This is a genomic window from Pseudomonas sp. C9-3 (assembly GCF_032392015.1).
In the GTDB taxonomy this organism is placed as follows: domain Bacteria; phylum Pseudomonadota; class Gammaproteobacteria; order Pseudomonadales; family Pseudomonadaceae; genus Pseudomonas; species Pseudomonas nitroreducens.
Genome location: NZ_CP135919.1, coordinates 6,490,732 through 6,546,906, shown reverse-complemented (window position 1 = coordinate 6,546,906; position 56,175 = coordinate 6,490,732). Strand labels below are relative to the sequence as shown.

At 64.1% G+C, this 56,175-nt stretch carries 59 protein-coding genes (2 of these 59 cut by a window edge); 18 read left to right on the top strand and 41 right to left on the bottom strand.

Annotated elements, in window-relative coordinates:
* Positions 1-1,118, bottom strand: partial view of an AAA family ATPase gene (locus RS899_RS30065; RefSeq protein WP_315808735.1) — the 5' portion only. Its footprint begins 364 nt before the window's first position; 1,118 of the gene's 1,482 nt are visible here — the first part of the coding sequence; it begins with the start codon at positions 1,116-1,118; its stop codon lies beyond the left edge, outside the window.
* A 93-nt stretch (positions 1,119-1,211) separates the two neighbouring features.
* Here RS899_RS30065 and RS899_RS30060 point away from each other — a divergent pair, with 93 nt between their 5' ends.
* A complete protein-coding gene (locus tag RS899_RS30060; RefSeq protein WP_315808734.1) occupies positions 1,212-1,550 on the top strand; it encodes a histidine triad nucleotide-binding protein in 339 nt (112 codons plus the stop codon).
* A gap of 102 nt (positions 1,551-1,652) precedes the next feature.
* Complete coding sequence (gene coq7, locus RS899_RS30055; protein ID WP_315808733.1) at positions 1,653-2,300, top strand: 2-polyprenyl-3-methyl-6-methoxy-1,4-benzoquinone monooxygenase; 648 nt, start codon at positions 1,653-1,655, stop codon at positions 2,298-2,300.
* A 176-nt stretch (positions 2,301-2,476) separates the two neighbouring features.
* Here coq7 and speD read toward each other — a convergent pair whose 3' ends face one another.
* Together speD and RS899_RS30045 are read right to left on the bottom strand one after the other, a co-directional pair.
* Entirely contained in the window at positions 2,477-3,271 is a 795-nt protein-coding gene (gene speD, locus RS899_RS30050) for an adenosylmethionine decarboxylase (RefSeq protein WP_024763565.1), read from the bottom strand.
* A gap of 232 nt (positions 3,272-3,503) precedes the next feature.
* On the bottom strand, positions 3,504-3,926 hold the full coding sequence (locus RS899_RS30045; RefSeq protein WP_015475289.1) for an OsmC family protein: 423 nt from the start codon (positions 3,924-3,926) through the stop codon (positions 3,504-3,506).
* Positions 3,927-4,300: 374 nt separating this feature from the next.
* Here RS899_RS30045 and crp point away from each other — a divergent pair, with 374 nt between their 5' ends.
* Positions 4,301-4,948, top strand: coding sequence for a cAMP-activated global transcriptional regulator CRP (gene crp, locus RS899_RS30040; protein WP_024763566.1), 648 nt, complete (start codon positions 4,301-4,303; stop codon positions 4,946-4,948).
* A 68-nt stretch (positions 4,949-5,016) separates the two neighbouring features.
* Here crp and trpC read toward each other — a convergent pair whose 3' ends face one another.
* The 24 genes from trpC to RS899_RS29920 all read right to left on the bottom strand — a co-directional run bounded on the left by trpC (position 5,017) and on the right by RS899_RS29920 (position 22,968).
* Complete coding sequence (gene trpC / locus RS899_RS30035; RefSeq protein WP_045212629.1) at positions 5,017-5,853, bottom strand: indole-3-glycerol phosphate synthase TrpC; 837 nt, start codon at positions 5,851-5,853, stop codon at positions 5,017-5,019.
* Complete coding sequence (gene trpD, locus RS899_RS30030; RefSeq protein ID WP_054908057.1) at positions 5,850-6,899, bottom strand: anthranilate phosphoribosyltransferase; 1,050 nt, start codon at positions 6,897-6,899, stop codon at positions 5,850-5,852. The genes trpC and trpD overlap by 4 nt, the downstream gene beginning before the upstream one ends.
* Complete coding sequence (locus RS899_RS30025; RefSeq protein ID WP_054908056.1) at positions 6,896-7,492, bottom strand: aminodeoxychorismate/anthranilate synthase component II; 597 nt, start codon at positions 7,490-7,492, stop codon at positions 6,896-6,898. The genes trpD and RS899_RS30025 overlap by 4 nt, the downstream gene beginning before the upstream one ends.
* A 317-nt stretch (positions 7,493-7,809) precedes the next feature.
* The gene (locus tag RS899_RS30020) at positions 7,810-8,061 is read right to left on the bottom strand and encodes a hypothetical protein (RefSeq protein WP_233297145.1); all 252 of its coding nucleotides are present in this window, start codon (positions 8,059-8,061) and stop codon (positions 7,810-7,812) included.
* A complete protein-coding gene (locus RS899_RS30015) occupies positions 8,058-8,414 on the bottom strand; it encodes a hypothetical protein (RefSeq protein ID WP_315808732.1) in 357 nt (118 codons plus the stop codon). Before RS899_RS30015 ends, RS899_RS30020 begins: the two co-directional genes overlap by 4 nt.
* Positions 8,411-9,040 (bottom strand): glycoside hydrolase family 19 protein, encoded by a 630-nt coding sequence (locus tag RS899_RS30010; protein WP_315808731.1) that lies wholly within the window; start codon positions 9,038-9,040, stop codon positions 8,411-8,413. The genes RS899_RS30015 and RS899_RS30010 overlap by 4 nt, the downstream gene beginning before the upstream one ends.
* Position 9,041: 1 nt before the next feature.
* Positions 9,042-10,046, bottom strand: a complete 1,005-nt coding sequence (locus RS899_RS30005) for a phage late control D family protein (RefSeq protein ID WP_315808730.1) — start codon at positions 10,044-10,046, stop codon at positions 9,042-9,044.
* A gap of 55 nt (positions 10,047-10,101) precedes the next feature.
* The gene (locus RS899_RS30000; RefSeq protein WP_315808729.1) at positions 10,102-10,314 is read right to left on the bottom strand and encodes a tail protein X; all 213 of its coding nucleotides are present in this window, start codon (positions 10,312-10,314) and stop codon (positions 10,102-10,104) included.
* Positions 10,283-11,152 (bottom strand): phage tail protein, encoded by an 870-nt coding sequence (locus RS899_RS29995; protein ID WP_315808728.1) that lies wholly within the window; start codon positions 11,150-11,152, stop codon positions 10,283-10,285. The genes RS899_RS30000 and RS899_RS29995 overlap by 32 nt, the downstream gene beginning before the upstream one ends.
* Before the next feature lie 9 nt (positions 11,153-11,161).
* On the bottom strand, positions 11,162-12,997 hold the full coding sequence (locus RS899_RS29990; protein WP_315808727.1) for a hypothetical protein: 1,836 nt from the start codon (positions 12,995-12,997) through the stop codon (positions 11,162-11,164).
* 140 nt (positions 12,998-13,137) lie between these two features.
* The gene (locus RS899_RS29985; RefSeq protein WP_024763577.1) at positions 13,138-13,479 is read right to left on the bottom strand and encodes a phage tail assembly protein; all 342 of its coding nucleotides are present in this window, start codon (positions 13,477-13,479) and stop codon (positions 13,138-13,140) included.
* Between the two features lie 11 nt (positions 13,480-13,490).
* On the bottom strand, positions 13,491-13,994 hold the full coding sequence (locus tag RS899_RS29980; RefSeq protein WP_024763578.1) for a phage major tail tube protein: 504 nt from the start codon (positions 13,992-13,994) through the stop codon (positions 13,491-13,493).
* Positions 13,995-14,006: 12 nt separating this feature from the next.
* Positions 14,007-15,167, bottom strand: coding sequence for a phage tail sheath subtilisin-like domain-containing protein (locus RS899_RS29975; protein WP_054908050.1), 1,161 nt, complete (start codon positions 15,165-15,167; stop codon positions 14,007-14,009).
* Positions 15,168-15,260: 93 nt separating this feature from the next.
* The gene (locus RS899_RS29970; protein WP_233297137.1) at positions 15,261-15,782 is read right to left on the bottom strand and encodes a DUF4376 domain-containing protein; all 522 of its coding nucleotides are present in this window, start codon (positions 15,780-15,782) and stop codon (positions 15,261-15,263) included.
* An 8-nt stretch (positions 15,783-15,790) separates the two neighbouring features.
* Positions 15,791-18,133, bottom strand: a complete 2,343-nt coding sequence (locus RS899_RS29965; protein WP_315808726.1) for a phage tail protein — start codon at positions 18,131-18,133, stop codon at positions 15,791-15,793.
* A complete protein-coding gene (locus RS899_RS29960; RefSeq protein ID WP_315808725.1) occupies positions 18,124-18,738 on the bottom strand; it encodes a phage tail protein I in 615 nt (204 codons plus the stop codon). Before RS899_RS29960 ends, RS899_RS29965 begins: the two co-directional genes overlap by 10 nt.
* Complete coding sequence (locus tag RS899_RS29955; RefSeq protein ID WP_315808724.1) at positions 18,731-19,621, bottom strand: baseplate assembly protein; 891 nt, start codon at positions 19,619-19,621, stop codon at positions 18,731-18,733. Before RS899_RS29955 ends, RS899_RS29960 begins: the two co-directional genes overlap by 8 nt.
* Positions 19,618-19,944 (bottom strand): GPW/gp25 family protein, encoded by a 327-nt coding sequence (locus RS899_RS29950; RefSeq protein ID WP_024763583.1) that lies wholly within the window; start codon positions 19,942-19,944, stop codon positions 19,618-19,620. Before RS899_RS29950 ends, RS899_RS29955 begins: the two co-directional genes overlap by 4 nt.
* Positions 19,945-20,053: 109 nt before the next feature.
* Positions 20,054-20,617, bottom strand: a complete 564-nt coding sequence (locus tag RS899_RS29945; protein ID WP_315808723.1) for a phage baseplate assembly protein V — start codon at positions 20,615-20,617, stop codon at positions 20,054-20,056.
* Positions 20,614-21,144, bottom strand: coding sequence for a hypothetical protein (locus tag RS899_RS29940; protein ID WP_315808722.1), 531 nt, complete (start codon positions 21,142-21,144; stop codon positions 20,614-20,616). The genes RS899_RS29945 and RS899_RS29940 overlap by 4 nt, the downstream gene beginning before the upstream one ends.
* A 17-nt stretch (positions 21,145-21,161) precedes the next feature.
* The gene (locus RS899_RS29935; protein WP_024763586.1) at positions 21,162-21,506 is read right to left on the bottom strand and encodes a phage holin family protein; all 345 of its coding nucleotides are present in this window, start codon (positions 21,504-21,506) and stop codon (positions 21,162-21,164) included.
* 316 nt (positions 21,507-21,822) lie between these two features.
* On the bottom strand, positions 21,823-22,326 hold the full coding sequence (locus tag RS899_RS29930) for a GNAT family N-acetyltransferase (protein ID WP_315808721.1): 504 nt from the start codon (positions 22,324-22,326) through the stop codon (positions 21,823-21,825).
* A gap of 53 nt (positions 22,327-22,379) precedes the next feature.
* Positions 22,380-22,739 (bottom strand): hypothetical protein, encoded by a 360-nt coding sequence (locus RS899_RS29925; protein ID WP_024763588.1) that lies wholly within the window; start codon positions 22,737-22,739, stop codon positions 22,380-22,382.
* A 19-nt stretch (positions 22,740-22,758) separates the two neighbouring features.
* Positions 22,759-22,968, bottom strand: coding sequence for a TraR/DksA C4-type zinc finger protein (locus RS899_RS29920; RefSeq protein ID WP_024763589.1), 210 nt, complete (start codon positions 22,966-22,968; stop codon positions 22,759-22,761).
* Positions 22,969-23,382: 414 nt separating this feature from the next.
* Between RS899_RS29920 and RS899_RS29915 the strand changes: the two genes are divergently transcribed.
* Complete coding sequence (locus tag RS899_RS29915) at positions 23,383-24,153, top strand: XRE family transcriptional regulator (protein ID WP_054908045.1); 771 nt, start codon at positions 23,383-23,385, stop codon at positions 24,151-24,153.
* A gap of 121 nt (positions 24,154-24,274) precedes the next feature.
* Complete coding sequence (locus tag RS899_RS29910) at positions 24,275-24,601, top strand: pyocin activator PrtN family protein (protein ID WP_054908044.1); 327 nt, start codon at positions 24,275-24,277, stop codon at positions 24,599-24,601.
* 188 nt (positions 24,602-24,789) lie between these two features.
* Here the strand turns inward: RS899_RS29910 and trpE are convergent, their stop codons facing one another.
* The 10 genes from trpE to RS899_RS29860 form a co-directional block, all read right to left on the bottom strand.
* Positions 24,790-26,283 (bottom strand): anthranilate synthase component I, encoded by a 1,494-nt coding sequence (gene trpE / locus RS899_RS29905; protein WP_315808720.1) that lies wholly within the window; start codon positions 26,281-26,283, stop codon positions 24,790-24,792.
* A gap of 213 nt (positions 26,284-26,496) precedes the next feature.
* Positions 26,497-27,315 carry a phosphoglycolate phosphatase gene (locus tag RS899_RS29900; protein ID WP_315808719.1) on the bottom strand — a complete coding sequence of 273 codons (819 nt, stop codon included), beginning with the start codon at positions 27,313-27,315 and terminating at the stop codon, positions 26,497-26,499.
* Positions 27,315-27,989, bottom strand: a complete 675-nt coding sequence (rpe, locus tag RS899_RS29895; protein ID WP_045212681.1) for a ribulose-phosphate 3-epimerase — start codon at positions 27,987-27,989, stop codon at positions 27,315-27,317. Before rpe ends, RS899_RS29900 begins: the two co-directional genes overlap by 1 nt.
* A 191-nt stretch (positions 27,990-28,180) precedes the next feature.
* Entirely contained in the window at positions 28,181-29,008 is an 828-nt protein-coding gene (locus RS899_RS29890; protein ID WP_054908041.1) for an ABC transporter permease, read from the bottom strand.
* A gap of 159 nt (positions 29,009-29,167) precedes the next feature.
* Positions 29,168-30,415: an ABC transporter permease gene (locus RS899_RS29885; protein ID WP_054908040.1), complete on the bottom strand. Its 1,248-nt coding sequence runs from the start codon at positions 30,413-30,415 to the stop codon at positions 29,168-29,170.
* Between the two features lie 128 nt (positions 30,416-30,543).
* Positions 30,544-31,593, bottom strand: a complete 1,050-nt coding sequence (locus RS899_RS29880; RefSeq protein ID WP_024763594.1) for an ABC transporter substrate-binding protein — start codon at positions 31,591-31,593, stop codon at positions 30,544-30,546.
* 68 nt (positions 31,594-31,661) lie between these two features.
* Positions 31,662-32,771: an ABC transporter ATP-binding protein gene (locus RS899_RS29875; protein WP_024763595.1), complete on the bottom strand. Its 1,110-nt coding sequence runs from the start codon at positions 32,769-32,771 to the stop codon at positions 31,662-31,664.
* A 180-nt stretch (positions 32,772-32,951) separates the two neighbouring features.
* On the bottom strand, positions 32,952-33,989 hold the full coding sequence (locus tag RS899_RS29870) for an ABC transporter substrate-binding protein (protein WP_315808718.1): 1,038 nt from the start codon (positions 33,987-33,989) through the stop codon (positions 32,952-32,954).
* 164 nt (positions 33,990-34,153) lie between these two features.
* Positions 34,154-34,783: a response regulator gene (locus tag RS899_RS29865; protein WP_024763597.1), complete on the bottom strand. Its 630-nt coding sequence runs from the start codon at positions 34,781-34,783 to the stop codon at positions 34,154-34,156.
* Between the two features lie 69 nt (positions 34,784-34,852).
* Positions 34,853-37,264, bottom strand: coding sequence for a PAS domain-containing sensor histidine kinase (locus RS899_RS29860; RefSeq protein WP_409978034.1), 2,412 nt, complete (start codon positions 37,262-37,264; stop codon positions 34,853-34,855).
* Between the two features lie 167 nt (positions 37,265-37,431).
* On the opposite strand from RS899_RS29860, the gene RS899_RS29855 reads away from it, so the two are divergent.
* A complete protein-coding gene (locus RS899_RS29855) occupies positions 37,432-38,484 on the top strand; it encodes an alpha/beta hydrolase family protein (protein WP_315808717.1) in 1,053 nt (350 codons plus the stop codon).
* A 1-nt stretch (position 38,485) separates the two neighbouring features.
* Here RS899_RS29855 and RS899_RS29850 read toward each other — a convergent pair whose 3' ends face one another.
* The 3 genes from RS899_RS29850 to RS899_RS29840 are packed head-to-tail and all read right to left on the bottom strand — an operon-like array spanning position 38,486 to position 40,945.
* The gene (locus tag RS899_RS29850; protein ID WP_315808716.1) at positions 38,486-39,250 is read right to left on the bottom strand and encodes a DnaJ domain-containing protein; all 765 of its coding nucleotides are present in this window, start codon (positions 39,248-39,250) and stop codon (positions 38,486-38,488) included.
* A 1-nt stretch (position 39,251) separates the two neighbouring features.
* Positions 39,252-39,926, bottom strand: coding sequence for an N-acetylmuramate alpha-1-phosphate uridylyltransferase MurU (gene murU, locus RS899_RS29845; protein ID WP_233297130.1), 675 nt, complete (start codon positions 39,924-39,926; stop codon positions 39,252-39,254).
* Positions 39,923-40,945 carry an aminoglycoside phosphotransferase family protein gene (locus RS899_RS29840; protein WP_233297129.1) on the bottom strand — a complete coding sequence of 341 codons (1,023 nt, stop codon included), beginning with the start codon at positions 40,943-40,945 and terminating at the stop codon, positions 39,923-39,925. The genes murU and RS899_RS29840 overlap by 4 nt, the downstream gene beginning before the upstream one ends.
* Before the next feature lie 129 nt (positions 40,946-41,074).
* Here RS899_RS29840 and RS899_RS29835 point away from each other — a divergent pair, with 129 nt between their 5' ends.
* The 12 genes from RS899_RS29835 (at position 41,075) to RS899_RS29780 (ending at position 55,848) form a co-directional block, all read left to right on the top strand.
* On the top strand, positions 41,075-43,843 hold the full coding sequence (locus RS899_RS29835) for an LPS-assembly protein LptD (RefSeq protein WP_233297128.1): 2,769 nt from the start codon (positions 41,075-41,077) through the stop codon (positions 43,841-43,843).
* Positions 43,824-45,116 carry a peptidylprolyl isomerase gene (locus RS899_RS29830; RefSeq protein ID WP_233297127.1) on the top strand — a complete coding sequence of 431 codons (1,293 nt, stop codon included), beginning with the start codon at positions 43,824-43,826 and terminating at the stop codon, positions 45,114-45,116. Before RS899_RS29835 ends, RS899_RS29830 begins: the two co-directional genes overlap by 20 nt.
* A 113-nt stretch (positions 45,117-45,229) precedes the next feature.
* A complete protein-coding gene (pdxA, locus tag RS899_RS29825) occupies positions 45,230-46,231 on the top strand; it encodes a 4-hydroxythreonine-4-phosphate dehydrogenase PdxA (protein WP_315808715.1) in 1,002 nt (333 codons plus the stop codon).
* A gap of 115 nt (positions 46,232-46,346) precedes the next feature.
* Positions 46,347-47,174 (top strand): 16S rRNA (adenine(1518)-N(6)/adenine(1519)-N(6))-dimethyltransferase RsmA, encoded by an 828-nt coding sequence (gene rsmA / locus RS899_RS29820; RefSeq protein WP_054908028.1) that lies wholly within the window; start codon positions 46,347-46,349, stop codon positions 47,172-47,174.
* A complete protein-coding gene (gene apaG / locus RS899_RS29815) occupies positions 47,171-47,551 on the top strand; it encodes a Co2+/Mg2+ efflux protein ApaG (protein ID WP_054908027.1) in 381 nt (126 codons plus the stop codon). Before rsmA ends, apaG begins: the two co-directional genes overlap by 4 nt.
* A complete protein-coding gene (locus RS899_RS29810; protein ID WP_054908026.1) occupies positions 47,551-48,375 on the top strand; it encodes a symmetrical bis(5'-nucleosyl)-tetraphosphatase in 825 nt (274 codons plus the stop codon). Before apaG ends, RS899_RS29810 begins: the two co-directional genes overlap by 1 nt.
* A 43-nt stretch (positions 48,376-48,418) precedes the next feature.
* Positions 48,419-48,748 (top strand): thiosulfate sulfurtransferase GlpE, encoded by a 330-nt coding sequence (gene glpE, locus RS899_RS29805; RefSeq protein WP_205338803.1) that lies wholly within the window; start codon positions 48,419-48,421, stop codon positions 48,746-48,748.
* Positions 48,749-49,035: 287 nt separating this feature from the next.
* Positions 49,036-50,958 (top strand): PrkA family serine protein kinase, encoded by a 1,923-nt coding sequence (locus RS899_RS29800; RefSeq protein WP_038803509.1) that lies wholly within the window; start codon positions 49,036-49,038, stop codon positions 50,956-50,958.
* A 103-nt stretch (positions 50,959-51,061) separates the two neighbouring features.
* A complete protein-coding gene (locus tag RS899_RS29795) occupies positions 51,062-52,333 on the top strand; it encodes a YeaH/YhbH family protein (RefSeq protein WP_054908024.1) in 1,272 nt (423 codons plus the stop codon).
* Positions 52,330-53,883: a SpoVR family protein gene (locus tag RS899_RS29790; RefSeq protein WP_024763609.1), complete on the top strand. Its 1,554-nt coding sequence runs from the start codon at positions 52,330-52,332 to the stop codon at positions 53,881-53,883. Before RS899_RS29795 ends, RS899_RS29790 begins: the two co-directional genes overlap by 4 nt.
* A gap of 58 nt (positions 53,884-53,941) precedes the next feature.
* Positions 53,942-54,451 (top strand): DUF4136 domain-containing protein, encoded by a 510-nt coding sequence (locus RS899_RS29785; protein ID WP_024763610.1) that lies wholly within the window; start codon positions 53,942-53,944, stop codon positions 54,449-54,451.
* Between the two features lie 167 nt (positions 54,452-54,618).
* A complete protein-coding gene (locus RS899_RS29780; protein ID WP_315808714.1) occupies positions 54,619-55,848 on the top strand; it encodes a multifunctional CCA addition/repair protein in 1,230 nt (409 codons plus the stop codon).
* Positions 55,849-55,957: 109 nt separating this feature from the next.
* Here the strand turns inward: RS899_RS29780 and folK are convergent, their stop codons facing one another.
* Positions 55,958-56,175, bottom strand: partial view of a 2-amino-4-hydroxy-6-hydroxymethyldihydropteridine diphosphokinase gene (gene folK / locus RS899_RS29775; protein ID WP_315808713.1) — the 3' portion only. Its footprint extends 319 nt past the window's final position; only the last 218 of its 537 coding nucleotides appear in the window; its start codon lies off the right edge, out of view — the gene reads right to left on this strand; it ends in the stop codon at positions 55,958-55,960.

The window sequence follows — 56,175 nt, the reverse complement described above, 5'->3', positions numbered from 1 at the left end:
TTGGCGGTGGCCACCATGAACACCGGCGCCTTGCGCTCGGCCATCCAGGTCAGCAGCGTGGCGAGAACGCGCTGGCTGACGCCATTGTCCTGGTCACCGGTGGCCACGCCTTTTTCGATTTCGTCCGCCCAGAGCACGCAGGGCGCCATGCTGTCGGCCAGGCGCAGCGCTTCGCGCAGGTTGCGCTCGGTCTCGCCGAAGTACTTGTTGTAGAGGCTGCCGAAGTCCAGGCGTAGCAGCGGCAGGCCCCACAGGCCGGCGATCGCTTTGGCTGCCAGGCTCTTGCCACCGCCCTGCACACCGACCAGCAGCACGCCCTTGGGCAGATCCTTGTCCTTGCCTTCGGTGAACGCGCTCTGCCGCTCGCCCAGCCAGCGCTTGAGGCTGGCCAGCCCACCCACTTCGGCGAAACGCGCGGTATCGTGCTCGAAGCTGAGCACGCCATCGAGGTTGAGGAGCTCGAACTTGGTGCGGTTCAGCTCCGGCAGGTCTTCCTGGGTGATCGCCCCATCGTTGCAGATCACGCTGCGCGCCAGCAGCCGCGCCTCACCATGAGTGAGTCCGCGCAGGTTCTTCACTACCTGGCGCAGCGTGCGGTTGTCCGTACGTACCCGCGCGCCCCGGTTACGCTCACTCCAGCGTGTCGCTTCCTCGCGGACCAGCCCCACCAGTTCATCCTCGGACGGCAACGACAAGGCAAAGCGCGCCGCGAAGCGCTGGACCTCGGCGGGCAGCTTCAGTGCATGGGAAACCAGCACCACCGTGGGGCGGAAATTCCCCTCGGCCATGGCGATCTCCTTGAGCAGGCGCACGGCACGCGGGTTGTCCGCCAGATAGGGATGCAGATCGCAGAGCACATAGAGGTTCGGCTGCGGATCGGCCTTGATCAGCCGCAGGGCATTCTCCGCCTCACGGCTGTCGCCCTCGCCCTGGGGCTCGCCACCGAAACCCAGGCGCTGCAATCCTTCGGTCGCCGACCAGAATTGCAGGTTTAGCCCGCGCCGTACCGCCAGGCCGGTCAGGGTTTCCAGGACCCTGGGCTCGTCCCAGGATTCGATCACGATCAGTTTGACCCTGGAATCGAGCACCAGGCCCAGGTCATGGATATCGTTCTGCACGCTCGCTCCTTGCGCTGGCCGGCCCGGAACTGGGCGCGGCGGTCGACGGCCGCTAAACTGCTGCTCCTGCCCATATGACTGGAGGTGCATTTCGTGGACTGTCTGTTCTGCAAGATCGTCGCCGGGGAAATTCCCGCGCGCAAGCTCTATGAGGATGACCAGGTCATCGCCTTCCACGACATCGGCCCGCAGGCGCCCGTGCATTTCCTGGTGATCCCGAAGATGCACGTCTCCACCCTCAATGACCTGACCGAGGCAGACAAGCCGCTGGCCGGGCACATCCTCTTCACCGCCCAGCGGCTGGCGAAGGAGCAGGGTTGCGACGAGGGCTTCCGCGTGGTGATGAACTGCAACGACCTGGGCGGCCAGACCGTGCACCACATCCACATGCATGTGCTAGGTCAACGCCAGATGCACTGGCCACCGGGTTGATCGGCGCCCCTTCGATAAAAGGAAGCTGCGCGCACCTCGGCAAGACCTGTCATCCGCCATCCGGTAAACTACCGGGCGAATGTTCCTACTCGGAGGTGCGCCATGTCCGCCGACCGTCACTACTCCCCCGCCGACCGCTTCCTGCTGCAGGCCGATGCTGCACTGCGCACCCTGCTGCCGTTCAGCGGTCATCCGGGGCGCCCGTCCCCTGCCATCGTCCAGCCCGACGCCGAGCTCAGCAAGACTGACGCCCGCCACGTGGCAGGCCTGATGCGCATCAACCACACCGGCGAGGTCTGCGCCCAGGCGCTCTACCAGGGCCAGGCGCTGACCGCCAAGCTGCCGAAGGTACGCAAGGCCATGGAGGAAGCGGCCGACGAAGAGGTCGACCATCTTGCCTGGTGTGAGCAGCGCATCCGTGAACTGGGCAGTCGCCCGAGCGTGCTCAACCCGTTCTTCTACGGGCTGTCCTTCGGCGTCGGCGCAGCCGCCGGGCTGATCAGCGACCGCGTCAGCCTGGGCTTCGTCGCCGCCACCGAAGACCAGGTCTGCAAGCACCTGGACGAACACCTGGCGGAAATCCCCGCCGAGGACCAGAAGTCCCGCGCCATCCTCGAGCAGATGCGCGAGGACGAGGAGCACCACGCCACCAGCGCCATCGAAGCCGGCGGCCTGCGCTTCCCGGCGCCGGTGAAGTTCGGCATGACGCTGCTGTCCAAGGTGATGACCAAGTCCACCTACCGGATCTGATCCGGCCGGCAACGAAAAAGGGGCGCCCAGTGGGCGCCCCTTTTTCGTTTCTACTATCGAGCGTTACGAGCGCAGGGAGACAAGGCGAAAAGTCGGGATGAAAGCGGAGTTTGCTGCAGCAAATGAGCATTTCAGCCCGGCCTTTCAATGCCGTATCTCCCAGCGCAGTAGCTCGATCAGCGCGGCATATTGCGCGCGTAGAAGATCTCCAGCATCTCGTGCCGAACGCGCTCTTCCACCTGCTTGCGCTGCTCGGGCGAGAGGTTGCTCGTGGCATCGCCGAACAGGTAGTTGTCCAGGTCGAACTCCTTGAGCAGCATCTTGGTGTGGAACAGGTTCTCCTGGTACACGTTCACGTCGGTCATCTGATAAGCCTCGTACGTGTCGTCGGACAGGTAGTTCTGGATCGAGTTGATCTCGTGGTCGATGAAGTGCTTCCTGCCTTCCACGTCACGGGTGAAACCGCGCACGCGGTAATCCACGGTGACGATGTCCGAGTCGAACTGGTGGATGAGGTAGTTGAGCGCCTTGAGCGGCGAGATGACGCCGCAGGTCGACACATCGATATCCACACGGAAGGTCGCGATGCCTTCCACCGGATGGATCTCCGGATAGGTGTGCACGGTGATATGGCTCTTGTCGAGGTGCGCCAGGATGGTTTCCGGTAGCGGCCCCGGGGATTCCTCGATCTGGCTGTCGGTCGGGGTGACCGGCTGCTCGGAGATCAGGATGGTTACGCTGGCGCCTTGCGGATCGTAATCCTGACGGGCGATGTTCAGGATGTTTGCGCCAATGATGTCGACAACATCGGTGAGGATCTGCGTGAGACGCTCGGCATCGTACTCTTCGTCGATGTACTGCACGTAGGCCTGCTGGTCTTCAGGCGTCTCGGCGTAGCAGATGTCATAGATGTTGAAGCTCAAGGTCTTCGTCAGGTTGTTGAACCCGTGGAGCTTGAGTTTGCTTTTCACCGTGGGAGAACTCTCATCAAATGCGGCTCTGCCGCGTGGTTGAGCATGCCCGTCAGATGCGTATGGCGCACCTGCGTAGGACGGTTTACACCTCTTCGCGATGGCGATTGTGGTTTCTGGTTTCGGGCGGAAGGCCCTGAAAAAAAGGTGGCGCATTATGCAGAGGTCAGGCGACCTCTGCCAGATTTTGCGCACCCTTGATGATGAAAGGATGAAAGGATGAAAGGAGCTGTCAGCCCAGTTCCACGATCTCGTAATCGTGGGTGATCTCCACGCCGGCGCGGCCGAGCATGATCGAGGCGGAGCAGTATTTCTCGGCCGACAGCTCGACCGCACGCTTGACCTGCGCTTCCTTCAGACCACGTCCCTTGACCACGAAATGCACATGGATCTTGGTGAACACTTTCGGGTCTTCGTCGGCGCGCTCGGCCTCAAGGAAGGCCTCACAGCTCTCCACCGGCTGGCGACCTTTCTTCAGGATGCTGACCACATCGAAATTGGTGCAGCCACCGAGGCCGAGCAGCAGCATTTCCATCGGACGCACACCCAGGTTGCGGCCACCGGCGTCCGGCGGGCCGTCCATTACCACCACGTGACCGCTGCCGGATTCACCGAGGAACATGGCCTCGCCCGCCCACTGGATTCGCGCTTTCATTGCAAAGGACTCCGCCGGAAAAAAGGGGCGATAGCTTAACACAGCCCTCTAGCACGCCCACCGGGGCCTGCGGCTGTTACCCAGGTCTCATTTCCACACGGCGAGTATGCATTTATCACTTAAGCTGGCGCCGGTTTACTGGCACACTCTAGGAAATTGCCCGCACGAATGTTCCAGCTTTCCGATTGTTGGTAACACGTCGTCTGTTAAGCTCTTGCGGATTTACGTACGCGCAAGAATGCTCAGCAAGGCAATCTGCCGCCCTGCGGATCGAGGGGGATCGAGCCAGGGACGCACGGCACTACAGCTGGTCATAAAAAATCATTAGCGCCTGTTGTGCAAAGGCCACTCTTTATTCTTTCCGGGACTCGGGCATGGTAGCTATTACCCTCACACCCAAAATCAAGAACCTCGACAAGTTGCTCGCGCACTGTCATCGCCGCCGCTTCACCGCCAAGAGCACCATCATCTACGCTGGCGACCGCTGCGAAAGCCTGTTCTTCATCATCAAGGGGTCGGTCACCGTCCTGATCGAGGACGACGATGGCCGCGAGATGATCATCGGGTACCTCAACACCGGCGATTTCTTCGGGGAGATGGGGCTCTTCGAGAAGGAAGGCAGCACCGGCCAGGAGCGCAGCGCCTGGATCCGCGCCAAGACCGAATGCGAAGTCGCCGAGATCAGCTACGCGAAATTCCGCGAACTGAGCCAGCAGGATCCGGAGATTCTCTTCACCCTGGGCAGCCAGATGGCCGATCGCCTGCGCAAGACCACGCGCAAGGTCGGCGACCTGGCCTTCCTCGATGTCACCGGGCGCGTCGCCCGCACTCTGCTGGACCTGTGCCAACAGCCGGACGCCATGACCCACCCGGACGGCATGCAGATCAAGATCACCCGCCAGGAAATCGGCCGCATCGTCGGCTGCTCCCGCGAGATGGTCGGCCGCGTGCTCAAGAGCCTGGAGGAACAGGGCCTGGTGCATGTGAAAGGCAAGACCATGGTGGTCTTCGGCACCCGCTGAAGCATCCCCAGAACGCAAAAAAGCCGGCAATCGCCGGCTTTTTTGTTGTCCTGACTCTGTAGGAGCTGTCAGTCCGGATCGGCGCCCAGCTTGACCTTGCTGCGCTCGGGGAAGAACAGGCGCTTGAGCTCGGTACCCGGCTCGTCGGCACGCATGAAGGCTTCGCCGACCAGGAAGCCGAACACGTCGCTGACTTCCATCAGCTCCACGTCGGCGCGGTTGAGGATACCGCTTTCGGTGATCACCATGCGCTCACGCGGGATTTCCGGCAGCAAGTCCAGAGTGGTCTCAAGGCTGACTTCGAAAGTGTGCAGGTTGCGGTTGTTGATCCCGACCAGCGGAGTGTCCAGGGTCTTCAGCGCGCGCTCCAGTTCCGGGGCGTCGTGCACTTCCACCAGCACGTCGAGGCCGACGTCCTTGGCCACCGAAGCCAGCTCGGCCATGCGCACGTCATCCAGCGCCGAGACGATCAGCAGGATGCAGTCGGCGCCGATGGCGCGGGCTTCCACCACCTGATATGGGTCGATCAGGAAGTCCTTGCGGATCACCGGCAGCGTGCAGGCTGCGCGGGCTTCCTTGAGGTAGGCGTCGCTGCCGAGGAAGAAATCGATGTCGGTCAGCACGGAGAGGCAGGCGGCGCCGCCCTCCTCGTAACTGCGGGCAATGTCGGCGGGATCGAAGTTCTCGCGCAGGATGCCCTTGCTCGGGGACGCCTTCTTCACCTCGGCGATCACCGCCGGCTCGCGGCGCTTGGCACGCTCCAGCAGGGCATTGGCGAAACCACGGGGTGCGTCCGCGGCACGCGCCAGCTGCTCCAGCTCGGCAATGCTCACGCGGGTGCGGCGATCAGCGACTTCTTCGGCCTTGCGGGCCAGGATCTTCTGCAGAACCGTCGGCACACTCACTGTGCGTTCTCCTCTCGGTAAACGGCGGTGAAGGCCGCCAGCTCTTCCATCTTCTCCCGCGCCAGCCCGGTGTGCAGGGCGTCGTGGGCCAATTGCATGCCTTCGTGCAGGCTGGTGGCCAGGTCCGCCGCGTAGAGCGCGGCGCCGGCGTTGAGCACGATCAGCTCGGCGGCCTTCTGCCCAGCCTCGGTCTTGCGCCGGCCAAGGGCATCACGGATCAGTTCCAGCGACTGCTGCGGGCTGTCCACGGTCAGGCCGATCAGGCTCTGGCTCTTGATGCCGAAGTCTTCCGGCTGCACTTCGTACTCGGTGACCACGCCGTCCTTCAGTTCGGCGACATGGGTCGGTGCGGCGAGACTGAACTCGTCCAGGCCATCGCGCGAATGCACCACCAGGATGTGCTCGCTGCCCAGGCGCTTGAGTACCTCGGCCAGCGGACGACACAGCGCCTGGCTGAACACGCCGACCACCTGGTGTTTCACACCGGCCGGGTTGGTCAGCGGGCCGAGCATGTTGAACAGGGTACGCAGGCCCAGCTCGCGGCGCGGGCCTGCAGCATGCTTCATGGCCTTGTGGTGGACCTGGGCGAACATGAAGCCGACACCGACGGTCTCGATGCAGCGCTTCACCTGGACTGGCTTGAGGTCCAGGTAGATGCCGGCCGCTTCCAGCAGGTCGGCGCTGCCGCTCTTGCCGGAGACCGCACGGTTGCCGTGCTTGGCGACTTTGCCGCCCGCCGCGGCGACGACGAAGGCCGCCGCCGAGGACACGTTGAAGATGTTCGCGCCGTCACCGCCAGTGCCGACCACGTCGACCACGTGCTTGAGGCTGTCCAGTTCGACCTGGTCGGCCAGCTCGCGCATCACCGCGACGGCGCCGACGATCTCGTCGATGGTCTCGCTCTTCATGCGCATGCCCATGAGGAAGGCGCCGATCTGCGCGTCGGTGCACTGCCCGGTCATGATCTCGCGCATGACGTCCTGCATTTCCTCGGTGGACAGGTCCAGCTGGTTGACCACGCGGTTGAGGGCTTCCTTGATATTCATGCGCGCACCCCGCCGGTCTGCTTGAGGAAGTTGGCCAACATCTCGTGGCCTTGTTCGGAGAGGATCGACTCGGGGTGGAACTGCACGCCCTCGACGTTCAGCGTCTTGTGGCGCAGGCCCATGATCTCGTCGACCGAGCCGTCTTCCAGCGCCGTCCAGGCGGTGATCTCCAGGCAGTCGGGCAGCGTCTCACGCTTGACCACCAGGGAGTGATAGCGGGTCTGGGTCAGCGGGTTGTTCAGGCCGGCGAATACACCCTGGTCCTTGTGGAACACCGGGCTGACCTTGCCATGCATGACCTGGCGCGCCCGCACCACGTCGCCACCGAAGGCCTGGCCGATGGACTGGTGGCCCAGGCACACGCCCAGCAGCGGTAGCTTACCGGCGAAGCGTTCGATCACCTCCAGGGAAACACCCGCTTCGTTCGGGGTGCACGGACCGGGGGACAGGACGATGCGTTCGGGATTGAGCGCGGCGATCTGGTCGACGCTCAGTTCGTCATTGCGAACGACGTGGATGTCGGCCTTCAACTCGGCGAAGTACTGCACCAGGTTGTAGGTGAAGGAATCGTAGTTATCGATCATCAGCAGCATGTCTGCTCGAACCTCATGATTGCACTGCTTTCGGATCGCGCCATCGTCGACACCCGTTGCGGCCTCGTAGGCTGCGCGAATCTGGCAATTATGCCAGCGGATGGGAGAAATGGACGCGTAAGAAGAGACCGGCGCTATGCCGGGAAAGAAGGAATCAGGCGCGCCAGCGCCAACGGGCGAATGCCTTGAGGAGGGAGGTGATGATGCGGGTGCGGTGGATCACGGTTGCGGTCTCGCCTAGCGATGGCCGAACAGTAGCCCAAGGCCGGGCGCCAGCGCAATACGCGCGGCGCCCCTGCCGACGAAGGTAGGACGTTTCACTGGCACGCCTGGAGGGCAGCACGCAGGCGGGTTTCGTAGGCGAGGTGTTGCTGCCGTTCGGCCAGCAGCGCACGAACCTTGGTTTGCAGGTCGTCCGCCGCGCGCAGGGCGGTGGTGGCGAATCGGGGAGCTTCGATGGCCGGTGTCTGGCACGGCACCGGGATGGGAATACGGATTTCCACAGGCTTGGGTGAAGTCGCGGCGCAACCGGCGATCAACAGCGGGAAGATCAGCATGAGCACTTTCATGGCAGCAGCTCACGGTCGATCAGTTGACGAACCACCGCGCACTCTTCGCCCTCGCTGCGCTCCAGCAACAGTCGGTTGGCGGCATCTTCATGGCTTTGCGCCAGGTCGCGGGCCTGGGCCAGGGCTCGCTCGGCGGCCTCCGCACGCTGGCGGGAGCTTTCAGCCAACGCGTCGAGCTGCTCGTTCTGCAGCACCAGCCGGGATTCCAGCGCCTTGCCGGCTTCGCTGCAGCGAGCCTGCTCGAGCTGCAGGCCCTGCAACTGCCCGCCATAGAAGCGCGACGCCAACCAACCGCCGAACAGGCCACTCAGCAGGAAGCCGGTCATCCCCAGCGCCAGCCAGAAACGGCTCATCCCAGCACCTCCTGCGCGCGCCGCCAGAGCAGCAAGCGCTCCTCCAGGCCATTGAGCCCACCATTGATGCGCCGGGTAATGTCCTCGAAGCGCCCGGCGTCCGCCAGCTCGCCAAGCCCGTTGCGCTGCCACCACCAGGCGGCGGACCGACACGCCCAGCGAGGTTCCGCCAGTAGTTGTGGGCGGGCGACAAAGGGCTGTGCGAGCCCTTCGCCAACCGAGCGATAGTTGCTCCGTCCCGTCACCTGCAGCAGGCCGCGTCCACGAAAACGCCAGCCGTCGCCAGAGGCTTCATCACCGTTTCCGTTGCGCCCGGCGTAGACGAGGTTGGCAATGCGATCCGGCTGGTACGCCACCTCTCGCGCCAGCGCCGTGGGCGAGCCGTCGGCGCTGCGGAAGCGCCGGGGCCAGACGGCGGCCAGACGCTGGGCGCTGTATGTCAGGCTTTCCACGCAGCGGGTCAGATGGGCACTTTCATGGCCGACCTGGGCGATGAAGGCAGCAACACGCGGCGGCGTGTCGATTCCGAAATCCCCCATGGCGGCGTCGAGTGCCGGAAGAAAAACGCCCGCGACAGGGCGGGCGTTGGGCAGGATCAGCAGCAGCTGGCGTTCGTCGATTTGCATATCAGCCGCCCTCCCCAGCCTTGCCTTTGCCATCGCTCCCGCCGTTGCAAAGCACGCTGGTTGTCCAACCGTTTGCCTGGAAGTGCTGGGTAACGGTGTCGACCAGATAAGTGCCATCGACCCCAATCTTGAATCCACTCAAGTCGACCAAGCACTCCGCGAACAAGTCCGCGCGGCCCGGCAACTGCAGCCGTACCCCGGCGGTTTTTCGGTTGAAATCCGCAAGACGCGACCTGGCCAACTGACGCGCCGCCGCTTCGTTGGCCTGAACATGGCGTTCGACGTACTCGGCCTGCACCTGCTTCGGGGCGTTAGGGTTGGTCACCGTCACTGTTCGCACGGCCCCATCCAATCCTTGGTACGGAACAGAGACTGTCGCGACAACCTTGCGATCATCCAGAGTGAAGGTGAAAGAGCTAACCTCCGCACGTTTGATCGGAAGATTGTCCAGTACCTGACCGGAAGCAGTGCGACCGCCCTGACGAGGCATGACCAGTAACTTCAGATCGGCGATCTTCGCAGTGCAGTCGTACTGCCGCGCCAGGCGGGTGACGAAGTGATAGTCGGACTCCTTGATCTGATCTGCGCGCTCAATTCGCGCACCCACTTCGCACTCGGCTTGCCAGCCGTTGCGCTCTGCAATGCGTTTGACGATCTCTGCCAGTGTCACGTTCTCCCAACTGTCGCTACGGACGGACTTTCCGGCATTGCGCGAATCACCGGACTTGGCCTTGACCACCAGCGTGTCCGGCGCACCACTGAAGGTAATGGTGTCGACCGTATAGCGTCCCATAGGAGCGACACCTGTCTCCTCATAACCAAGGTAAAGCACCAGCTCTGCTCCGCGCCGCGGCAGCAGTACGGCACCATCACGGTCGTCGAGGGTCAGCGAAAGGGTGTCAGACTCCAGACCGTACTTGTCGGTTACGACCAACTCGAGCACCCGGTCATTGACGTGCGGAGTGATGTCGCGGCCGTCAGCGACAATGCGAAAGACAGGTTTCATGGTTCACCAGAATGAAAAAGCCCCGCTTATGCGGGGCCAGGGTGGATAAGCCGGATCAATCCCACAGGCGTACCTGGGGGTTGTCCGGCACCGCAAGGTCCGGCATGTGGATCAGCACACCGGCTCGCAAGGGTTGCGGCTCGTCGGCGAGCCCGGGGTTGGCATTCAGCACGGCTTCCACACAGCCCTTCAGATGGCCATAGCGCTGATAGCAGAGTTGGTCCAACACATCGCCGCTACTGCTGCGATAGCTTGTTGTCGTCGCCATAGCGATTGAACTCCAGGTCCAGGTTTTGTACGCGCGGTACGCCGTCAGTGAAGAGCGCGGACTGAGTTTCGGTGACCTTGATCAGGCACCAGGTGCCCAGGGAGTCTCCGTAACCGCTGATAAGACTCACCGGTTTGCCGCTCAGCGCGATTTCGCGCAATTTGTCCGGATTCTCCCGCCCTACTCGCCTGCCCGCTACGCGGGATAGCCCCGGCATGATCACCGCCTTCAGTAGTAGCGTCTCCGCGCCAGCGCCGACGTACTGCAGAGCCGGTCGCCGCCCCAGGCGCGCCTGCTCTTTCCAGGCGAGCTGGCTGGTACGGGTCGCCGCCTCGAAAGGCACCGTGTCGATGTTGAAGTAGAACTGAGTCTGAGAATCCAGCACCGTCATGATCAGCAGGTGCTGCTGGGAGATAACGCACATCGAATCGGCCTGCGGAGACTTCGGCGACAGTACGGACGTGGGCAGCGGCAAACCCAGGCTGTCGCCCACCCTTCCGACTACCTTGTCCACTGCCTTTCTAGCCCGGCCGACCTGTTCGCCCAGTCCCTGCATGCGCTCATCGATGCCCTTCAGGACCCGCGTGGCGCTGTTGTAGGTGTTGACTACCCTGTTGACCTTGGCCTGCGCGCGCTCCAGGCCCTGCATTGCACGCTGCACCTTGCCAACCATCTGCGGCGAAACACCGGGCAGGCCCTCCAGTTCGCCAGCCGCGCCACGGATATCGCCGATAGCGCCGTTGACCGGCGCTATCATTCCGTCGAGATCGCGACGGCCATCCTCGGCCGCCCGGGCAAGTTGCGACAGGCCACTCTGCATCTGTTCCCAATACGCCATTTCGCCTCCTTACACGACGACCGTGTCGAACAGCGCATCGCGCTGTCGTTCCTGGGAGAAGTCCGCCAGCATCCAGCGCAACCGCGGCAACAGCTCGTTGGCCAACTGATCGGGATCGCTGACATTACCGGCCACGTTGATGCTGATCTGGGGGGAGAAGGTCCAGTTTTGGGTGGTCGGTTCCCCAATGGGAGCGGCAGCAGGAGATTCCGCGCCGCTTCTCCCGTCCCGCGGCTCTGACCCGCGTCCTTCGATAGCAGGAGCATTGCGCTCCGCGGGTAGGCCACCCCAATCGGTCAGTCCGCCGACGACGGCACCGATGAACGGCCCCAGCACCGGCACCATCCAGGCTCCCAACATGCTGCCGGCCAGCGCCCCACCCAGCGCGCGGGTGGAGTCGTCATTGCCTGGGGCATCACCACCCGCGCCAACGCGTGCTCCGCGTGGTGGTCGAACCGGCTCGTTCAACTGTGCGCCCGGCGGACGCGCAGCCGGACCAAAGCCGACGTTGCCCCAGTCGCTGCGCATCCCGCGCCAGAGACTCCGGATATCCAGGCTCGGCAGTTGCCAGTCACTGTCAGACTCATCACGCCGTCGGGCGAGTTGGTCACCGAGCTTCGTGATCAGCTGCGAGCGATCACTCAATACGCCCAGGTCAATCGACTTGAGGTACTGAGAAACGTCATCGAGCCCCAGTTCAGAGGTAAAGGTTGCCAGCATCTCCTTCGACAGCCCGTACTGCCCCGTCATCAGCCCGAACTGCGCTCCCACGAAGTGGGTGGACTCCTTCAGCCGATCAGCGGCAAAGGTCAGCGCAGGCAGGCCTCCGTCGACCACCTTCAAAGTGACACTGCCGCTGGTCTGCAGCAGCCCTTCCACGGCATTCTCAGCGGTATGGCGCCAGCCTTGAGTCGTCCCTATGCGGACATCCACGTCCGCCTGCAACTGCGCTGCCGGCTTGATCCGCATCTCGCTTGGCCGCTGCAGCATCTGCGCCCACGACCGCTGCTCCTGCCCATCATTGAGTCGGCGTACCAGAAGATCGGTTGGCACCTGCTCCTGTCGCGCTCGCCAGGAAATGACTCCGAGGCTGCGCTCGACCCCCGCCGCACTGTCGTCGCCCTGGTCGACGACATTCCTCACCAGAGCAGCCACTGCATCCGGCGCAACAGCCTTGCCATATTGCAGCTTCGTTGCGGCCGGCAGGTAGTTCAGGCTCTGCCGCAGGGTGAGGCCGACGTTCATCAGCTGCCGGACCATATCCAGAGCAGCGTCGGAGTTGAGCCCACTACCCTGCGCTGCTGCCTCAACCCGGCTTTTGACGAACGCTTCGGACGTTTCGCCAGGCTCAAGGCCACCGCGCACCACCAGTTCCTGAACGCGCTGTTCGTAGCGGTGCGAACTGGTGAGGGCCATGGAGATCGCGTCCAGGGGATTGGACAGGATCTGGTAGATGGCCGGGTCCTTCTGGGTCCAGTCGACGTTGACCGGTTGCAGGGAACTCGCGGGAGCCGCCGTCGCGATCTGAACGGCATTGCCCGGAGCGCCGCTCGCTGTGGGCCGGCGAAGCAGGGTTGCGATTTCCCTCAGGGCCTCGAGCGTCTGCCGAGCTATCTCGTCGCCTCCCTCAGACTCCTGTCGCAATGCCTGATGCAAGGCGCTCCCCGAAGGCTCCGGCGAGCCGCCGGCCACCGCCAATGTGCGCTTGCCCTGCAATCGTAAAAAGCCATCCGCGATGGCTTGCCCCAGAGTGTCCTTCACTGCCAGGCCGAACGACTGCCCCAGCACCTGCGCGACCTCGGGCCCCAGGATCACCGTCACCCCGGCGGTTTCACTTACTGTCATCTTGTTCACCTCAATGACGACAAAGGAGCGCCGGCCACCCGGCGCCCCTCCAGGGGGCGAACTAACCCGCCTCGTCCCCCAGCCACCAACGCAGGTCGCTGAGGTTCATGCACTCCAGTTCGCCGGCCGTGAAGCCCGACTCAGTCGCCAGTCGCCGCGCCAGCTGGCGCATCAGCGCGAAGCTCATCGTCGTCCTCTCGCACCAGGCGAAAGTAGGCGTGTTGCAGGCGCTGGTAATCGCTGAGCTTGAGCCCCTCCAGGTCCTGACGGCTGACCTGTACCAGCGAGGCGAACAGTTGCAGCTCGCGCTCCTCGTCATCACTGGCCACCTTGCTGGCCAGGCGGATGTCACGCACGGTCGGCGCACGCAGGGTGAGGACGTCCACATCGACGCCGTTGCAGGAGGTTGGACGGGACAGCTTCACCACCGCCGCGTCCTCGGAAAGGCTCAGCCACGCGGGCTGTTTGACAGAGTCTTGCATCACGGCTCTCCTCAGACGCCCAGGTCGTTACGCATGGCGGCGAGCTGGTCGACGCCGTCGATCTTGCGCACCGAGTTGGCCGGGTCGATCTCGAACATCTCGCGACCCTCGACTTCCAGCTTGTAGTAGGTGACCGCCACGCTGTAGGTGCAGGCGGCCAGGTCGCCGGCTTTCCAGTCGCCCGGGTTGATCTCCTTGAGCAGGCCACGGACGGTGGCGACCACCGGAACGGTGCCGCCCTTCTGGGTCTTGAAGGAGCCGCGGAAGGTGCCGTTGAATGCTCCCTGGTCGCTCAGGCCGAAGAACTTCATGGCCTCGCGGCGCGCGCCGTTGGTGGTGAACTTTGCCTCCATGGCCTCCAGGCCGACGTCGAGCAGGACCGGAGCGTCCATGCCACCGGCACGGTACTCCTGGGTCTTCACCTTGAGGGTCGGCAGGGTCAGGGAGGGCACATCACCGGCAAAGCTGACGCCGTCGACGAAGAGGTTGGTATTGGTCAGGATCTGCGGAATCATCTGGGGTTCTCCTTAAGCTGCGTCCAGGACTTCGGTGAGCCACTGATCGGTCACCTCGACGCGGAAGTTGGGGTTCTCGGCAGGCGGTACGTCGGTAAAGCGGATGTTCCAGTACACCTTGCCCTGGGCCAGTTGGCTGGCGGTGTTGAGTTCCGGGTCGGCATAGACCTCGAAGTCGATCACCGCGCCCTGGTTCTTCAGGTCGCGCATGAAGGCCTGCAGGCCCTCGGTGACGTCCTTCACGTAGGTCTTGGTGATGCCGCGGTCGACCGCCCACTTGTGCCCGGCGAGGATCGCGTCCATCACCATGTCCATGGTTCGCACGCGGGTCACGAAGGCCCACTTGGCGTCGCTGGAGAGGGTGCGGTTGCCCCACAGGCGGTAGCCGTCGTCGCGGATGATGGTGGTGATGTTGGCGTTGTTGAGCAGGTTGGCGCGGCAGGTCTCGTCGCCGTCGAGGAATTCGATGGGGCGGCCGGTACCGGTGATGCCGAGCAGTTCCTTGTTCGACGGCGAGGACCAGAAGCCGTACTGGCTGTCGGTCCAGGCGAACAGCGCGGCGGCGTTGGCGGATGCCGGTGCGTCAACAGTGGCGCTGCTGACGGTGTCCCAGTACTGCACGCCCGGATCGACCAGGTAGATGCGCTTGCTGCCGAACTCTTCGGCGTAGGCGATCGCCGCCTCGTCGGTGGTGTTGGGGCCGTCGACGATGGCGATGGCGCGCAGCTTCTCGGCCAGCGCGCCCATGGCAGTGCCAACCGCCTGGGTGGCGGAATGCTTCGGCGCGATCAGCAGGCGCGGCTGGGCATTGAAGCGCGACTTGCCATCGAGCAGCGCCTGCAGGCCGGTACGCTGGCCGGCTTCGGTGACGCTGCCGATGATCGAGGAAGTCTGCTGCGCAGCATCCTCGACCTTCGCCACGCCGACCGCCACGACCACTGCGGCGGACTGGGTGAAGATGGCGGTGCAGGACTTGTAGATGGCCGATGCGGTACCGAAGGCGGCGGCCGCTTCACGCAGGTTGGTGAGCAGCACGGGCATGTCCGCCTGGGCGGTCAGCTTGCTATCGGGGGTGAAGGTATCCACCAGGCCGATGATCGAGGACGACGGCAGCGCAATGGTGCGCGCACCGACGTCGACATTGGTCACGGTGACGCCGTGAAAGAAGCTCATAGGGTTTTCTCCAGACATAAAAAAACCGCCGGGAGGCGGTTGGGTGGTTTGCCCAGACCACAGCATGTGGCGGGCGGAGTTACAGCGGTCGAGTCAGGCAGGCCAGCCCTCATCGAGCATGGACGCAGTCAAGGTGCCAGCCTTCAGGTGGTCGAGTAGAACGGCTTCGCGATCGAAGCACGCCTGAACGTGGGCTCGGACCTCGCTCAGTACCGAACGCAATTCAGCGCCGCTCATCTCCTTGAACCCATCGTCCGTTTTCCAAAGACAGGTGTAATTGGGATTATCCATCGCATGTACTACTGCGCTGCCAATGAGGCTTTGGCTGTCTCGGGTAGTTTCGAATCGCGCACCCGCAACCTCAATGCCAGAAACTTCCTCGGAATAGCGTCGATGGGCAATGCTCCGCTCCCACTCCTCGGTTGTTCTCTCAACGTCCAGTTTTTTCAGAACAGGTGTGCCATCGACAACGACGATGGAGTTGCCTTCCTGCTGGCCGGCCAACAATTCCCAGTGCTTGTCTTCGGATACTTCGATCCGGTCATCCGGAATAGACTCGCCGTGGACGCTATCAACATAAAAGCCCCGCGTTTGGGGCGAGTAAAAGATCGTCATGAAACACCTCAATAGCCAATGGCAATCCAGCGGAACCCTACGTTGGCGATGGCACCCGCCAATGTGTAGCCCTCAATGGTGTATTGCGTCCTGCTGATCCCCTCACCATTGAGGATGTAGTTGTAGCCGGGGCTCGAAACCACCAAGGCAACGCAGGCCGTCGGGAAAGCAATCGGGAAACTGCCGGTGAACTTCCCATTCTCCGAGATCAGAAACGAGCCATACTGGAGCATCGTCCCTCCAGGAAGCGCTTGGTAACCGCCATAGATGCTCTTGCCCGAAGCAAACGCCAGGGCATTCTGGACAAACGCAGTGTTGGCAATCTGCGCCGAGTTTGCCCCGGCAGCCGCAGTCGGTACCGTAGGGGCCCCAGTCAACGCGGGGCTTGCTAAGGGCGCCTTGAGTGCCAACGCACTGTTGATTGTCGCGGCTAGCGCCGGATCGTTGTTCAGAGCTGTTGCAAGCTTGGCCAGGGTATTCAGTGTCGCGGGAGCAGCCCCCGTTACCGCGGAGACTGCAGACTGGACAAATGCAGTCGTAGCCAATTGAGTGGAATCCGCACCTGCTGCAGCCGTCGGCGCAGTTGGCACCCCGGTGAATGCCGGGCTGTCGGTGTACGCCTCTTCCCGCCACGTACTCCAATTGGGGGCAACTGCAGTGCCATTACTGGGAGCAACGCGGGTAAATCGCTTTCCAGTGGTGGTGTTGATCAGTTCTTGCACAACCTGATAGACGCCAGCAGACAGAGCGTCGCGGATCCAGAACTTCACGACGGACGCCGTGTTTACGCCTGCGGGCAACCCGGCCGTCGTGGTGGAAATGGTGCGGTAAATACCGGTCAGCACGCCCGTACAGTCATCAAGGCTGGCATTAGGCCAATTGGGCTGGAACGTCGTGCTGCCGATGCCAAAGACATTGGAGTCAATGTCACGCCAGCCCTGCCAAACACCACCAGTACGACGACGGTACACCAGGCGATCGAGGCCGCCCGGCTGGAACAGTTGGAAGCCCGCGCTGCCAGTGATCTTGTGCAGGACTATTCCGTTGGTGCCCAGCGGGCGGTTAGCGTCGCTGGAGCTGGTGTAGTACATGCCACTTCCCACAGTGGCATCGTTGATATCAGCAATGACATTGACATCAACATCACCCAAACCAACAAGCCGAAGAGCCTCCTGCCCCACCTGGCGCCAATTGGTCCATGCAGTGCCGGCTCTGCTGCGGTACATGAAATTGGCGTGACCATACTGGCTGTATAGCTGGAACGCACCAGCGCCATAGACCTTGTACAGAACGAAGCCTTGTCCCGAAGTGCCCGGTGGCGGGTTCAGCGTTGCAGAGCCGGTGTAGTAGAATCCCGCCCCCTGGCTTTCGTCGTTGAAGTCGGCGAGACTCGGCGCAACCGAAGTATTGCCGATGCCGAACAAAGCCATCGCGGTACGAACAAATGCCGTGGTTGCAATGCTCGCGTCGCTCGACGCAGCGGCGGGCGTGGGCGCAGTGGGCGAGCCGGTAAAGGCTGGCGACTGCAGGCGAGCGAGGCCGTTGGTGATGTTCTGGAAGGTCAGCGCCGTAGTGCCAAGAACAATAGGAGCGTCGGTGATCAGCAGCCAGATGGTGTCCGCGTTCTGCGTGCCACTCTCGACAGGCACAGTGAGCCCAGGTGTGACTTCGGCGCTTTCGTCCGCATCGTCGGCTCGAATCCAGGCGCCAGTGGCGACGCTGTAAATACCGTTCTGGCTGCCGTTGGTCTGGTTCTTCACCAGGACTCGGTCACCGATGGCCAGGACCACCCCGTCAACGGTCTGGGTGTTGCTGAGCGTGATGCTGGCAGTGGTGGCCACCCGAACCGATTTTTTGATGTCCTGACGGTTCATCGCGCTGACGATGGCGCTATCGACGTACTCGCGAGTTGCCAGCACCACACTCGGATCGATCTTCAACTCCACCGACGCGGCGTTGCTGACGATCAGCACGATACGCACGGTCTGGGTGCGGCCGCTGCCTTCGGCCAGTTGCGGTTTATAGGAGGGCGCGCAGTTGGCGTAGGCGATCAGCGCGCCGACTTCGTCGTACAGGCCCATCTCGCGGATCCACCAGCCACCCACGTCCTCGGGGATGACCTGTTCGGCGATGATCTGCGAGCTGTTCGCCGGGTCGACACTCAGCCGGTTCAGCGGCGCACGACGGACTTCGTTGACCAGATTCGTGCGGCTGGCATCGGGCGTCGGTACGTTGCCGCCGCCGTCGCCGACGGCGAGCTGGGTGATTTTCAGGGAGGTGCCCAGCGCAGTGGCATTCGCCAGCTTGCCGGCACCGATCGTGGTGAGTAGTGCGTAGTAGGTTACTGCCATGGGTAGACACTCAAGCTATCGATGGTGTGCTCCCGGCCCGGCAAGCTGTGGCTGCCGATCGCTTCGATCACATCCGGGAGGTAGGGATAGACGGTGACGATGTCGCCGTCGTATTGCCCGGAGCCGACGGTGATCCGCCCCTGGGATTCCAGGCTGATATCCAGCCCGATGAGGTGCCGCGTGAGCGGCTTGGCGTCCTCGATCAGACGCTCCACCTCCTGGTACATCTCTTCGCTGATACCGCTGTCGAGTACGCCGATGCGCAGGCGGAAGGTGCCCGGCTCGCCCATGGGCGAGCCCTGCCACCACTCGATGATCTCGATGAGGTAACCCAGCGGCTCGATCACCCGCCGGAGCGCGGCGATGGTTCCCTTGTGCTGATGGATGCGGAACGCAGCGGCCACCGCCTTGCGCTTCACCGCCTCGTTCCAGGCCGGATCCCAGCGGTCCACCGACCAGGCCCAGGCGAGATACGGCAGCAGCGCGACAGGGCAACGTTGCGGGTCCATCAGCTCGCGCAGGGGCACTGGCAGGTCACCGACCTGCACATCGGCCAGCGCACGCTCCAGCGGCGTCGAGTTGATCGGCAGCAGGCGGCTACTCATCGGAGCCACCGACGCGGATCTGGTAGCCGCTGCAATAGGCCGCCTGGGTGGAGTCGAGCACCACGTCCGCTGCCGGCTTCGCCAGTTCGACACGCTGCACGCCTTCCACATGCAGGGCGGCAAACAGCGCGCTACGACGGATATCCCGGCCGATGCGGCGCTGGGTAGCGATGTAGCTCTGCAGCGAAGCCTCGGCAGCCTGCTGGATCAGCTCGGCCTCCGGCCCCGGGTAGATGTAGAGCACGGCATCGACCTGGTAAGGCACGATGGCGGCGGACTGCACCGTGAGGCGGTCGCCTACCGGACGCACGTCCTCATCGTTGAGAGCCGTGCGCACCGCCTGGAGCAGCTCTTCCGAAGCAGCACCGTTGCCCTCGGAAGACAGCACGCTGACCAGTGCTTCGCACGGCTGCGGGCTGACCGCCGAGACGTCGGCGATGCGCCCGTCGGCGCCGAGCGCGAAGGCCACATAGGCGTTGCGCGGGCCGGCCACCGAAAGCTGATCGAAGGCCAACTGGGTGCGGTTGCGCAGCGAGTCGTCGCCCTCCAGCACGGCCGGTGTCGGCGGCGAGGTGGTGGCGTCTGCCTGCTGGATCACCAGGCGCTTGACGTTGTAACCGGCGGCCAGTTGATCGAGGTCGCCCTGGGTTGCGTAGCCGAGCATCACGGCACGGGCAGCGTCGTTGATCCGGGCGCGCAGCAGCAGCTCCCGGTAGGCCGCCAACTCCAGCAGCTTGACCACCGGATCGGACTCCAGCGCGGCGCTCCAGGCCTCCCCCATGGCACTGCGGAAATCCGTCAGCAACTCGTCGTAGAGGCTCTCGTAGTCGAGGTTTTCCACCACTTCCGGGGCGGGCAACTGGGACAGGTCGATGAGGCTCATGCCGCCACCTCCAGACCGACTTCGTCACCCAGGTAGATGCCGCGCAAGCGCAGCGAAACGCGGCCGCCCATCACCGCCGTCACCTGCACGGAACTCAGGCGCAGGCGCGGCTCCCAACGGCCGATGGCGCGGGCTACTTCCGCCTGTACTGCGCCCTTCCAGCCCTCGGTCACCGGCAGGTCGACCATGCGCCGCAGGCGACTGCCGTACTCGGGGCGCATGCGTCGACTGCCCAGCGGCGTGCCGAGGATGTCCTCGATGGATTGTTTCAGGTGTGCCAGCCCACTGAGCGGCTGACCGTTGCGCCGATCCATGCCGATCATGGCCGCGCCCTCCGCCACTCAGGGTGCGCACAGGATTCTTTGCCCATGGCAGGTCTCCAGAAATGCAAAGGCCCGCACATGGCGGGCCCGGGTTGATAATCGACTGTCGTCAGTGGGTGTGGTGATTGCTGTTGCCGGCGGTGTCCATGATCGAACCGGTGCTGCTGATATTGCCGTTCACCGTCAGCGCGCCCTTGATGTTCACCGGCCCGGTCAGCTGGATGCTCGCGGCGGTGACGGTCACCGCCCCCGGATCGATCATCACCTCGGTGCCACCGACCTTCACCGTTGCACTGCCAGCAGGCAGTTGCAGGTCGTAGCGATGCGCCTGCCAGTCGTAGCTCAGCACCGCGCCATCGGGGAAATGCCAGCTCTCCACCTCGCCGCGATTGTTCGGCGCAGCCGCTGCCGCCCCGAACAAGCCGGGCACGAAGGTGCCCATCGCGGCCATGCCTGACGGGCTCAGCAATACGCCCTGCTCGCCCAGGCTCGGCGCGCGCCAGTGCCGAGCGGCACCAGCGGCCTGTGCGTGCCAGCGCACCCAGGCGCTGGTCCATTCGCCGGACCGCACGCGTACCCGCGCCGCCGCCAGGTCCACCGCTACCACCTCGCATGGCATGACCAGCGCGGCCAGCATGCGGTCGTGCTCGGCGCTCACGTAGTCCTGGTTCATTGCAGCGCTCCAGGATCGAAGTAGTCGTCCTCATGGCCGGGACCGGTCTCGGGATCGAACCCCAGCACCAGGCTGCCCGGCGGCTGGTCTTCCCATGGCCATTCCGTTTCACCGAGCAATACCGGTTGCTGCCACTCGACCAGCCACGCCCGGCACGTCGCCAGCGCAGGACTTTCGGTGTCCGGCTGGGCCTGGATGAAGCTGACCGGTTCCAGTTCCAGCCCCCAGTTCTGGGCGCGCAATAGCATGGCCAGCGCGGCGACGTTGCGCAGTGCAAAGGCCTCGGCTTGCGCGTCATCCATTGCTACCAGAATGCGCGCCTGGAGCCGACAGACCAGTGCGGTCTGCCCATTGCCGGGATCACGGCCGGGTAGCAGGCCGGCGTACTCCAGCGCCAGCGCAGGAAGTGTCGCCGGCGCTTGCTTGAGTGGGCCACGCAGAAAGGCGCCGATCTCGGTCAGCCGCGTGGATAGCGCCTGCTCCACCGTGTCGAGCAGCAGGGCGAGGGTCAAAGGTTGTTCGGACATGTCGTCTCCTTGAAGCATCACTCTTGTCCGCGCTCGCTCGGCGGCAGTTCGCAGACGCCCAGGCGCTTCGCCGCCCAGCGTTCATAAAGACCGACGGCGATCTCCGCACCGGCCGCCGCGGTCAGGCTGCCGATGGCCGCAGCGAGAGTCAGCGAGGCGCCGCAGGCCATGGCCAGGAACATCACCGCCATGCCGCAGACGATGGAAGCACCGGAGCGCAGCGCCAGGCGTCGCAGCAATCGCCAGCCGCCCAGGCCCGCTTTGTCGGCGCGCCACATTTCACCGCTGATGCCGCCCGCAACCGCGAGCAGGATCAGCCCCCACAAAGGCACGTCGGCCAGGGTCTGAGGTTCGTTGCCCATTGGCTCACCTTGGATAAAGACGCCCGCGAACGGGCGAAACCGGCGGCTATCAGCCGGCCGGGGATCACTGCCGACAAGCTCGCCGGCCGCCCGCCAAATCGGCGGTTCAAAAAAACGCGGGCATGAAAAAGCCCGGCGCTGAGGCCGGGCTTTTCGGTGTTTCGCGTTGTGCTCCCTGGGGACGCACCTTTACAAGAATGACTACTTTTTACCCCCCGATTCCCGCCGGAACAAGGCTTCTTAGGGAATGCGCTGCAATACGCAGATGACACACCGTAATGTACTGCCGAAACACCGAAATCCAGCGTCTGAAATTTCAGAGCACCTTGCTCATCAGCACGGTGGTAAAGCCGCTGTACCACTCCTCATCCGGGTAGAAATCGACCTCCGCATAGCCGTGCTTGCCATAGAAAGCGCGCGCCTGCTGGTTGAAGGTGTCGGTCTCCAGCCGGGCCCGGGCGAAACCTGCAGCGCGGATATTCTGTTCCGCGTGATCCAGCAACGCAGCACCAATACCGCGGCGCTGCTGGCCGGGTGAGACGTGCAGAGCATCGATGAAGTCGTCGCGCCAATCGAGCAGGCCGACGATCTCGCCATCGATGCAGGCGACCCGGAAATGCGGCAGGCGTTCGCGCACATAGGCGACGGTATGTGCGGAAGACTCGAAGCGCGCGATGGCTTGGGCACTCAGCGCGGGCTTCCAGGTGGCTTCATAGGTTTCGCCGAGGATGCGCAGGATGGCATCGGCGTCGGCCGGTTCAGCGCGGCGGAGAAGAATAGGCGTTTTCATGGGGCGCGAGCATAGCTCAAGGTCCCCCACGAAAAGCACGAAGCCCGGCGCAGGGCCGGGCTTCGGAGAAGGGCAGGAAGGATTCAGGCGGCGCGGCGCATCAGCCGCGACTGGATGCTCTGGTGCGCCACATGCAGGCGCAGGTAGAAGGTGTTGCGGCTGCAGCGGCAGTGCCGGTACTTCTGCGCGGCTTCGCTGTCGCGGTTGAGGTAGTGCTCGGTGACGACGTCTTTCTGCTCGTCCGGCAACTGGTTGATGATCAGGTCCAGTTCGGCGACGCGATCGAGGATCACCTTGCTGCCCCGGGTACCGCGGATCATTTCGCCCCTGTTGGCAATCATCATCGCCAGCAGGTTGCCCCCCGCGTAACCACCGCCAGCGCTACCCGGATTGTGCATTTCCTCGGCCCAGAGCTTGAGCATTTCATCGATCGGTTTGATCACGGCATTTCTCCCTGGCGGCTCAGTGCCGCCGCTCCAGTTCGTCCATTGCCTGGCAGTCGATGCAGCGCGTACAGCCCGGTGCGGCCAGTCGACGTGCGGGTGGAATATCGTCGCCGCAGTCTTCGCAATACTCGGCGGAGCTGACTGCCAGGCGAGAGCGGCGGCTGTGCAGCAGGTCTTCGATCCGGTCGAGCACCAGGTCGTTGGCGTAGTCAGCGATATCAGCCACGGTGCACCTCCGTATCGACGGCGTGTGCGCAATGCCTGGCGTGTTGTAGGTGTTGATTCATGAAGGTCCTCCTGGCGACCTGCCCTCCGTGGTCGCCGAGCCTTCGGTCGGCCTGTGGTGGTCAGTCGCGATCTGTTCGTCGCGGACGCCTGACCATCGTGGCGGCGTCCCTTGCCGGTGCGCGGGCAGCACCTCCCTGGCCTGCCCGCGCCCTCCAGCCTGCCCCGCGCATCGCGCTTCGCAGGCAACCCGCGGCATCCTTGCCGCGGTGAGGGGGAAGCCGTTCGCCTCCCTTCAGCCGAACCGGTATTCATCTCTTCGGTCGGCTGCTGGCTTTAATGATTACAACCATGGCTATATTTAGTCAACACCAAAGCTATTTACAGCCTACAACCCAGGAGGTAGAGTGCCCTCATGGAAAACTCACCCTCATCAACGCTGGCAGACCGCCTCAAACAGGCGATGGCCTCGCGTAACCTGAAGCAGGAAACCCTGGCCGAAGCTGCCGGGGTTTCGCAGAACACCATCCACAAGCTGACCTCGGGCAAGGCGCAGAGCACGCGCAAGCTGATCGAGATCGCCAGCGCCCTGGGCGTCTCGCCGACCTGGCTGGCGACCGGAGAAGGTTCGCCGGCGGCCACCACCAGCGCGCCGGTAGTGCGCCCAGCCGATGGCAGCCCGCTGCGGCTGGAACCGCTGCACCCATGGGATAGCGACACACCGCTGGACGAGGACGAAGTGGAACTACGCCTGTACAAGGAAGTGGAACTGGCGGCTGGCGCCGGCCGCACCGCGGTGCGCGAGATAGAGGGGCGCAAGCTGCGTTTCTCTTACGCCACCTTGCGCGCTGCGGGAGTCGACCCGGCGGCGGCGATCTGCGCCCAGCTCACCGGCAACAGCATGGAGCCGCTGATCATGGATGGCTCCACCATCGGCATCGACACGGCCACCACGCACATCACCGACGGTGAGATCTACGCCCTGGAACATGAGGGCATGCTGCGGGTGAAGTTCGTCTATCGCCTGCCTGGCGGAGGCATCCGCCTGCGCAGCTTCAACCGCGACGAATACCCTGACGAGGAGTACCCGGCGGAGCAGTTCGACAGCGGGCAGATCCGCATGATCGGCTGGGTGTTCTGGTGGTCGACGGTACGCCATCGCCGCGCACCGACCCTGGTTCGCTGAGCGTCGCCTGCGGATCATGAACCCCGCTTCGGCGGGGTTTTCTCTGCGCGGCGATTGAAAAGAAATACAACCTTTGCTATATTTTCTTCTGTCGCCACCACCATCGGAACAGGAGAGTCCCATGCAGTCGACCGCCGATATTCGCCCCGCCCCGCGCCCGGAGACGGTGAGCCTGGTCTATCAGATCTTCGGGGACGTCCTGGTGCCGCTGGAGCAAGTGCGCGAGCGCTGGTTCCGCAACCTGAACCGGGAGAATTTCAGCAAGGCACTGTCCTGCGGGCGCATCGCCCTGCCGGTGACCACGCTGGATGACAGCCACAAGGCAATGCAATACGTCGCGGTGGATCATCTCGCTGCGTATGTGGAGGAGCGCTCGCAGCAGGCGAATGCTGCCTTGGTTCAGCGCAAGTCGGGTCTTCAGGTGATGGAGGCGCGCCAGGCCGGGTGATCAGGCTCTTGTAGGAGCAGCCGGCGACTGCGCGAAAGCCGAGTCAGGGAACCTGATGTATCGCGTAGGAGCGGGCTCCGTCCGCGATAGCTCCCGGCGCGACTCGTAGCTGGATATCGCAGACGGAGTCCGCTCCTACGAAAAGAAAAAGCCCCGCCGAAGCGGGGCTTTTCAGTCGAGTCAGCGACTCAATCGTTACCGTGCAAACGCGCGGTGTGCTCGGCCAGCGCCACGGCGCGGAACATCGCGCGGCGCTTGTTGATGGTTTCTTCCCACTCCGCCGCCGGCACCGAGTCGGCGACGATACCGCCGCCGGCCTGCACGTGGAGTTCGCCGTTCTTGATCACCGCGGTGCGAATGGCAATGGCGGTATCCATGTTGCCGTTCCACGCGAGATATCCCACGGCACCGCCGTAGACGCCACGCTTGACCGGCTCCAGCTCGTCGATGATTTCCATGGCGCGGATCTTCGGTGCGCCGGACAGCGTGCCGGCCGGCAGGATGGCGCGCAGGGCGTCCATCGCCGAGAGCTCCGGCTTGAGCTGGCCGTTCACGTTGGAAACGATGTGCATGACGTTGGAGTAGCGCTCGATCACCATCTGCTCGGTGACCTTCACGCTGCCGGTCTGCGACACGCGACCGACGTCGTTGCGGCCCAGGTCGATGAGCATCAGGTGCTCGGCGATTTCCTTGGCGTCGGACAGCAGGTCCTCTTCCAGCGCGCGGTCGACTTCTTCGGTCGCGCCACGCGGGCGGGTACCAGCGATGGGGCGCACGGTGACTTCGCCATCTTCGACACGCACCAGCACTTCCGGCGAGCTGCCGACGACATGGAAGTCGCCGAAGTTGAAGAAGTACATGTACGGCGTCGGGTTGAAGCAGCGCAGCGCGCGGTACAGGTCGATGGGCGCGGCGCTGAAGTCGATGGACATGCGCTGCGACGGCACGACCTGCATGCAGTCACCGGCGAGGATGTACTCCTTCACGGTATCCACCGCCCGCTCGTAATCCTCGCGGGTGAAGCTGGCGCGGAACTGCGGCTCCGGCGCGTTGACCGCGCTGAAGTCCAGGCCGCGGCGCGGGGTAATCGGCTGACGCAGGCGCTCCAGCAGCTCATCCAGTTGCGCCAGCCCCTTGTCGTAGGCATCGGCCTGGGCCGGATCGGCGAGGACGATCGCGTGCATCTTGCCGGCAAGGTTGTCGAACACGACGACCGCGTCGGAGACCATCAGCAGGATGTCCGGATTGTTCAGCGGGTCCGGGTTCGGGCACTGCGCCAGGCGCTGCTCGACGTAGCGCACGCAGTCATAGCCGAAGTAGCCCACCAGGCCGCCGTTGAAGCGCGGCAGGCCGGCGATGGTCGGCACGCGGTAGCGATCCTTGAACGCTTCGACGAAGGCCAGCGGGTCGGCACATTCGAAGCTCTCGGTCTCGACGCCGTCGACCTTGATGCTCGCCTGGTGGCCGTAGACGCGCAGCACGGTGCGGCTGGGCAGGCCGATGATCGAGTAGCGACCCCACTTCTCGCCGCCCTGCACGGATTCGAGCAGGTAGGTGTTCGGACCGTCGGCGAGCTTGAGGTAGATCGACAGCGGGGTGTCGAAGTCGGCAAGGGTTTCGCAGGTCAGCGGAATGCGGTTGTAGCCTTCGGCGGCCAGGCGCTGGAATTCTTCGCGGGTCATGATCAGCCTCGTGGAATAAGAGCCTGTTTAGGATCTCGCGAGCTAGAGCGGAACAAGGCGAAATCGCTTGAGAGAGCGGAGTTTACACGCAGTAAATGAGCATCTCGAAAGCGATTTCAACGCAGTGCCGCCGACGCGCAGCAGATAGTAAACGGGCTCTGAGGGGGAAACGGACTTGGGTGCACACACGCCGGTCGTGCCGGCCAAAGGATGTCAGGCGCGCCAGCGCCAGCGGGCCAGGGCCTTGATGACTTTCATCCAGAGTGTGTGGGGAGCCGTTTCCACGGTGCTGTCTCGCTGAGCGGGTTTTGAAGCGGAGTCGGGCAACACTATCGCTTTGCCCGAGTCGAAGCAAGGCAGCAGATGGCGCAGGTCGTCGAGCACCAGCGTCGGGGTTTCTTCGGCAATGGGGCGGCCATGGTTATAGCCGTAGCTCAGGCCGACGCTGCGCACGCCGGCGGCCTTGGCCGCAAGGATGTCGTTGCGCGAGTCGCCGACGAACAGCGCCTGCTCTGCCGATACACCGGCCATCTTCATTACGAACAGCAGCGCGGCCGGGTCGGGCTTCTGCTGCGGCAGGGTGTCGCCACCGATGATCCAGCGAAAGAACTTGCCCAGCTTCATCTCGTCCAGCAGCGGACCAACGAAGCGCTCGGGCTTGTTGGTGATCAGCGCCAGCTCGACGCCGCGCTTCTTCAGCCACTTCAGGGTCTCGATGACGCCGGGGTAGACCACGGTCAACGCATGGCTGTCGGCGTAGGCGTCCATGAAGAGTTCCAGCGCGCGCTCGGTGTCTTCTTCGCTGACACTTTCATGCTCGATGTCGCCCGCCAGGGCGCGGCGCACCAGTACGCGCGCGCCGTTGCCGACCCAGTAACGCACGGCGTCCAGGCCGGCCGGCTGGCGCCCGAGCGCCAGCAGCATCTTGTCCACCGCCGCAGCGAGGTCGGGGACCGAGTCCACCAGGGTGCCGTCCAGGTCGAACATCACCAGACGCGGCAGCCCGGCGAACGGCAGTTGTGCAGCGCTCATCACTTGCGCGCCTGCGCCAGCTCGGCATGCATGGCGCGAATGACCTCGGCGTAGTCCGGTGCGTTGAAGATGGCGGAACCGGCGACGAAGGTGTCGGCGCCAGCAGCGGCGATCTCGCGGATGTTCTTCACATTCACCCCGCCGTCGATTTCCAGACGGATATCGCGGCCGGAAGCGTCGATCAGCGCGCGGGCTTCTCGCAGCTTGTCGAGGGTGCCGGGGATGAACTTCTGCCCGCCGAAGCCGGGGTTCACGCTCATCAGCAGGACCATGTCGATCTTGTCCATCACGTACTTCAGCGCGTCCAGCGAGGTGGCCGGGTTGAATACCAGCCCGGCCTTGCAGCCGCCGTCCTTGATCAGTTGCAGGGAGCGGTCGATGTGCTGGGTGGCTTCGGGGTGGAAGGTGATGTAGGTGGCGCCGGCTTCGATGAAGTCGCCGATGATGCGATCCACCGGGGAAACCATCAGGTGCACGTCGATGGGCGCGGTGACGCCGTACTTGCGCAGGGCCGTGCAGACCATCGGGCCGATGGTCAGGTTCGGCACGTAGTGGTTGTCCATCACATCGAAGTGGACGATGTCGGCGCCGGCGGCGAGCACCTTGTCGACGTCCTCGCCCAGGCGGGCGAAATCGGCGGACAGGATCGACGGAGCGATGGCGTAGGGTTGCATGGCGCACCTCTGTGGGCGGAAATCACGGATGGCGCGCATTGTAGCCGCTCGGACGGCTGGAAGGGGACTGGGCCGATAGTCGATGCCGAGCGGGGCAAGCCCAGGCGGAAATTCAGGCAAAAAAAATCGCGGACCGGTCCCGCCGCCGTGGGTGAGCACGGCGACGGGAACGTCCGCGAAACACTGTGAACTCAGGAAGTCGGGGCGGTACGCAGTTTCTCGCTGCGGCCGCGCAGCCACTCGAGGGTCAGCAGGAGCAGGACGGAGAAACCGATCAGCAGGGTCGCCGCGGCGGCGATGGTCGGGCTGAGGTTCTCGCGGATGCCGCTGAACATCTGGCGCGGCAGGGTGGCCTGCTCGGGGCCGGCAAGGAACAGGGTCACCACGACTTCATCGAAGGACGTGGCGAAGGCGAACAGCGCACCGGAAATCACGCCGGGAGCGATCAGCGGCAGGGTGACCTTGAAGAAGGTCAGCACCGGCGGCGCGCCCAGGCTCGCGGCGGCACGCACCAGGTTGTAGTTGAAGCCCTGCAGGGTCGCCGACACGGTGATGATGACGAAGGGCACACCGAGCACCGCGTGGACGATGATCAGCGAGATATAGCTGTTGCCCAGGCCCAGCGGCGCGAAGAACAGGTAGCTCGCCACGCCGATGATCACCACCGGCACGACCATCGGCGAAATCACCAGGCTCATGATCAGCGCCTTGCCGCGGAAGTCGCCACGGGTCAGGCCGATCGACGCCAGGGTGCCGAAGACCATGGCCAGCACGGTGGCCGCCGGGGCGACGATGATGCTGTTGGTCAGCGCGCGCATCCACTCGGCGGAGTTGAAGAAGTCGGCATACCAGCGCAGGGAGAAACCCTGCAGCGGGTAGACCAGGAAGGTGCCGGAGTTGAACGACAGCGGCACGATAACCAGTACCGGCAGCACCAGGAACAGCAGGATCAGGCCGCAGAGGATGCGCAGGGTGTAGAACCACACGCGCTCGACCGGGGACATGTAAGGACTCAGCATCTTCTTGTTCTCCTCGGAGCCTGCTCAATACCAGCCTGCACTTGCTCATGCGGCGTTGAGAACAGGCTCAAAATGCTCATTTACAGCGCGTAAACTGCGCTTTCTCGCCTGTTCTCGCCTTGCCTGAGCTGCGTTCGGCAAGGTCTTGAACAGGCTCCATCAGCCCAGGCGCAGGCGGCTCGCGCCCACCAGCCAGCCATAGATCACGTAGAGCACCAGGGTGGCGAACAGCAGCAGGCCGCCCAGGGCCGTGGCCATGCCCCAGTTGATGGTGGTGTTGGTGTAGAAGGCGACGAAGTAGCTGACCATCTGGTCGTTCGGGCTGCCCAGCAGCGCCGGGGTGATGTAGTAGCCGATCGACAGGATGAACACCAGCAGGCAACCGGCGCCGACACCGGCCACGGTCTGCGGGAAGTAGACCTTCCAGAAGCTGGCGAACGGGTGGCAGCCCAGGGAAATCGCGGCGCGCATGTAGCTCGGGGAAATGCCCTTCATCACGCTGTAGATCGGCAGGATCATGAACGGCAGCATGATGTGCACCATGGAGATGTACACGCCGGTGCGGTTGAACACGAGCTGCAGCGGCTGGTCGATCAGGCCCATCTTCAACAGCGCGCCGTTGATCAGGCCGCCCGACTGCAGCAGCACGATCCACGCAGCAACGCGCACCAGGATCGAGGTCCAGAACGGCAGCAGCACCATGATCATCAGCAGGTTGGACTTGCGGGTCGGCAGGATCGCCAGCAGGTAGGCCAGCGGGTAGGCCAGCGCCAGGCAGATCAGGGTGATCACCGCGCCCATCCAGAAGGTGCGGGCGAAGATGTCCAGGTAGATCGACTGGTCAGGCGTGGCGCGGGCGATCTCGCCCAGGTCGTCAATGCGGTGATCGAGTGCCGCCAGCAGGTAATAAGGCGTGACGGAGCTGGCATTGCGGCGGATCGCCTGCCAGTAGGCCGGGTCACCCCAGCGCTCGTCGAGAGCTTCCATCGCATCCTTGTACGACGCCGGCTGCTCCTTGAACGGCAGCGCGCGGGCGGTCTTGGACAGCAGGCTGCGGTAGCCGGCCAGTTCCATGTTCAGGCGCTTGGAGAGGTCACCGATGGTCTGGTTCTTGCGCGCGGCGACCAGGTCTTCGCTCAGCGCCTTGTACACCGCGTCCGAGGGCAGCGACTTGCCGTCCCATTCGGAAATGGCGTTGACGGTCAGCGGCATCGCGCCGACGACCTCGGGGTTGTTCACGCTCTTGTAGAGCAGCGCCGCGATGGGCACCAGGAAGGTCAGCAGCAGGAAGACCAGCAGGGGCAGCACCAGCGCCTGGGACTTCAGACGGTTCATCCGCTCCGCGCGCGCCAGGCGCTGCTTGAGGGTGGGGCCGGCGACCTCGTTCAGAGACACAGCGGTGGCCATAGCGAACTCCGGTAAAACAGGCCGCCCGGGAGCGGCCAAGGTGTGGTGTCAGGAGGAACCGCCGCGAGGGGGAACGGCGGCTCCGGTCCGTCGCGGCTCGGGCAGCCGCGACGGCAAGGGACGGCTGCTTACTTGGCAGCCCAGGCGTTGAAGCGCTGTTCCAGCTGCTCGCCGTAGTCAGCCCAGAAGGTCACGTCCATGCCCACCTGGCCCTGCATGTTTTCCGGGGTGGTCGGCATGTCTTTCAGCAGGTCCTTGCTCAGCAGCGGTACGGCGTTCTTGTTGACCGGGCCGTAGGCGATGTTCTCGGAGTAGGTCTTCTGCTGCTCGGGCTGGACCGAGAAAGCGATGAACTTCAGGCTCTCGTCCTTCTTCTTGGCGCCTTTGGGGATGGCCCAGGCGTCGAAGTCGTAGATGCCGCCGTTCCAGACGATCTTCAGGTTGCTCTCTTTCTGCACGGCGGCGATGCGGCCGTTGTAGGCAGAGCTCATGACCACGTCACCGGAGGCGAGGTACTGCGGCGGCTGGGCGCCGGCTTCCCACCACTGGATGTTCGGCTTGATCTGGTCGAGTTTCTTGAAGGCGCGGTCCTGGCCTTCTTTGGTGGCCAGCACCTTGTAGACGTCCTTGGGCGCGACGCCGTCGGCCATCAGGGCGAATTCCAGGGTGTACTTGGCGCCCTTGCGCAGGCCGCGCTTGCCCGGGAATTTCTGGGTGTCCCAGAAATCGGCCCAGCTGGTCGGCGCGCTCTTCAGCTTGTCGGCGTTGTAGGCCAGTACGGTCGACCAGACGAAGAAGCCGACGCCGCAGTTGCTGACGGCGCCCGGCACGTAGTCTTCGGCCTTGCCGAGGATGGCCGGGTCGATTTCTTCGAACAGGCCTTCGTCACAGCCGCGGGCCAGTTCCGGCGATTCGACTTCCACCAGGTCCCAGGAGACGCTGTTGGTGTCGACCATGGCCTTCACCTTGGCCATCTCGCCGTTGTATTCGCCGGCGACGATCTTGTTGCCGGTGGATTTTTCGTAGGGCTCGTAGAACGCCTTCACCTGGGCGTTCTTGTTGGCGCCGCCGAAGGACACCACGGTCAGGTCGGTGGCGGCCATGGACTGGGCCGCAAAGGCCACGCCCAGAGTCAGCGCTGCGAGTTTGAGCCCCGATGCTTTCAAGGACTTCGACATTATTGTTGTCTCCACAGTGTGCAGTTTGTTTTTCTTGGATGCGTCCGGGAGTGGCCGGTCCGCTTTCGTTACGCCGCGGACAGTGGGTCGAGCGCGCGGACGTGCTCTACTTCCCAGCCCAGCGGAACCACGTCGCCAACACTGAGCGCGGGATCGAGCTCGGCGATCGGCTGTTTGACGAAGAAATCGGTACGACCGCAGACCTCCAGGCGAATGCGCACGTGGTCGCCCAGGTAGATGAATTCGGCGACACGGCCGGAGAAGCGGTTTACGCAGTTTTCACTGTGGCCGTTGAGGCGCACGCGCTCGGGGCGGATCGACAGGCTGACGGTGTCACCGACATTGCCGACGTTGACCGCCAGCGCCTCGACCTTCTCGCCACGGGCCAGGCCAACGGTGCAGCGGTCGCCATCGCGGGCCTGGAGCTGGCCGGCGATGCGGTTGTTCTCGCCAATGAAGTTGGCGACGAAGGAGTTGCGCGGGTGCTCGTAGAGCTCGGCCGGCGGAGCGATCTGCTGGATCTCGCCCTGGTGGAACACGGCCACGCGGTCGGACATGGTTAGGGCTTCGCCCTGGTCGTGGGTCACGTAGACCACGGTCACGCCGAGGCGCTGGTGGATGTGCTTGATCTCCATCTGCATGTGTTCACGCAGCTGTTTATCCAGCGCACCCAGGGGTTCGTCCATCAGCACCAGTTGCGGCTCGAAGACCAGCGCGCGGGCCAGGGCCACACGCTGCTGCTGGCCACCGGAGAGCTGGGCGGGATAACGGCCGGCGAAGGTGTCGAGCTGGACCATCGACAGCGCACGCTTCACGCGCTCGCTGACATCGGTCTTGCTCATGCCGCGCACGGAGAGCGGGAAGGCCAGGTTCTCGGCCACCGTCATGTGCGGGAACAGCGCATAGTTCTGGAACACCATGCCGATGTCGCGCTTGTGCGGGGGGACGTTGTTGATGGCGCGGCCGGCGAGCTGAATTTCACCGGCGGTAGGAGTTTCGAAACCGGCCAGCATCATCAGGCTGGTGGTCTTGCCGGAACCGGACGGCCCCAGCAGTGTCAGGAATTCGCCTTTGCGAATGTCCAGATTGAGGTCCTTCACGATGAGGGATTCGCCGTCGTAGCTCTTCTGCACGCCACGGAAACTCACCAGCACATCGTTTGCCTGATTCTCGGCCATCACCGCACCTTTGTTTTTTTGTAAATGCCGTTGATCTCAAGCCTAGAGAAGCTGGACCGGCGCGCAAATCGGGCGGTATGAGAGATTGCTATAAGGCTTAGAGAGGATGCTTTGTAGGGATCGCCCTACAAAAAACAGGGAAACCGACTGCCGACCAATAGCTGGTCGGCAGTCCGCGGATCAGCGCTTGGCCCAGGTCTGGAAGCGCTTCTCCAGCGCATCGCCGTGCTCGGCCCAGAACGCCACGTCCATGCCGACGGCATTGGCGATGTTCTGCGGCGCGGTCGGCAGGTTCGCCGCCACATCCGGCGCCAGCAGCTCCACCGCCTTGCGGTTGGTCGGGCCGTAGGAAATGTTTTCGGCGAAGGCCTTCTGCTGTTGCGGCTGGCCGGCGAAGTTGACGAATTGCTCGGCCAGTTCCTTCTTGAACACGCCCGAGGGCAGCGCCCAGAAATCGAAGTCGTAGATACCGCCGGCCCAGACCATGCGGAAGCCCTTCTGCTCGCCCTGCGCGGCGGCGATCCGGCCGTTATAGGCGGAGCTCATCGCCACGGTGCCGTCGGCGAGATCGCGCACCGGGTCCTGGCCGGATTTCCACCAGTTGATGTTCGGCTTCAGTTCGTCGAGCTTGCGGAAGGCGCGATCGACGCCGTCATTGGTGGCGAGCACCTTGTAGACGTCCCTGGGCGCGACACCATCGGCCATCAGGGCGAATTCCAGGCTGTACTTCGCGCCCCAGCGCAGGCCGCGCTTGCCGGGGAATTTCTTCGTGTCCCAGAAATCCGCCCAACTGCTGGGCGTGCCCTGCAGCTTGTTCTGGTTGTAGGCCAGCAGCGTGGTCCAGACGAAGATGCCAACGCCGCACGGCTGCACCGCGCCGGGAACGAAATCGGCGGTGTTGCCCAGGGTCTTCGGGTCAAGCTTCATGAACAGCCCTTCCTCGCAGCCGCGCGCGAGTTCGGGAGCCTCGACTTCCACCACGTCCCAGGACACGTGGCTGATTTCCACCATGCGCTTGAGCTTGGCCAGGTCGCCGTTGTAGGAGCCGTGGACGACGGCGTTGCCGGTCACTTCCTTGAACGGTTTGTAGAAGGCTGCCTCCTGGGCTTCCTTGTTGGCGCCACCGAAGGAAATCACCGTGACGTAGTCCGCCAGCGCCGGCATCGCAGCGCTCCCCAGCAGGCCGAACAGCAGCCCTCCCCTTACCGCTCGCAACATCTTCTTCTCCTTGTTATCACGACGTACCGCATGAAGCGGGCAATCATTCCCTGCCTCACGCCCGCTAGATAGACGGTTTGTTACAGAAATCGGACACGTCGCACAGAGTGAAGGGAAAATTCAGCGAGCCATCTGCCGCAGATCAAACCGGCGGCACGGGTCGGTCAGACGAGCTTGTGCTCCATGGCGTAGCGCACCAGATCGGCCACCGAGTTGGCATTGAGTTTCTGCATCAGCCGCGCCTTGTGGGTGCTGATGGTCTTGCTGCTGACCGCCAGTTGTTGGGCGATCTCGTTGACGCCTTCGCCGTGAACCAGGCGCTCGAACACCGAGAATTCACGCTCGGAGAGCAGTGCGTGGGGTGGACGCGAATCGGTGAGGCCGACTTCGAAGACCATGCGGTCGGCGAGGTCCGGGTCGATGTAGCGGCCACCGCTGGCGACCTTGCGGATCGCCGTGAGCAGCAGCGCCGGGTCGCTGTCCTTGGTGGCGTAGCCAGCGGCGCCGACCTTCAGTGCGCGGGCGACCATCTGCACCTCGTCGTGCATCGACAACATCAGGATCGCCGGCGGATTATTCAACGCACGGATACGCGGGATGGCCTCCAGGCCATTGACGCCAGGCATCGAGATATCCAGCAGGACCACTTCGCAGGGGGTCTGGCGCAGGTTCTCGAGCAGTTGCTCGCCATTGGTGGCCTCGCCGACCACTTGCAGGTCCTTGGCCATGCCGATCAGTTGCTTGATGCCCTCGCGCACGATCGTATGGTCTTCCGCCACCAGCACTCGAATCACTGCCCTTCCTCCCGCTTCGCACTTGTCATTGTCATTGTCGTTATCGTTGCCGATGCCGTTGTCGCCCGATTAAGCGCTTCGGGAGCGCAGAGGCACCCGGATCCACAGCGTGGTGCCCTCCCCAGGCTGGCTGTCGATCTGCAGGGTGCCGCCGAACATCAGCACCCGCTCGCGCATGCCCACCAGGCCGAAGGAAACACCCTGGCGCGTGGCCTGCGGATCGAAGCCCACGCCGTCATCGGCGATGCGCAGGCACAGCTCGCTGCCCTCGACGCTCAACTGCAGTTCCACAGTATGCGCCTGGGCATGGCGCATCACATTGGTCAGCGCCTCCTGGAGGATGCGGAACAGGCCGATGGCCTTGGCGTCGGACAGCTCCGGCGGGTTCTCCGGCACCTCCACCAGGCAGGGAATCTGCGTGCGCGATTCGAAGCGGCGCGCCTGCCACTCCACCGCCGAACCGATGCCGGCATCGAGGATCGGCGGGCGCAACGCGGTGGCCACATCGCGCACCAGCTGGAACAACTGGGCGATAAGACGCTTCATGTTGTCCAGGCGCTCGCGCAGCCCCGCGTCCAGCTCGCCATAGGCCAGTTCGCACATCGAGGTTTCCAGCTTCAGCACGGTGAGCACCTGGCCCAATTCATCGTGCACCTCGCGGGCGATGCGCGCCTTCTCCTCCTCCCGCACGCTCTCCAGGTGCGCCGACAGCTCGCGCAGTTGCCCGCGGGAATCCTGCAGTTCGAGCTCGATCTGCTTGTGCTCGGTGATGTCCCAGACCACGCCGTCCCAGGCCGACCGACCGTCGTCCAGGGTCCGCACCGTCGCCTTGATGTCGACCCAGCGCGGCTCGTTGCTGCGGGTGAGGATGCGGCCCTGCCACAGCCAGTTGCGCTGGCCTGCCACCGCTTCCAGCTGGCTGGCGAGATAGCCCTCGCGCTCGGACGGATGCACCAGGCCCATGATGCCCAGGCCGCTCTCACGCAGGTAACCGGGCGAGTAGCCCAGCGAGGTTTCGCTGCCGCCGGTGATGAAGCTGATGTAAGCAAAATCGGAGTCGTCGTCCGGCGCGTTGGGCTCCAGGCGGAACACCAGCCCCGGCACGTTGGCGGCGATGCCCTGCAGACGCGCCTCGCTCTCTTCCAGCGCGGCGCGGGCGCGGCGGCGTTCGGTGACGTCGCTGAGGAAGACCAGCAGGTACTCCGAATCACCGAAGCGCAGGAAGCTCAGCGAGACGTCGGCCGGCAGCCATTGGCCGTCGGCGCGCAGGCAGCGGGTTTCGAAGCTCAGCGGAGCTTCGTCGGCGTTGCGCGCGCGGCGCCAGAGGTTGAGCCAGCGGTCCATGTTCAGCGTCGGCTCGAAGTCCGCCAGCGGCCGGTCCACCACGGCGCCCGCGGCATAACCGAGCAGCTCCTCGGCGGCGCGGTTGGCGTAGCGCACATGGCTATCCCAGTTGACCCAGAGGATGCCGACGGTGCTGCTGTCGATGGCGAACTGGGTCAGGCGCAACGCCTGCTCGGCAGCCTGCCGCAGTTCGATGTCGCGGCGCGCCGCCAGCAGGCGCGACTCCAATGCGCGGTGCTGCCGGCGCAGCCAGAGCAGTGCGGCAACGGCGAACAGCAGCAGCAGGCCGAGCAGGATGCAGAGGTTCTGCCAGAAGCCGGGGGAAGACCCCAGGCGCGGGTAGGTCGGTTGCAGCCAGCGTTCGTGCAGCTGGTCGAGGTCCTTGGCCGGCACCGCGCGCAGGGCCGCGTCGATGATCCCGGCCAATTCCGGCAAGCCGCGCCGTGTCGCCACGCGCAGCAATTGTGGATAGCCGATATCGGCCACCACCCAGAGGCCGGTAAATTCTGTTTCGCGGGTCAGCCGCGCCAGTTGCGCCTCGTCGATCACTGCGTAATTGGCCTCGCGGCCCAGCACCTTCCGCAGCACTTCGCGGTCGCTATCGACGATCTGCAGGGTCAGGCCCGAATAGGTGCTGCGGAGGTAATCCACCACCGGGCCGGGCCCTCGCACAGACACCGATTCGCCCTCGCGCAGGCTGTCCAGCTCCACTGACGTGCCGCTGCGGCGGTCGCCCACCACCAGCCGCGGCACGCGCAGGTAGGGGTCGGAAAACAGCCAGTCGCGAAGGGTCGAGGGCGTCTGGCTGACGCCGGGCGCCAGGTCGATTTCGCCGCTGTGCACGGCTCGTTCCAACGCGACCTGGTCCGGGTAGGTACGCCACTCGAGGCTGACACCCATGGCCTTGGCCAGCCATTCCAGCAATTCCACGTTGGCCCCGGAGAGCTGCTGCAGCCGGCGATCCTGCTGCACATAGGGCGCCTCCAGTACGGCGCCCACGCGCAGTTGCGGATGCTCTGCAAGCCAGGCGCGCTGCGCTACGTCCAGCGCCAGTGGCGGCACGGCGGTTTCCGCCATGGCCAGCAGCGGCAGGCACAGGAACCACGCCAGGCAGGCTTTCCAGAACACACGACTCATGCCGACAACACCATGGATTTCACTCGGGTCAAAGCAAAGGGCCGGCATACCTTACCGCAACCCCGGTTGAACCCGGCACGCCTGCGCCTGACAAAGCTAATACAAGCCGCTAGGCTGGCCGCACTCGCGCCCCGCCGCGTGCTGCCCGCCAGACTGGGATATCACCGATGCCGCAATTGTCTCGACCGACGCTTCTCGCCCTTTGCCTGTCCCTCGGCCTGTCACCGCTGGGCGCCAGTCAGGCCGAGGACGCCAAGCCCGCCACCGACGCAAAATCGACCACGGCACCGGTGGTGCGCCAGGCGGTGAGCGAGCGCAGCCAGGACGAAGCCAACGGCCTGGTGCGCCAGTTACCCGAAAGCGAGCGCCAGGAACTCAAGGCCAGCGACGAAACCTTCCTTGCCCTCTGGCTGCCGGCCAATACCGCCGATGCCGAAGGCGCCGTCATCCTCATCCCCGGCGATGGCGAAAGCGCCGACTGGCCGGTGGCGATCGGACCGCTGCGGCGCAAGCTGCCCGATGCCGGCTGGCAGACCCTGGCCGTCACCCTACCCGATCCACAGAGCACCGCGCCGATACCGCGCCCGAAGGAATCGCCCGACAAGGCCAGCGCCGACACCGACGCCAGCGCTGCCGATAGCGCGAGCAAACCGGAAGTGAAAGGCAGCCAAGGCAGCGCGACGCCGACTCCGGAAAGCACTGCCGAGACCGGCAGTGCGGAACCGGCCCAGGCCAGCCCGGAAGCCCCGCCGCCGCCCACCGACCCGGTGGAGCTGCGCAAGGCCCACGCCGAACGGGTGCTGGCGCGCATCCAGGCGGCGGTCGAGTTGGCGCAGCAGCACAAACCCAAAACCATCGTCCTGCTTGGTCATGGTACCGGCGCCTATTGGGCCACTCGCTACCTGGGCGAGCGCGCACCAGCGGACATCAAGAACCTGCTGCTGGTGGCGCCGGAGATGCCGCGCGACTTCAAACCATCGCTGGACGAGACCGTCCCCTTGCTGAACCTCGCCACCGGCGATTTCTACTACAAGGACAAGGCAACCGATGTAGCGGCAGCCAAGCTGCGCCTGCAAGCCAGCAAGCGGCAGAAAGCCCCCAACTATGTGCAGATCGGCATGAACGCGCTGCCAGCCGACCTGGGCACCGAGCAGGAACAGCTTTACCGGCGCATCCGCGGCTGGCTGTCGATGCATCTGGAGCCGATCGAGCAGCCCTGAGTCAGCGGAAGCCGCGACGCTGGCGCACCAGCAGGTAGGCTGCCTGGATCTCGCGGGTCCTGTTGGTCGCCGCAGCAATCCGCTCGGGGCTGGCACCCATGCCTTCGAGCTTGTCCGGGTGGTTCTGGCTGATCAGCTTGCGGTAGGCGCGCTTGATCTCCTCCGGCTCACTCTCTGCCGTCACGCCCAGCAATCGCAGCGCTCCGGTATAGGATTCGCGCGGATTAGCCGGCGGCTTGGGTGGCTCGGCACCGGACGACATCGCCAATACCCTGGAGCGAGAAAGCCCCAGTGAATCGCCCCACTGCAGCAGCAGGTTCTTCTGCGCAGCGTTCGGCGTGCCGCTCGCCCAGGCCATTCGCCAACAGGCCTGGAGTAGCCCTTCGGCAGTCGCCTCCTGGCCATGGCGCTGGCGCAGGCCGACGTCCAGCAATTCACCGCCCAGCTTACCGCGACCGAAAGCATCGATGGCCTGGCGACGGGACTTGTCATCCAGCTGCAGGCGCTGCATTTCGGAACGCGCCTGCTGGATGTGCGCATCGACCACACGGCCGCGGCTCTTGGCCAGTCTGCCGAGCAGCAGGAAGAGCAGTTCCTGGTCGCCTACCCGAGGGCCGCCGCGCAACTGCTCCAGCAAGCCCCGCCAAGTGCGCTGCTTCAAGCGCCGGTCGAGCACCTGGCCGAGCAACGCACCAAGCATGGCGCCCGGAATGCTCACCAACGCCCATCCGGCGATGACACCCACCAGGGTACCTGGCCAGAACACTTCAGCCCCCCGCCAACTGGCGTTCGACGTCTGCCAGCCGCTCGTGGGTGCCGACATCGATCCAGCGGCCACGATGGTGCACGCCACTCACACGCCCCGCCTCCATCGCTTGGCGCAGCAACGGCGCCAACTTGAACGCGCCGGGCTGGCAGCCGTCGAACAGTTGCGGGCGGAGGATGGCGATGCCGCTGTAGGTCAGGCTCGGCTGACCTTCCCGGTAGTCGCTGACGCGGCCGTCACGCAGGCAGAAATCACCCCGAGCGTGGTGGCCGGGATTATCCACCAGCACCAGATGCGCCAGGTCGCCCTCGGCCAACGCGCCGTGCAGGCTTGCGTAATCGAAGTCGGTCCAGATGTCACCGTTGGCGATGACGAAGGCGTCGTCCCCCAGCAGCGGCAGTGCCTTGAAGATGCCGCCGCCGGTTTCCAGCGGCTCGCCCTCGGGCGAATAGCGGATGCTCACGCCAAAGGCCGAGCCATCGCCCAGGTGGTCTTCGATCTGCTGGCCAAGCCAGGCGTGGTTGATCACCAACTGATCGAAGCCAGCCTGGCGCAGCGCCTGCAACTGGTACTCGATGAGCGGCACGCCGCCAGCGCGCACCAGCGGCTTGGGCGTGTGCAGGGTCAGCGGGCGCAGGCGTTCACCCTTGCCTGCGGCGAGAATCATGGCCTTCATGCGGGATGCGTCTCGTCTTCGGGCAGGTCGGCCAGCAGCGCAGCAAGGTCGGCCAGTTCCGGCCGGCGCGCGATGACGCTTTCCAGGTAGCGGAAGAAACGCGGCACATCGCCGAGGTAGCGAGGCTTGCCATCGCGATGGCAGATGCGCGCGAAGATGCCGATCACCTTCAGGTGACGCTGGGCGCCCATCAGGTCGCTCGCGCGGAAGAAGGTCTCGAAGTTCTCCGGCAGCGGAATACAGGCCGCCTGGGCCTTGCGCCAGTAGCGCGACAGGCCGTCGTGGACCCGCGGTTCCGGCCAACTGAGGAAGGCATCCTTATAAAGGCAGGTCACGTCATAGGTCACCGGACCGTAGACCGCATCCTGGAAATCGAGGATGCCGGGGTTCGGCTCGCTGAGCATCAGGTTGCGCGGCATGTAGTCGCGGTGCACGAGCACACGGGGCTGTGCCAGGGCGCTGCGCACCAGCAGGTCGCAGGTGCGCTCCCAGCGAGCGAGCTGTTCGCCCTCCAGCGTCACGCCCAGATGGCGCTGCAGGTACCAGTCGGGGAACAGCTGCAGTTCGCGGCGCAACAGGGCTTCGTCGTAGGCAGGCAGGCGCTCGACCACATCCACCTGCTGGAAGGCCACCAGGGCATCCAGGGCATTCTCGAACAGCTCCTCGGCATTCTGCGCAGTGAGTACATCAAGGTAGGTCTGCCGCCCCAGATCATCGAGCAACAGGAAGCCCTGCTCGACATCCTGGGCCAGAATCTTCGGAACGTGCACGCCGGCCTCGGCCAGCAGGCCGGCGACCTTGATGAACGGACGGCAGTCTTCCTGGGGTGGCGGCGCATCCATCACGATCAGGCTGCGGCCGGCTCCCTGCCAGCGGAAATAACGGCGGAAACTGGCGTCGCTGCTGGCCGCGGTGAGGCTGGCCTCGGGCACCTGCCCCCAGCCTTGCACGTTGAACACAGCGGGCAAACTCAAGTCCAACCAGCGGATCATCTGCTGGTAACGAGCATCCTCGGTCATTTTTCGGGGTTCTCCACGGCGCTAGCCGTTGCGCGGGTCATGCTTTATTATCCAGCATCTTTTTGAGCCCATCGATAGGCGTGCGGCCCGTTTTGGGCTGAAGGCTCGCAGGAAGCCCGGATTAACAAGATGGCAGTGAATTTCCCCGTGTTCCGTAGAAAATTCCCCTTACTGGTGACCGGTGGCCTGCTGGCTATCCAACCGCTCGCCACTGTGACCGCGGCGCCCGGCGAGCAGTTCGCCTGCCAGCCCTCCGCATCCGGCGCCTGGGACTGCTCCTCGCAGAACAGCGCCAGCACAGTACCGCGCCCACAGCATGGGGCCACCTCCGTCAGCGCTGGCGGCACGGCCGCGAGCAGCTCGAAGTCCTCGGGCAGCTCGAGCAGCGCCGCTGGCGAAGAGCCGAAACAACTGGTCACCGAATCCGGCGGCCGCGGCCTGAAGTCGCGCAGCAGCGACTACAGCCACCTCGACTGGATCCCCCGCGACAAGCTCACCGCTGCACAACAGGCCGAAATGGGTCCGTACTGCAGCGGCGCCTACGTCGAGCCGGTACGTCCAGGCATGAACGACAAGACGCCGAACGACGAGGCCCCGACCTACGTCTCGGCGAAGGTTTCCCGCTACGAGCAGGAAAAGCAGATCGCCACCCTCGCGGGTAACGTGGTCCTGCGTCAGGGCAGCATGCAGGTCGAGGCCGACGAGGCCAACCTGCACCAGGCCGAGAACCGCGGCGAGCTGGTCGGCAACGTGAAGCTGCGCGACAACGGTGCGCTGATCGTCGGCGACCACGCCGAGCTGCAACTGGACAACGGCGCGGCGAAGATCGACAACGCCGAATACGTCATGCACCAGGCGCAGATCCGCGGCAGCGCGCTGTACGCCAAGCGCCAGGAAGACGCGATCATCCAGCTCAAGGACGGTACCTATACCCGCTGCGAGCCGGGCAGCAACGCCTGGGTCATGAAGGGCAACAACATCAAGCTGAACCCGGCCACCGGTTTCGGCACCGCGACCAACGCGACCCTGCGGGTGAAGGACATTCCGGTCTTCTACACCCCGTACATCTATTTCCCGATCGACAACCGTCGTCAGTCCGGCTTCCTAGCGCCATCGTTCGCGACCTCCAGCGATACCGGCTTCACGCTGACCACGCCGTACTACTTCAACCTGGCGCCCAACTACGACGCCACGTTGTACCCGCACTACATGGTCAAGCGCGGCCTGCTGATGGAAGGCGAGTTCCGCTACCTGACCCACAGCAGTGAAGGCCAGGTCAACGCCGCCTACCTGAACGACAAGAATGACGACCGCGAAGACTTCCCGCAGTACACCGACACCCGTTGGCTGTATGGCTGGAAAAACACCAGCGGCCTGGACTCTCGCTGGCTGGCGCAGGTGGATTACACCCGCATCAGCGACCCGTACTACTTCCAGGACCTGGATACCTCGCTGGGTATCGGCTCGCCGACTTACGTCAACCAGCAGGGCAGCCTGACCTATCGCGGCGACAGCTATACCGCTCGCCTGAATGCTCAGTCCTACCAGCTGGCGACCGTGACCGACGTCACCCCGTACGATCGCCTGCCGCAACTCACCCTGGACGGCAAGCTGCCGTTCAATCCGGGTGGTCTGAACTTCACCTACAGCACCGAGGCCGTGCGCTTCGATCGCGACCTGGATGAAGGCTTCTACCGCCGGAACGAAGACGACCCGAATCTCTACGCCCGCCCTGATACCAATATCCAGGGCCTGGCTCGAGCCACCGGTGACCGCTTCCATGCCGAGCCGGGCATCAGCCTGCCGATGAACCGCAGCTGGGGCTTCATGACTCCGACGGTCAAGGCCATGTACACCAAGTACGACCTGGACCTGGACAGCAAAGGCAAGGCTACCCTGCCGTCCTACCTCGACTACGACAGCAGCCCGGACCGCTCCCTCGGCCTGGCCAAGCTCGACAGCGGCCTTTACTTCGATCGCGACACCACCTTTGGCGGCACCAAGTTCCGCCAGACCCTGGAACCGCGCGCAATGTACCTGTACGTGCCGTACAAGGACCAGGACAACCTGCCGACCTTCGACACCGGCGAGTTCACCTTCAGCTACGACTCGCTGTGGCGTGAAAATCGCTTCACCGGCCGCGACCGCATTGGCGATGCCAACCAGCTCTCCCTCGGCCTGGGCTCGCGCTTCATCGAGGATGATGGCTTCGAGCGCGCCTATGTCGCTGCCGGCCAGATCTACTACTTCAGCGATCGCCGTGTTCAGTTACCCGGCCTGACAGAAGACGATCTGCGCGCCAGCGGTGCGAAGAACCCGGACGCCGATACCTGGCGCTCGCCCTACGCACTCACCGGCATCTATCGCTTCAACCATGACTGGTTCGCCAGCTCGGACTTCAACTGGAACCCGAATACGCACCACACCGACAACGGCAACCTGATGTTCCACTATCAGCCTGAAGCCGATCCTCGCAAGGTGCTGAACGCCGGCTACCGTTATCGCGCCGACAGCAAGCGCTTCAACCCGAACACCGGCCAGTTCGAATACGGCAGTGACGAGTACAAGATCGAACAACACGATTTCTCGTTCATCTGGCCGGTACTGCCACAATGGGCCGCCATCGGCCGCTGGCAGTTCGACTACAACAAGAGCCGCACGCTGGAAGCCTTCGGTGGCTTCGAGTACGACAGCTGCTGCTGGAAACTGCGCCTGATCAACCGCTACTGGGTCGACTACGACGATGACGAGTACATCACCTCGACGTCCAAAGCCGACCACGGCGTATTCCTTCAAATCATCTTGAAAGGCCTTGGCGGCGTGGTTGGCAACCAGGTGGAAGGCTTCCTCGACCAAGGTATCCAGGGTTATCGTCAACGTGAAGACAATTCTATGTAAGGCCCTGCGCCCGCTGATGTTGGGCGCGCTGTTGGCAAGTTCCGTCGTGCACGCCGAAGTGGTTCCGTTGGACCGTGTGGTCGCCATCGTCGACAACGACGTAGTGATGCAGAGCCAGCTGGACCAGCGCCTGCGCGAAGTCCGTGCAACCATCCAGAAGCGCGGCGCGCCGCTGCCGCCCGAGCATGTGCTGACCCAGCAGGTGCTCGAGCGCCTGATCATCGAGAACATCCAGCTGCAGATCGGCGACCGCTCCGGCGTGCGCATTACCGATGAAGAGCTGAACCAGGCCATGGGCACCATTGCCCAGCGCAACAACATGAGCCTGGATCAATTCCGTGCTGCCCTCGCCCACGACGGCCTGTCGTACGACGAGGCCCGCGAGCAGGTGCGCCGCGAGATGATCATCAGCCGTGTGCGCCAGCGCCGTGTGGCCGAGCGCATCCAGGTCAGCGAGCAGGAAGTGCAGAACTTCCTGGCCTCCGACCTCGGCAAGATCCAGCTCTCGGAAGAATACCGCCTGGCCAACATCCTGATTCCGGTGCCCGACAGCGCTTCGCCCGAGACGGTGCAGGCCGCAGCTCGCCAGGCTCAGGAAATGTACCAGCAGCTCAAGCAGGGCGCGGACTTCGGCCAGCTGGCGGTATCCCGCTCGGCCGGCGACAACGCCCTGGAAGGCGGCGAGATCGGCTGGCGCAAGGCCGCCCAGCTGCCCTCGCCGTTCGACAGCATGATTGGCACCCTGGCCGTGGGCGACGTGACCGAGCCGGTCCGCACCCCGGGCGGTTTCATCATCATCAAGCTGGAAGAGAAGCGCGGTGGCAGCAAGATGCTGCGTGACGAAGTCCACGTCCGCCATATCCTGCTCAAGCCCAGCGAGATTCGCAGCGAAGAAGAAACCCAGCGCCTGGCCGAGAAGCTCTACGAGCGCATCCAGGCCGGCGAGAGCTTCAGCGACCTGGCGAAGAAATTCTCCGAAGACCCGGGCTCCAAGCTCAACGGCGGCGACCTCAACTGGGTCGACCCGGAATCCCTGGTACCGGAATTCCGCGACGTGATGAACAATGCGCCGCAAGGCCAGGTCACCAAGCCGTTCCGCTCGCCGTTCGGCTGGCACGTGCTGGAAGTCCTCGGCCGTCGCGCCACCGACAGCAGCGACAAGTTCCGCGAGCAACAAGCCGCCCAGACCCTCCGCGCACGCAAGTACGACGAGGAACTGCAGGCCTGGCTGCGCCAGATCCGCGACGAAGCCTACGTCGAGATCAAGCAGTAAGCAGCGCGAGTCGTTACGAAGAAACCCGGCCATGGCCGGGTTTCTTTTTGCCTGCAGGAAGCTTCGTCGTAGAGTAGGAACATCCGCGGTAAATCCTGATTCGAGAGTCATCCATGAGCACTTCCCACCTTTTCGCCCTCACTCCCGGCGAGCCCGCCGGCATCGGTCCCGACCTCTGCCTGCTGCTGGCCCGCGAAATTCAACCGCATCCACTGGTTGCCGTCGCCAGTCGTGAACTGCTGGCAGAGCGTGCCGCGCTGCTGGGGCTGAACATCGACCTGCAGGAAGTCGGTCCCGGCCACTGGCCCGATGTCGCTGCTCCGGCCGGCAGCCTTTATGTCTGGGACACTCCACTGGCAGCGCCGGTCGAACCGGGCAAGCTGAACCAGGCCAACGCCGCCTATGTGCTGGAGACCCTCACCCGCGCCGGCCAAGGCTGCCTGGACGGACATTTCGCCGGGATGATCACCGCCCCCGTGCACAAGGGCGTCATCAACGAAGCCGGCATCGCCTTCTCCGGCCATACCGAGTTTCTCGCCGATCTCACCCACACCGCCCAGGTAGTGATGATGCTCGCCACCCGCGGCCTGCGCGTTGCCCTGGTGACCACGCACCTGCCGCTGCGACAGATCGCCGATGCCATTACCCCGGATCGCCTGGAGCGCGTCACCCGCATCCTGCATGCCGACCTCCGCGACAAGTTCGGCCTGGCCAACCCGCGCATTCTGGTCTGCGGCCTGAACCCCCACGCAGGCGAAGGCGGCCACCTCGGCCACGAAGAGATCGACGTGATCGAACCAACCCTGGAGCGCCTGCGCACCGAGGGCATGCAGCTGATCGGCCCGCTGCCGGCCGACACGCTGTTCACGCCCAAGCACCTGGAGCACTGCGACGCGGTATTGGCCATGTACCACGACCAGGGCCTGCCGGTACTCAAGTACAAGGGCTTCGGCGCAGCGGTAAACGTGACCCTGGGCCTGCCGATCATCCGCACCTCGGTGGACCATGGCACAGCCTTGGACCTCGCCGGCACCGGTCGGATCGACAGCGGCAGCCTGCAGGTTGCCCTGGAAACCGCCTACCAGATGGCCGAAGCCGGCGCCGCGAGAGGCTGATCAGCAGCATTCCGTTCGGCCAGCGTTTCGTGCTGGCCGTCGCGGACTGGTAAACTGATGGTTTTTCCGCCTCCAGCCGGCGCCTCAGGCGTCCGGCTGCTCTCCGGAGCCTTCGATGTCCGAACTCTTCCAGCACCGCGCCCGTAAACGCTTTGGGCAGAACTTCCTGCACGACGCCGGGGTGATCCACAAGATCCTCCGCGCCATCGCCGCCAAGGAAGGCCAGCACCTGCTGGAAATCGGCCCAGGCCAGGGCGCCCTGACCGAAGGCCTGGTGGACAGCGGCGCGAAGCTCGACGTAATCGAGCTGGACCTGGACCTGATCCCGCAACTGAAATGGCGCTTCGGCCTCAAGCCCAACTTCAGCCTGCACCAGGGCGATGCGATGAAGTTCGACTTCTCCAGCCTGATCGCCTCCCCCGAGGACAAGCTGCGCGTGGTCGGCAACCTGCCCTACAACATCTCCACCCCACTGATCTTCCATCTCCTGGACCATGCCTCGCTCATCCAGGACATGCACTTCATGCTGCAGAAGGAAGTGGTGGAGCGCCTGGCTGCCGAGCCGGGCAACGGCGACTGGGGCCGCCTGTCGATCATGGTGCAGTACTTCTGCCGGGTGGATTACCTGTTCACCGTCGGCCCCGGCGCGTTCAACCCGCCGCCCAAGGTCGAGTCGGCCATCGTCCGGCTGGTGCCCTACGCTGAACCGCCCCATCCGGCCAAGGATCACCGCGTGCTGGAACGCATCGTCCGCGAAGCCTTCAACCAGCGCCGCAAGACCCTGCGCAACACCCTGCGTACGCTGATGAGCGTCGAGGATATCGAAGCCGCCGGCGTCGACCCGACCCTGCGCCCGGAGCAACTGAGCGTCGCCGACTTCGTCAGCCTGGCTAACCGCTACAGCGAAACCAACCCGGAAGCCGAGCAAGGACCGAGCGCATGAGCGATCCCCGCTATCAGGTCAGCGTCAGCGTCACCACCCGCCACCTGCCCGAGCAATCGCAGCCGGAGCAGCAGCGCTACGTGTTCGCCTACACCGTGACCATCCACAACCACGGCGAGCTGGCTGCCAAGCTGCTGACCCGCCACTGGATCATCACCGACGGCGATGGCCACGTGCAGGAAGTGCGCGGCGCCGGCGTCGTTGGCGAAAAACCGCTCATCGAGCCGGGCGCCAGCCACACCTACACCAGCGGCACCGTGATGGCGACCAAGGTCGGCAGCATGCACGGCAGCTACCAGATGGTCGCGACCGACGGCCACCACTTCGATGCCGAGATCCCGGCGTTCCGCCTCGCCGTCCCCGGGGCGCTGCACTGATGGCCACCTATGCCGTAGGCGACCTGCAGGGCTGCCTGGAACCGCTCAAGTGCCTGCTGGATCAGGTGAAGTTCGACCCCGCCCAGGACAAGCTCTGGCTGGTCGGCGACCTGGTCAATCGCGGCCCCGCGTCACTGGAAACCCTGCGTTTCCTCCATGGCATGCGCGAATCGCTGGTCTGCGTGCTGGGCAACCATGACCTGCACCTGATCGCCGTGGCCTACAACGCCGAGCGCCTGAAGAAGAACGACACCCTGCGCGAGATCGTCGAGGCGCCGGATTGCGCACAACTGATCGAATGGCTGCGGCAGATGCCGCTGGTCCATCACGACGCCGCTCGCGACATCACCCTCGTACACGCCGGCATCCCGCCGCAGTGGGACATCGACAAGGCCCTGCAGCGCGCCGCCGAAGTCGAAGCCGCGCTGCGCGACGACACTCAGCTGCCGATGTTCCTCGATGGCATGTACGGCAACGAGCCGGCCAAGTGGGACAAGAAGCTCAACGGCATAGCGCGACTGCGGGTGATCACCAACTATTTCACGCGCATGCGCTTCTGCACCCCGGACGGCAAGCTCGACCTGAAGTCCAAGGAAGGCCTGGACACCGCGCCGCCGGGCTACGCGCCCTGGTTCAGCTATGCCGAGCGCAAGGCCGCCGGGCGCAAGATCATCTTCGGCCACTGGGCCGCGCTGGAAGGCCAGTGCGACGTCCCCGGCCTGTTTGCCCTGGACACCGGCTGTGTGTGGGGCGGCAGCATGACGCTGATGAACGTCGATACCTTCGAGCGCATCCAGTGCAGCTGCGCCGATAAACCAGAATGATTGCAGTGGGGCCACAGGCTCCGCGCCTTGCGAGGTACTACCCATGAGCGACTTCAAGCGCATCGCCCCCGACCTGGCCCAGCAGCTGCGCGAAAGCGGCGCCCAGGTCGTCGACATCCGCGACCCGCAGAGCTATGCAATGGGCCATATCAGCGGCTCACGGCACATCGACAACTACTCGGTGGCCGACTTCATCCGCGAGGCCGACATGGACGCGCCGCTGGTCGTGGTCTGCTACCACGGCAATTCCAGCCAGAGTGCGGCGGCCTATTTCGTCCAGCAGGGCTTCTCCGAGGTCTACAGCCTCGATGGCGGCTTCGAGCTGTGGCGCAGCGTCTATCCCGCGGATACCAGCGCAGGCGGTTCCGACTGAAAGTCCCTACGAAAGGGGCGGATTAGCCCCTTCAAAAAATCTGTAACTTCTCTCGCTTTCGTCCTTTACACATCAAAGAACGAACTATCCTTTCCCTCAGGCCATCCAAAAAAGGGAGAGCCGGCACACCGGCTTCCGGTTAATCGGCAGTGACCATTGGGGCGGATCAGGGCAGTCGCCAGGTTCCGTTGGAGTTCTGGGGGATTCTCGCCGGTAACACTGGCAGCCCGACCGCACCCGCACAGACCGATCCGGCGCCGGCTCCATGCATCGAGCGAGGAGACGTCATGAGCATTTTCAGTCACTTCCAGGAACGCTTCGAAGCGACCCGTCAAGAGGAGTACTCCCTCCAGGAGTACCTGGACATCTGCAAGCAGGACAAGATCGCCTATGCCACCGCCGCCGAGCGGATGCTGATGGCCATCGGCGAGCCTGAACTACTCGACACATCCGTCGATTCCCGCCTGTCGCGAATCTTCTCCAACAAGGTGATCCGCCGTTATCCGGCCTTTGCCGACTTCCATGGCATGGAAGAGTGCATCGATCAGATCGTCTCCTTCTTCCGCCACGCCGCCCAAGGCCTGGAAGAGAAGAAACAGATCCTTTACCTCCTGGGCCCGGTCGGCGGCGGCAAATCCTCTCTCGCCGAAAAGCTCAAGCAACTGATGGAGCACGTGCCCTTCTATGCAATCAAGGGCTCGCCGGTGTTCGAGTCGCCCCTGGGGCTGTTCAACCCCGACGAAGATGGCGCCATCCTCGAGGAGGACTACGGCATCCCGCGCCGCTACCTGCGCTCGGTGATGTCCCCGTGGGCGACCAAGCGCCTCAACGAATTCGGCGGCGATATCAGCCAGTTCCGCGTGGTCAAGTTGCACCCCTCGATCCTCAACCAGATCGCCATCGCCAAGACCGAACCCGGTGATGAGAACAACCAGGACATCTCCGCGCTGGTCGGCAAGGTGGATATCCGCAAGCTGGAAGAATTCCCGCAGAACGACGCCGACGCCTACAGCTACTCGGGCGCGCTGTGCCGGGCCAACCAGGGCCTGATGGAATTCGTCGAGATGTTCAAGGCGCCGATCAAGGTCCTGCACCCCTTGCTCACCGCGACCCAGGAAGGCAACTACAACAGCACCGAAGGCCTCGGTTCCCTGCCCTACAGCGGCATCATCCTCGCCCACTCCAACGAATCGGAATGGCACAGCTTCCGCAACAACAAGAACAACGAGGCCTTCATCGACCGGATCTACATCGTCAAGGTGCCGTACTGCCTGCGCGTCTCCGACGAGATCAAGATCTACGACAAGCTGCTGATCAACAGCTCCCTGGCGCACGCCCACTGCGCGCCGGACACCCTGAAGATGCTCTCGCAGTTCTCCGTGCTGTCGCGCCTGAAAGAGCCGGAAAACTCCAACATCTACTCGAAGATGCGCGTCTACGACGGCGAGAACCTCAAGGACACCGACCCCAAGGCCAAGTCCATCCAGGAATACCGCGACACGGCGGGCGTCGACGAGGGCATGGCCGGGCTTTCCACCCGTTTCGCCTTCAAGATCCTGTCCAAGGTGTTCAACTTCGACCCGCATGAAGTGGCCGCCAACCCGGTGCACCTGCTTTACGTGCTGGAACAGCAGATCGAGCAGGAGCAGTTCCCGCCGGAAACCCGCGAACGCTACCTGCGCTTCCTCAAGGAATACCTGGCGCCGCGCTACGTCGAGTTCATCGGCAAGGAAATCCAGACCGCGTACCTGGAGTCCTACAGCGAGTACGGTCAGAACATCTTCGACCGCTACGTGCTGTACGCCGACTTCTGGATCCAGGACCAGGAATACCGCGACCCGGAAACCGGCGAGATCCTCAACCGCGCCGCCCTCAACGAGGAACTGGAGAAGATCGAGAAGCCGGCCGGCATCAGCAACCCGAAGGACTTCCGCAACGAGATCGTCAACTTCGTTCTGCGCGCCCGCGCCGGCAACAACGGCAAGAACCCCAGCTGGCTATCGTACGAGAAGCTGCGCGTGGTGATCGAGAAGAAAATGTTCTCCAACACCGAGGACCTGCTGCCGGTCATCAGCTTCAATGCCAAGGCGAGCAAGGAGGATCAGCAGAAGCACAACGACTTCGTCAAACGCATGGTCGAGCGCGGCTACACCGAGAAGCAGGTGCGCCTGCTGTCGGAATGGTATCTGCGGGTTCGCAAGTCGCAGTAGTCTGCCATCGGCGCGGCGGGATTCCCCGCCGCGCCGGTCGCCGTCGCATTCGGACCTGTCCGAGGCGGTCGTTCCGCTTCGCAGCAGGCCCTGAGGAGCATTCATGAGCTACGTCATCGACCGGCGTCTGAACGGCAAGAACAAGAGCACGGTGAACCGCCAGCGCTTCCTGCGGCGTTACCGCGAACACATCAAGAAGGCCGTCGAAGAGGCTGTCAGCCGCCGCTCCATCACCGATATGGAACATGGCGAGCAGATCAGCATTCCCGGCCGCGATATCGACGAACCGGTCCTCCACCACGGCCGCGGCGGCAAGCAGACCGTCGTTCACCCCGGCAACAAGGAATTCACCACCGGCGAACACATTCCCCGGCCCCAGGGCGGGGGCGGTGGGCGCGGCGCCGGCAAGGCCAGCAACCAGGGTGAAGGGATGGACGAATTCGTCTTCCAGATCACCCAGGAAGAGTTCCTCGACTTCATGTTCGAGGACCTCGAACTGCCCAACCTGATCAAGCGGCATCTCACCGGCAGCGATACCTTCAAGACCGTGCGCGCCGGCATCAGCAACGAGGGCAATCCCTCACGCATCAATATTGTCCGCACGCTGCGCTCGGCCCACGCCCGGCGCATCGCCCTCTCCGGCTCCACCCGCGGCAAGCTGCGCGCCGCGGTGGCGGAGCTGGATCGCCTCAAGCGCGAAGAGCCGGACAACCTCGGCGACATCCAGGAGCTGGAGCAGAAGATCGCCGGCATGCGCGCACGCATCGACAAGGTGCCGTTCCTGGATACCTTCGACCTCAAGTACAACCTCCTGGTGAAGCAGCCCAACCCAACCTCCAAGGCCGTGATGTTCTGCCTGATGGACGTCTCCGGCTCCATGACCCAGGCCACCAAGGATATCGCCAAGCGCTTCTTCATCCTGCTCTACCTGTTCCTCAAGCGGAACTACGAGAAGATCGAAGTGGTGTTCATCCGCCACCACACCAGCGCCCGCGAGGTAGACGAGGAAGAATTCTTCTACTCCCGCGAGACTGGCGGCACCATCGTTTCCAGCGCGCTCAAGCTGATGCAGGAAGTCATGGCCGAGCGCTATCCCACCAACGAATGGAACATCTACGCCGCCCAGGCCTCGGACGGCGACAACTGGAACGACGACTCGCCGGTCTGCCGCGACATCCTGATGAAGCAGATCATGCCGTTCGTCCAGTACTACACCTACGTCGAGATCACCCCACGCGAGCACCAGGCGCTGTGGTTCGAGTACGAGAAGATCCGCGACACCTTCGAGGACAGCTTCGCCCAGCAGCAGATCGTCTCCGCCTCGGACATCTACCCGGTGTTCCGCGAGCTGTTCCAGAGGAGGCTCGTCGCATGAGCAAGCGCCAGCCGATCGCCACCGGCTCGGAGTGGACCTTCGAGCTGATCCAGCAGTACGACCGCGAGATCAGTCGTCTCGCCGAGCGTTATGCGCTGGACACCTACCCCAACCAGATCGAGGTGATCACCGCCGAGCAGATGATGGATGCCTACGCCTCCGTCGGGATGCCCATCGGTTACAACCACTGGTCCTACGGCAAGCACTTCCTCAGCACGGAAAAGAACTACAAGCGCGGTCAGATGGGCCTGGCCTACGAGATCGTGATCAACTCCGACCCGTGCATCGCCTACCTGATGGAGGAGAACACCCAGTGCATGCAGGCGCTGGTGATCGCCCACGCCTGCTACGGGCACAACAGCTTCTTCAAGGGCAACTACCTGTTCCGCACCTGGACCGACGCCACCTCGATCATCGACTACCTGGTGTTCGCCAAGTCCTACATCAACAAGTGCGAGGAGCGTTACGGCATCGACGCCGTCGAAGACCTGCTGGACTCCTGCCACGCCCTGATGAACTACGGCGTAGACCGCTACAAGCGGCCCTACCCGATCTCCGCCGAGGAAGAGAAGCAGCGCCAGAAGGAGCGCGAGGAGCAGATCCAGCGCCAGGTCAACGACCTCTGGCGGACCATCCCCAAGGCCACCGGCAAGGACAAGGAGCAGGGGCTGGCCCGCTACCCCAGCGAGCCGCAGGAAAACATCCTCTACTTCATCGAGAAGAACGCCCCGCTGCTGGAGCCCTGGCAGCGCGAAATCGTGCGCATCGTGCGCAAGGTGGCGCAGTACTTCTATCCGCAGCGCCAGACCCAGGTGATGAACGAAGGCTGGGCGACGTTCTGGCACTACACCCTGATCAACGACCTCTACGATGAAGGCCTGGTCAGCGACGGCTTCATGATGGAGTTCCTCCAGTACCACACCAGCGTGGTCTACCAGCCCGGCTTCGACAGCCCCTACTACAGCGGCATCAACCCCTACGCGCTGGGCTTCGCGATGTACCGCGACATCCGCCGCATCTGCGAGCACCCCACCGAGGAAGACAAGCGCTGGTTCCCGGACATCGCCGGCAGCGACTGGCTGGCCACCATCAAGTTCGCCATGAAGAGCTTCAAGGACGAGAGTTTCGTCCTGCAGTTCCTCTCGCCCAAGGTCATTCGCGAGTTCAAGCTGTTCAGCATCCTCGATGACGACCAGAAGGACGACATGCTGGTCGACGCCATCCACGACGACGACGGCTATCGCAAGATCCGCGAAACCCTGGCTGCGCAGTACAACCTCGGCAATCGTGAACCGAACATCCAGATCTGGGATGTCGACCGCCGCGGTGACCGCTCGCTGACCCTGCGCCACCAGCAGCACGACCGCAAACCGCTGGGCGAATCCACCGACGACGTACTCAAGCACCTGCACCGCCTGTGGGGCTTCGATATCCACCTGGAAACCCTGCAGGGCGAGAACATCGTCAACACCTTCCACATGCCCCCAAAGGGTGAACGCGACAGCGAGGAGGGTTACCCCCGGCTCGACCTGATCATCCCACCCATTTGATCGGTTGACCGGAGCAGCAGGCGTGACAAGCATGGCGGCAACCCCGCTGGAGACCGCCATGCGCCTGTTCGCCATTCTCCTGCTCTGCCTCGCTGTCGCGACCTGCAGCAACCCCGTCCCCCACGCCCAGGTCGCACATCCCGCCGATGCACGCCTGGCCGGGCTGCGCGACTTCCAGCTGATGCCACCGGAAAACGCCGTCGACGCCCTGCCCTACCGCAGTCGTTATCCGCTGATCAACGCACAGGTGCGCCAGGGCCTAATCGAGCGCGGCTACCGCGAGAGCGCGGGCCCGCAGATCCGCGTCTACTACTGGCTGGCGCTGCAGGATGCGCCGCTGGAATTCAAGGTCGATACCCCGCCGCCCAATCCATTGGGCCCCTATCTCGCTATCCATCGCCTGCGCGACGAGACCGGTACCCTGCGCCTGCGCCTGACCGATGCGCAGGAGCAGACCCTGTGGGAAGGCACTGTCAGCACCGGCCTCAGTCCCGCCCACGCCAGCGCAACACTCCTGCAGGACGCCATCGGCGCCCTCGTCCAACAGATTCCCGCCGCCACGCCCTAGGTGCGCGTCGTCCCCTTTCGCGAGCAAGCTCGCTCCTACAAGAGCCGGGGCGTGCGCAACCTGTCGGAACGAGCTTGCTGGCGAACCGCCTCAATCCCCAGAAGCCACTGAGCTTGCCCCACCCGCCGCAAACCCCGAAGCTATCCCCCAGAACAGGAGACAGCTTCATGCAGATCTACAAGGTGGGCGGCGCCGTGCGCGACCGCCTGCTCGGCATCCCCTTCAGCGACACCGACTGGGTAGTGGTCGGCGCCAGCGCCGACGAGATGCTCGCCCAGGGCTATCGGCCGGTGGGCGCCGACTTCCCGGTGTTCCTCCACCCGAAAACCGGCGAGGAATACGCCCTCGCCCGCACCGAACGCAAAAGCGGGCGCGGTTACGGTGGTTTCACCTTCTACGCCAGCCCCGACGTCACCCTGGAAGATGACCTGATCCGCCGCGACCTGACCATCAACGCCATGGCCGAAGATGATCACGGCAACGTCATCGATCCGTACCACGGCCAGGAGGACCTCGAAGCCCGCCTGCTTCGCCACGTTTCCCCGGCCTTCGCCGAAGACCCACTGCGCGTGCTGCGCGTCGCCCGCTTTGCCGCGCGCTACGCCCCCCTGGGTTTCAGCGTGGCGCCGGAAACCCTGGCACTGATGCGTAAACTGTCAGAATCCGGCGAACTGGAAGCACTGACGGCCGAACGCAGCTGGAAGGAAATCTCCCGTGCCCTGATGGAGTCGCGCCCGGACGTGTTCATCCAGGTCCTGCGCGACTGCGGCGCCCTCGCCGTGCTGATGCCGGAAGTGGACGCCCTGTTCGGCGTGCCGCAACCGCCGCAACACCACCCGGAAGTGGATACCGGCGAACACGTGCTGGCCGTATTGCGCGAGTGTGCCCAATACGCCCAGCCGCTGAGCGTGCGCTGGGCCTGCCTGGTCCACGACGTGGGCAAGGGCGAGACTCGCGAGGAAGACTGGCCCAAACACCACGCCCACGAACACCTGGGCCTGCCGATGATCGACGCGCTCAATGCGCGCTTCAAGGTGCCACGGGACTGCCAGGAGCTGGCGCGACTGGTCGGCGAGTACCACACCCACTGCCACCGGGCGCTGGAGCTGCGGCCGAACACCGTTCTGGAATTGCTGCAGTCCTTCGATGTGTATCGCCGCCCGCAACGCTTCGAGGAATTCCTAGCCGCCAGCGAAATGGACGCCCGCGGCCGCCATGGGCTGGAAGATCGCGACTACCCGCAGGCGGAATACTTGCGCGGCGCAGCGCAAGCCGCACGCGCGGTCGCAGTGCAGCCGCTGCTGGAGAAGGGATACAAGGGGGCGGAGCTGGGCGAAGCGCTCAAGCGTGAGCGTCTGAATGCCCTGAAGGCCTACAAGGAAAACCACGTCACCTGAAACGGCGGATTGCTCTTTCTTGTAGGAGCGAGCTTGCTCGCGAACCCGCCAAGCGCTCGTGCCGCCGGAGACACCGTTCGCGAGCAAGCTCGCTCCTACAAAAATGCCTTCAGGGCGCCGAGTGCGCCCCGATCAGCGCCGCCGGCGTCAGCTCAGCGCCCCGCCACTGGAACGGCACCGGCCAGAGCTTTTGGGCGATCTGCGCGTCCGACCAGAGTTCGGCAAACGAACGCTGAGCCCCCGGATGCTTCACCTCGGGAGCCAGCAACGACAATGGCCAAAGCACAAAAGCGTTCTTCAGCACTTCTGCGCGCGGCAGCGTCAGGC

Bases quoted from the DNA above. Each gene is read 5' to 3' on its own strand.
- RS899_RS29875 (WP_024763595.1), bottom strand. From the start codon at position 32,771: ATGGCCGAGAATCAGGCAAACGATGTGCTGGTGAGTTTCCGTGGCGTG.
- RS899_RS29810 (WP_054908026.1), top strand. From the start codon at position 47,551: ATGGCCACCTATGCCGTAGGCGACCTGCAGGGCTGCCTGGAACCGCTC.
- RS899_RS29885 (WP_054908040.1), bottom strand. From the start codon at position 30,415: ATGGCCACCGCTGTGTCTCTGAACGAGGTCGCCGGCCCCACCCTCAAG.
- RS899_RS29980 (WP_024763578.1), bottom strand. From the start codon at position 13,994: ATGATTCCGCAGATCCTGACCAATACCAACCTCTTCGTCGACGGCGTC.
- RS899_RS30010 (WP_315808731.1), bottom strand. From the start codon at position 9,040: ATGCAAATCGACGAACGCCAGCTGCTGCTGATCCTGCCCAACGCCCGC.
- RS899_RS29795 (WP_054908024.1), top strand. From the start codon at position 51,062: ATGAGCTACGTCATCGACCGGCGTCTGAACGGCAAGAACAAGAGCACG.
- RS899_RS29965 (WP_315808726.1), bottom strand. From the start codon at position 18,133: ATGGCAGTAACCTACTACGCACTACTCACCACGATCGGTGCCGGCAAG.
- RS899_RS30015 (WP_315808732.1), bottom strand. From the start codon at position 8,414: ATGAGCCGTTTCTGGCTGGCGCTGGGGATGACCGGCTTCCTGCTGAGT.
- RS899_RS29945 (WP_315808723.1), bottom strand. From the start codon at position 20,617: ATGAACCAGGACTACGTGAGCGCCGAGCACGACCGCATGCTGGCCGCG.
- pdxA (WP_315808715.1), top strand. From the start codon at position 45,230: ATGAGCACTTCCCACCTTTTCGCCCTCACTCCCGGCGAGCCCGCCGGC.
- RS899_RS30020 (WP_233297145.1), bottom strand. From the start codon at position 8,061: ATGAAAGTGCTCATGCTGATCTTCCCGCTGTTGATCGCCGGTTGCGCC.
- RS899_RS29870 (WP_315808718.1), bottom strand. From the start codon at position 33,989: ATGTTGCGAGCGGTAAGGGGAGGGCTGCTGTTCGGCCTGCTGGGGAGC.
- RS899_RS29960 (WP_315808725.1), bottom strand. From the start codon at position 18,738: ATGAGTAGCCGCCTGCTGCCGATCAACTCGACGCCGCTGGAGCGTGCG.
- RS899_RS29800 (WP_038803509.1), top strand. From the start codon at position 49,036: ATGAGCATTTTCAGTCACTTCCAGGAACGCTTCGAAGCGACCCGTCAA.
- RS899_RS29955 (WP_315808724.1), bottom strand. From the start codon at position 19,621: ATGAGCCTCATCGACCTGTCCCAGTTGCCCGCCCCGGAAGTGGTGGAA.
- glpE (WP_205338803.1), top strand. From the start codon at position 48,419: ATGAGCGACTTCAAGCGCATCGCCCCCGACCTGGCCCAGCAGCTGCGC.
- RS899_RS29780 (WP_315808714.1), top strand. From the start codon at position 54,619: ATGCAGATCTACAAGGTGGGCGGCGCCGTGCGCGACCGCCTGCTCGGC.
- RS899_RS29790 (WP_024763609.1), top strand. From the start codon at position 52,330: ATGAGCAAGCGCCAGCCGATCGCCACCGGCTCGGAGTGGACCTTCGAG.
- RS899_RS29860 (WP_409978034.1), bottom strand. From the start codon at position 37,264: ATGAGTCGTGTGTTCTGGAAAGCCTGCCTGGCGTGGTTCCTGTGCCTG.
- RS899_RS29900 (WP_315808719.1), bottom strand. From the start codon at position 27,315: ATGAGCGCTGCACAACTGCCGTTCGCCGGGCTGCCGCGTCTGGTGATG.
- RS899_RS29995 (WP_315808728.1), bottom strand. From the start codon at position 11,152: ATGGCGTATTGGGAACAGATGCAGAGTGGCCTGTCGCAACTTGCCCGG.
- crp (WP_024763566.1), top strand. From the start codon at position 4,301: ATGGTAGCTATTACCCTCACACCCAAAATCAAGAACCTCGACAAGTTG.
- RS899_RS29975 (WP_054908050.1), bottom strand. From the start codon at position 15,167: ATGAGCTTCTTTCACGGCGTCACCGTGACCAATGTCGACGTCGGTGCG.
- RS899_RS29950 (WP_024763583.1), bottom strand. From the start codon at position 19,944: ATGATCGGCATGGATCGGCGCAACGGTCAGCCGCTCAGTGGGCTGGCA.
- RS899_RS29985 (WP_024763577.1), bottom strand. From the start codon at position 13,479: ATGCAAGACTCTGTCAAACAGCCCGCGTGGCTGAGCCTTTCCGAGGAC.
- RS899_RS29840 (WP_233297129.1), bottom strand. From the start codon at position 40,945: ATGACCGAGGATGCTCGTTACCAGCAGATGATCCGCTGGTTGGACTTG.
- trpE (WP_315808720.1), bottom strand. From the start codon at position 26,283: ATGACCCGCGAAGAATTCCAGCGCCTGGCCGCCGAAGGCTACAACCGC.
- murU (WP_233297130.1), bottom strand. From the start codon at position 39,926: ATGAAGGCCATGATTCTCGCCGCAGGCAAGGGTGAACGCCTGCGCCCG.
- RS899_RS29785 (WP_024763610.1), top strand. From the start codon at position 53,942: ATGCGCCTGTTCGCCATTCTCCTGCTCTGCCTCGCTGTCGCGACCTGC.
- rpe (WP_045212681.1), bottom strand. From the start codon at position 27,989: ATGCAACCCTACGCCATCGCTCCGTCGATCCTGTCCGCCGATTTCGCC.
- RS899_RS29990 (WP_315808727.1), bottom strand. From the start codon at position 12,997: ATGACAGTAAGTGAAACCGCCGGGGTGACGGTGATCCTGGGGCCCGAG.
- RS899_RS30045 (WP_015475289.1), bottom strand. From the start codon at position 3,926: ATGAAAGCGCGAATCCAGTGGGCGGGCGAGGCCATGTTCCTCGGTGAA.
- RS899_RS30025 (WP_054908056.1), bottom strand. From the start codon at position 7,492: ATGCTGCTGATGATCGATAACTACGATTCCTTCACCTACAACCTGGTG.
- coq7 (WP_315808733.1), top strand. From the start codon at position 1,653: ATGTCCGCCGACCGTCACTACTCCCCCGCCGACCGCTTCCTGCTGCAG.
- RS899_RS29940 (WP_315808722.1), bottom strand. From the start codon at position 21,144: ATGTCCGAACAACCTTTGACCCTCGCCCTGCTGCTCGACACGGTGGAG.
- RS899_RS29880 (WP_024763594.1), bottom strand. From the start codon at position 31,593: ATGTCGAAGTCCTTGAAAGCATCGGGGCTCAAACTCGCAGCGCTGACT.
- apaG (WP_054908027.1), top strand. From the start codon at position 47,171: ATGAGCGATCCCCGCTATCAGGTCAGCGTCAGCGTCACCACCCGCCAC.
- RS899_RS29890 (WP_054908041.1), bottom strand. From the start codon at position 29,008: ATGCTGAGTCCTTACATGTCCCCGGTCGAGCGCGTGTGGTTCTACACC.
- RS899_RS29915 (WP_054908045.1), top strand. From the start codon at position 23,383: ATGGAAAACTCACCCTCATCAACGCTGGCAGACCGCCTCAAACAGGCG.
- rsmA (WP_054908028.1), top strand. From the start codon at position 46,347: ATGTCCGAACTCTTCCAGCACCGCGCCCGTAAACGCTTTGGGCAGAAC.
- trpD (WP_054908057.1), bottom strand. From the start codon at position 6,899: ATGAATATCAAGGAAGCCCTCAACCGCGTGGTCAACCAGCTGGACCTG.
- RS899_RS30000 (WP_315808729.1), bottom strand. From the start codon at position 10,314: ATGGCGACGACAACAAGCTATCGCAGCAGTAGCGGCGATGTGTTGGAC.
- RS899_RS29835 (WP_233297128.1), top strand. From the start codon at position 41,075: ATGGCAGTGAATTTCCCCGTGTTCCGTAGAAAATTCCCCTTACTGGTG.
- RS899_RS29935 (WP_024763586.1), bottom strand. From the start codon at position 21,506: ATGGGCAACGAACCTCAGACCCTGGCCGACGTGCCTTTGTGGGGGCTG.
- RS899_RS30005 (WP_315808730.1), bottom strand. From the start codon at position 10,046: ATGAAACCTGTCTTTCGCATTGTCGCTGACGGCCGCGACATCACTCCG.
- RS899_RS29970 (WP_233297137.1), bottom strand. From the start codon at position 15,782: ATGACGATCTTTTACTCGCCCCAAACGCGGGGCTTTTATGTTGATAGC.
- RS899_RS29910 (WP_054908044.1), top strand. From the start codon at position 24,275: ATGCAGTCGACCGCCGATATTCGCCCCGCCCCGCGCCCGGAGACGGTG.
- RS899_RS29855 (WP_315808717.1), top strand. From the start codon at position 37,432: ATGCCGCAATTGTCTCGACCGACGCTTCTCGCCCTTTGCCTGTCCCTC.